Below are 43,731 nucleotides of genomic sequence, written 5' to 3'. Positions count from 1 at the left end.
ATATGAAGAGTAAAAAAGAAAAAGAAGAACAAGAAAAAAAAAAAGAAAATGCCAAAGAAGAAAAAAAGAAAAAAGATGATTTAAAAGAGCTAAAAAAAGATGATAAGAAAGAGAAATCATCTGCACCATCAAAAGAATTACAAGAACAAAAAATGAGTGACGCAGAAGAAGAGAAATGGCTTGGAGAGCTTAATAGTGAGAGCAATACATACATGTATCAACTTAATGACTCAAAACCTAAGAGAGAAAACTCAGATGAAAAACCATGGTAAGTATAGATATAAAGGAAAAAAATGAACAGATATTTTAAGCTACTATTTTTATTGATAATACCACATGTTATTTATGCAAGTGTTACAGCTAAAGTTGATTATAAGACTGTAGAACTTGGAGAAATGGTTACATACTCTTTAAACATATCAGGAGAAGATATCACAAGACCAAATATACAGAGGTTATGTGACACTGATGTTATATCTACAAGTTCTCAAACAAGCGTGCAGATAGTAAATGGAAATATTACAAAAAGTTACATCTTAAGCTATAAGTTTGTACCGCAAAAAAGTTGTACGATTGAACCAATAGAAGTAGATATAGGTGGGAAAACTGAGCTTAGTAATCCTGTAGAGATAGAAGTAAAACCAGTTACAGGTGCAAAAGACAAAAACTTTGAACTAACTCTCAGCACCGATAAAAAGGAGCTTTTTGTCGGCGAAACATTTGACTTGCTTTTGACATTTAAGCAAAAAATAGACTCGCAGGCAGTTGACAGTGAGTTTATCGCCCCCGAATTAAAGGGTTTTTGGATTAAAAACAAGTCTCAACCTATAAGCTCTAGAGATGGAGATTATACAGTAACAAAAGTTATCTATACTATGGCACCACAACGAGAAGGAAGCTTAAAAATTACAAAAGCTAAGATGAGAATAGCTTCAAGAAGCAATAGAGCAGATAGTTGGGGTTCATGGATACCAACAATTAGATGGAAAACTTACTTCTCAAATGAGTTGGATATAAATGTTAAGGCTCTTCCATCCGGAGTAACATTGGTGGGTGATTTTACCATAGAGGCAAAGGTTGACAAAAAAGAGATAAATGTAAATGAAGCCGTCAATGTTACCGTAGAAGTTACTGGAGTCGGTAATCTAGAGGATATAAAAACCTTCAAGCCATATATAGACGGAGTAAGCGTTTTTGATGAAAAGATTGCCATAGAGGACACTTTACTGACTCAAAAGATAGCTTTTGTAGCAGAGAGAGACTTTAAGATACCGGCATTTAGTTTGAAGTATTTTGACACAGAGACTAAAAAAATAAAAACCATCTCATCAAAAGAGATAGATATAAAAGTTAAAAATGCAAAAGTCAAAGAAGAGCTGACTATCAAGAGAGAAACGCCTCAAGCTAAAGTTGATGTATCTAGCGGTGAATTTGATAAGTTAACACTTGTTATTGCTTTTATAATCGGTTTGACATGTGGAATCTTAATCATGATGATAAAACCGCTCAAAAGACTTAAAAAAGAGAAGAAAAGTTCACTCAAGGAGCCAAAGGTGCTCCTAGTAAAACTGTTCCCTTTTAAAGATGATGAAGAGGTCAAAAATATTATAGATTTGTTGGAAAAGAGTATCTACTCTGGCCAGAAGCTCGAACTTGATAAAAAAGCTTTAAAAGAGATTTTGAAAAAATATAAAATAGACTAGTCTAAAATATCGTGAAGTCGTTTTCCGGCTTCAATGTTTTTATGCACCTCTTCCCAATTTTCTTCTTTGATATTTTGTTTAAGAAGTTTCAGTTCATCTTCAAAAAGCTCTATCGCTTCAAGCAGATTTGATTTGTTTTGTCTAAAGATATCTTCCCACATATTTGCAGAACTCTTTGCCAAACGGCTCATAGAACGAAAACCACCGGCTGCAAGGGCTAAAATGTTGTTTTTATTCTCTTGATTCATAACAGTGTTTGCTAAAGAGTAAGAGATGGCATGGGGCATATGAGATATAAAAGCAGCATGGCGATCGTGCTCAGATGCTTTCATGAAATACTTTTTCATTCCAAGAGCTTTAAATATTTTTTTAGAAACTTCTGTCTGTTTCTCTCCACTGTGCTCTAAATCACATAAAACTACAACTTGATTTTCATAAAGACCATCAACTGCAGCTGTTGGACCAAAGTTCTCTGTTCCGGTCATCGGATGGGCTGCGACAAAGTTTTTTCTTATAGCCAGTGGCACAGATGAAACAATTTTGGCTTTTGTACTTCCAAGGTCTATGATAGTTGTTTTCTCATTTACATCTGTTAAATTTTTAAGTGCTGATATAATCCCATCTACAGGAATAGCCAAAAAAATTACATCACAGTTTTTAAGTTCATCATACTCTACAATTTTATCGACTAAATTAAGCTCAATCGCCTGTTTTTGATGTATTTTGTTGTGGTCACTTCCAACAATAGTGCTGATAAAATCTAATCTTCTTAGACTCTTAGCAAGTGACCCGCCCATGAGTCCTAAACCGATTATTGCTACATTCATATCATACTCTCAAGTTAATTTATCAAATTATACAAAGTTTACTTAACATTAACCTCATAAAAGGTAAAATCTCTTTTAAATTTTAGAACTACGGGAAATAAATGAGAATATTTTTAGCAATCTTACTAACTCTAGCGGCAATAAACGCCTCAGCCTATACAATTAAATCTATTAAATATAACGGAATGGTTCATATATCAGAGTCAGTAGCGCTTAGAATGCTTAATTTTGATATTGGTGATACTATCGATGATAAAATTATTGATGAGTCTATAAAGACCTACTATAAACAGGGGTATTTTGAAGACGCTTGGGCTGAAGTAAAAGATGGGGAATTAACATTTTACTTTAAAGAGAAACCGCTTATATCACAGATAGAGCTAAAAGGTTGGAAAGAGGGTGATACAGAGGTAAAAGATGCCATCATCCAGATTAAAAGAGGTTCTTTGTATGATGAGAAAAAACTTGAAGCTGCAAAAAAAAGAATTATTGAAGCAATAAATCAAGATGCGAAAATAGACAGTGTTGTTGAGATTGAAAAAGAACTTTTGGAAAATGGAAGTTACAAAGTTACTTTTGTGGTTAATGAAGGCGAAGAGATTATAATTGAAAATCTACAATACAGTGGTTTGTCAGGGCTTGAGAGCGATGACTGGGATGACCTTATAGCAAATAAAGAGAGAGACTTTATGGGTTGGTTCTGGGGGCGCAATGATGGAAAGATGAGACTTAACGATTTAGCTTACGACCCTCTAAGAATCCGTGACTTATACATGCAGCATGGATATTTGGACTCTGAAGTTGATGCACCTTTTGTGAAAGTAAATTTTGACAACTATACAGCAGATATGAGTTACCAGATTGAAGAGGGTAATGTTTATACTATCAGTGCAATAACTATAAATCAAGCTAAACATGTAGTTGATGATGAGCTTATTAAAGAGCTGATAAAACTTGAGATAGGCGAACCTTTTAATGTTAAAACTTTTCGAGAGGATTCAGAGAGAATCAAAACTTTAATAGCAGATAAAAGTTATGCATTTGTTCAGGTTGTTCCAGACTTGAAAAAAGATAAAGAAAATCGTACGGTAGAAGTTGTATTTAAAGTTATGCCTGGGGAAAGAGTAAAAATAAGAAATGTAATCATCTCCGGAAACAGTAGAACATTAGATAGAGTTGTTAGAAGAGAGCTATATCTTGGGCCTGGAGATATGTACTCTTTAACAGACTTGACAGACTCTAGAAGTGCACTTGGGCGACTTGGTTTTTTTGACGCAAATACAATTGAAGAAAAAAGAGTTGACAACAATACGATGGACTTAATTGTAAAGGTAACTGAAGCTCCAACAGGAAATATTCAACTGGGCGGTGGATATGGAAGTTATGGAGGATTACTTGTAAGTGTTGCAGTTGATGATAGAAATATTTGGGGTTCAGGTATAAATGTAGGTGTAAAAGCTGAGAGATCTTCATTGACATCGAACTATTCATTCAATATATCAAATCCAAGACTTAACGATAGTGACTTTAGCGGTAACTTTTCAATTTATACATCAGACTATGAGTACAATGATTATACTACTATTTCAAATGGATTTACGACTGGACTGGGACATAGATTTACCAGATATATTAGTGGATACATAGGTTATGGTTATTCAAGCAATAGTTATGAATTTGATGATACAAATACAACACTTGATACATATTTCTTTGAGGATTATGCAAAAAGCTCTATTACTGTAAGTGTAAAGTATGATGATACTGATGACTATTATCTTCCTAGAAAAGGTATCAGTGCAAGTCAAAGTTTCGAGGTTTCCGGATTGGGTGGAGATGCAGAATTTTTTAAGAGTAGAACAACTTTTTCTGCATATAAAGGTTTAGCTTCATGGTTTGGATTTGATGTTATTGCCAGATATAAAGCTAGAATCAACTATGTAAAAGAGAATGGATATTTGCCGGTTGCTGAAAGATTTTATATGGGCGGTATCGGAAGCGTAAGAGGATATGAATCATACTCTTTATCACCAACAATTGTAAACACAGATGTGAATGCTACTGAAGACAGAAGAGTGGGTGGAGAACTCACAGCTTCAAATAGTTTTGAGCTCAGTTTTCCACTTGTCCCAAAAGCTAAAATGCGTATGGTTACATTCGTAGACTATGGCTATATAGGTGCTTCTGGTAATGAGCTAGAGAGTAGCAGCGGCACTACTACCCCATATATTGCAAATAATATAACCCGTGGTGGTTATGGTGTCGGGCTAGAGTGGTTCTCACCTGTTGGACCAATCCAGCTAATGTTCTCTCAACCACTTGGAGAAGAAGAGGATGATAAAACAGCAGTATTTGAGTTTACTATGGGACAGAGGTTCTAAAAAAAGGTAGTATTTTACTGCCTTTTACGACCTGAGACCATCCACTTTCCGTCAATTTTCTCTACTGCAAATGTAATCAATATTTCATTGTTATTTTGAATAACTGCTACTTCAGCATAGGCCTTGTTTTTAGACACATCGGTTATTTTTATATCTTTATAGCTTATATTTTTATACTTCTCTTTTAAACAGTCATTAGTTAGATTAATTTGATCTTTATAGTTTTTTTTATCAATACTGCAATCTTTTAGTGACTCAGACATTAACGATATACTCATAGTCTCAGCGGTATTGTTGGCAAGTTTTACCACATCGCCTTCTTTAAGCGCGTCATACATATTAGCAACGGCATCTTTTGGTGTGCTACTGCAGCCGATAAATAATATTGCAGGTAATGTTAATATACCTATTTTTGAAAAAGTCATAATCCTTCCTTGTGTTTAATTTAAAATAGTCCAATTAGAATCAGTTTGGGAGTATATTTTTAGTTTAGAAGTTACTGTGTCATACCATAGAGCACCGTTTATGGGAGTAGCCGGTTCAGATGCAGAGACTATAGCACTATTGTAACCGCGTGTTTCTGTACTAATCTCAGAACTACCATAAAGTTTAAAATGGTTCAGTTCTCCAAGACCAATTTCAAGCATTATATCATCACCTTGTGCAGTGCTATGATTAGAATCTGTGCTAAGTATCATATCCTCACCATAGCTGATTAAACGACCTGCAATATTGTTGTTTGGTGATATGGAAGTATTTGTATCTGAATAATTTCCGTCCACAACATTGGGTATTCCAAGGTCTATAGTAGAGTAGTATATTAATTTGCCCCAAGCATCTGTACCAACACCAATGCTAACAGGCAGAGTATTGTTCGCATCCTCTTTGGGTAATTCAAAATATGAGTCAGAATCAGGGTCTGTGGCTAGGCTGATTAACCTGCTTCGAACAATTTCTAGAATTGTTTTAGTGTTTTGCTGCTTTAATATATCTGATTGGATACTTGTGTAATAGTTCATCATGGTAAAAGCACCGGCTACAATACCTGTAATGATAATAGCTATCATAGCTTCAACTAAAAAATAACCACTACGCATTAGTTGAAAACTCCTGTTTTTGAAGCATCTATAAAGCCTTTTTGTATGATTATTTGTGTTAAAACAATTGTGTAATACTCAATAAATACTGCAAAAGCCATTAAGAAAATCGATAGTATGGTGATTAGACGAAAAAACTTTGTACTCAGTTTTAACGCATCAGTTCTAGCTCTGTCGCTTATTTCTAGCATAACAGAACCAATCTGTTTAGATGTACCAACACCTGAAAGAAGGCCTTGTTCCAAATCATCATACAAATCAGGATGCAAAGTGAATTTACCATCATGTTTTATAATATCTAAAGTGCTTCTAATAGCTTTTTTAAACTTCTTAACAGTTGTAGTGGGTATAGCTGAATTCATGGCTTTTTGAAAGGATATTCCGCTTTGCAGCATCTCTCCAAGCATACTAAAAAGCATAAATTTTTCAAACTTCATTACAATAGATGATGTAAAAGGAAGAATTAATGCCAATTGTTTGGCACCTGCTTGCATGGTTCTTGATTGACTAAATAGTGCAGCCAGTAAAATAAAAAAATAACTAGCTATTAGGACAAGACTGATGAACAGTATATCCGTCATTAACTGTGCTAACTCTAAGTGGTCAGCTACTAAATCTTTTACTATTTGATTGTAGCTGGCAACTTCAGCCATTTGATATGGAACAGCAAAAAACTTCACCCCAAGTACAATTAGTGATGCGATACCGAAGTAGATGATTGGAAGAGTGGTTTTTGCATTTGATTCTCTCTCAAACTCATCTTTTACTTCAATATAGTGAATAATTTTTTCTAAGGCAATGCGAAAATTAGCACCTTTTTCAGCAAGGTTTATAAAGTTTATGACATCTAATGAAGCTATTTTATGTTGAAATAGTGCTTTAGAGAAACTATAGCCATTTTTTATATCATCATAGATTTTAGTATATATTTTTTTTTCTTGTTTTGTTTTTGCAGTGTTGGCGAGTAAATTCATAGCACTAGATATGCTCTTACCGTTTTTAATAGTAAAATGCAGGGTCTTTAGCATGGTATAGGCATCAATCTTCATCTACATATCCAAGTGAAAAGAGCTCTGATTTAAGCGTTTCGTAGTCACATAATCCTTTATTATATAGATATTGTGCTGATTGGTAATAACTAAATGTTATAAGATTATCCCAAGCTTGCAAAACTGAGCTGTTTTTAAGTGCCATATAAAATGTATATCTTGTTTTCATGTCCGGTGGTATAAATACGATGTCAGTAAGCAACGCTCTACTGTAATAGCCGGTAAAATTACACTTAATGCATCCATTTTTTTCAAATCCCATAACATCTGATTTAAAATACTCTTGTCCGTTCTTTTGCGTAGATTCTTTTTTGCACTCACACAGTTTTGGCACAAGTCTTTGAGCAACTACACCGCTTAATGAGTAGGCTAATATAAAAAGGTCTCCGCCTTCATCTCGAATACGCTCTAGTGCCATGTAGGCATTTGTTGTATGAAGGGTAGAAAATACCATATGCCCACTATGAGAAGCCTTTAGAGCAATTTGAATACTTAGTTTATCCCTCATCTCTCCAATAACAATAACATCTGGATCCTGACGCATTATAGACTTCATAGCCGTATCAAAGTTAAATCCAACAGCTTCGTTTACTTGATATTGCGTAATAAAATCAATCTTGTACTCAATTGGATCTTCAACTGTGTATATTACTTCATGTAACCTGTCTCTTTGCGTTAGTATGGCATTTAATGTTGTTGTTTTACCGCTACCGGTTGGTCCAACTGCAAGAAAGAAACCATTTTTTTCATTTACAAAACGAAAAAGATGTTCACCCATGGGATGGTCTTTTGGAAAAAGTTGTTCAAGAGATTTTAAATTATTTGATTTATCAAGAATACGAACAACAATATTCTCACCAAAAATTGATGGTGCGATTTCTATACGAAAATCTACTACACCATTATCAAATTCTTCTGTAAATCCTCCACTTTGCGGGGATTTTACATCTATGAGATCTATGCGTGATTTTTCTTTTAAAATCAATGAGAACCTTTGTGCCAGTTCTTTGTTTAGAAGATGTTTTGCTTGAATTATGCCATTTTGTCTATATCTTAACCAAGAAAATTCTTCGTAGGCATTTATATGAATATCACTTACACTGTTTTTAATAGCATGTTTTAATATCATTCTTAAAAGAGCTAGTATCTCTGTATCATCCGAGTCAAATGCATTAAACTGTTTTATTTTCTTTTCAATAATATCCGGGTCTATGCTAAGAATAAGATCAAATTTTTCGTTAAATTCTCGTACTGGAATTGTTTTTTGAATTACATTTTTTTGTAGCAGCTCTTTTAGTTCTTTTAATCTGTTTGGACCAAGAAGTTCTTTGCTTTCAATGTAAAAACTGTTTTCATTTTCGTCGGCAATTATTATTTCATATTTTTTAAGCAGTTCTAGAGAGTGAGGGTTGTTTTTTTCTTTCTTTTTAATAAAATTATGTTCAATAGCTATTTGTAATATATTTTTATTAATGCCTATACGCTGGTAATATGATTTTTCTTCTTTACATACTTCTATTTGTTTTGGCGTTAATATTTTTTTTAAATTCATATTATTTTTTTGGTTCATATTATTTTTTAAATAATTATACCATTATAATTAACGAGATAGATAAAAGTTTAAAAAAGCTGTTGTAGCATCGTGAGTAAGTTCGTATTGATTTGGAGAGTATGTAGTATTTAACTCTAGTAAAACTTCATCATTTACTGAGTTTATAGCGGTAGTTGTGGAGAAGTAAAATTCACTGCCGTTTTGTGTAGCTGTATAAGCTGTAAAATTATCGAGTGCAGGAGGTATAAAACTGCCTTTGCCGCCATCTAGTTGATATGGGGTTGTCGTATTACATTCTAGGGTACTTAAAAGAGTGCCAGAAGCTAGTGAACCGTTACTTTGAATTGGGAAAACATTACTATGCTCTTTACATTGTAAAATTACCGATGTAATAATATTAAAGTGAGATTGAAGCTGAGTTTTGACATTTTGTTTGGATATTGAATCAATGTCTAGATAAAAAGATGCAGTGTATGCCATAACCCCCGCAAGGGCTATAGCAAGTAATAGTTCAAGCAGTGAAAACGCTTGACGCAATTATTGAATCTTTGTTAAGAATACTAACTGCTGACCAGAATCAGCTGTACCAGTATCAGAATCCCAACAGAAGAAAGTATTGTTAGCTAATTCAGCTGATGCATTGATATCAGCACCTAAGCCAGCTTCAACAACATCATAACTTAATGCACCGTTAGAAGCGATGTTATTAAGAGCATTACAGTAGTCTTGTCTGTCAGAACCTACCGCTGTACCATTCAAATCATAAGTAAGAAATTGTTCATTCAGTGTTGTACCACCCTGAGTTTGAATAAAAGTACTATCAATATCTACAGTATTAGTTGATACGAACCAACCTTGATCAGACATATCCGGAATTGTTGCAGGTATAGATGTAATAATTCTTTGTGCTACAAGTAGACCTAAACCGTTGTTAGCATCTGCTGGATCTGCAACAGATGAGTTAGCATCTACACCAGTTTTAACAGCGTATAACTCTAAGCCATTTTTCAGCTGTGCAGCTTGATCAAGTAAAATTGCAACTTTAATCTGTTTTGCAGCAAGTGCTGTACTATAGTAGTTTTTGTAGTAAGTAAAACCAACTGACGATAAAATACCTAGCAAGATAATTGCAACTAACATCTCCATTAAAGAGATACCTTTTCTCATTCCTTTATGACTTACAGTCATGTTACTTCCTTGTTTCATGTTTAATTCCTTTTTTTTGTAAGTTAACCTGTATATCGGCAACTGCTATTTTAACTTTAATAAGTACGGCCTAATTTTTATTAAAAACCCAAAGTTATCTTCAGTGCACTCCTTTCCAATACAAGTTGTATTCAAATTTACTTCATCGTTTTTCACGATATCTAGTAGTCTTTTTAGTAATATATACGAAAAGCTATTATGAATAGCTCCACGAATTACTATAATATTGTTTTCTATTTCAGCAATAGCGTCAATATTTAGTTCAAGTATAATCTGATTATACTCAACAATCTTCTCCTCCAATTCAGTGGGATTAGCGTACTGCACTATGGGCTTTCCTGCAATACGCTTTAAATCGTACAGTGACTTTACATCTGTTTTTACAAGTTTGTCTTTATAAATTATGTCTAAGTAAAAGAAATAGCTTGAGACACTTATAGTGACTAGTATAAGAATAAAAAGGATGATTAGGTTATATTGTTTCATAACAGTATTGCACCTCACCTTTTATGATATCTTTATGGTTTATTTTAATATTTTTAGGAAGCATACCTACAAATGTTTCAACCTGTGGAGTCTCTATCTTGACACATATATTGTTTTTACTATATGTAATTTGTGATAGTCTTGACTCAGTAGCTTTTGTTAATTTTTCAATACCTTCGATAGCCTCAACCATATCAACTTTTTTTATAATTTTTTCAGATTTTTTAAACTCATTTTTTACAATATTTTTATATTGTTTTTCTAAAGAGTCCTTATTTCCTTTATTGATTTGTGTATCTTGCATATAATAAAAACCACTATAAAAGATAGTAGTTGTCAATAAAATCGTAAATCCTAAGGATATAAATCCAGCCTTTGCTCTACGATTATTTTCATCTAAATTAAAGGAGACAAGTTTTACACCATCAGCGTTATCAACAAATACTGTCTCGTAACCTCGTTCCTGCGCAAACTCTTTTGGTTTGTCTAAAATATAATCTATGATTCGTCTGTATTCACATACAACACCGACATACTTATAATCAAGCTCAAAAACTATTACTGTGCGGCTCTCACATTCTGAAACTTTTTTTAGAATGTTTTCTTGTATGATTTTGTCTTTGGGTAAAAAAGCTATGAAGTTTATACATGTGGGAGATTTTCTAACAGATATTTTCATAGCAGGAGAGTCAAGATCATGTCTTGCTAATTCATATACACTATTTCTTATCTCGCTAGAGTTGTTAGTAGTTTCAATACATCCTGCTGTAAATATTGCCATCTTATGCCATCACTTCATTACATACTTGATAACTCTTGGAGTTACAATGATAACCATTTCACTTTTGGACATAGAAGTGTATTCACTGCCACCTAAAATACGCGCATCAGTTTGAGCTAAGCCAGGTATTCCTTTATATCCTTTGTCTTTTTTGTGTCTAAAAAGACCGGATATAACAATAGGTACTCCCGGCTGAACTCTTATGTTGTTTGTAATAGTCTTAGTGCGCACTTTTGGTTGAGCATAAGATGTATCTCCAACACTAAAGTCACTATAACCTACAATATCATTAACCACTAAGTTGATGTCTGTTATAACGGTTCCATCCATTATATTTGAGTTTAGTGTTATTTGTAAACCACTCTGTGCAGTTGCATTTTGAGTAGTTGTCTGTATGCCTGTGTCTCCAACTGCAGTTGAAGTTAAACCTGATATGTATTGTTCTGATTCACCATCAATAAGTGTTACATCTGTTCCGGCAATACCAAGCAGTTTTGGTTTTTGAATACTCTCAACAGTTCCAAATTTAGTTAGTGCTTCTCCTATCATTGATGCAGAAAAATATTCGTTGTTTAGCAAAGTTCCAAATACTGCAGATGTAGCTACAGTACCGGCTGCTCCAAATGATGAAGAAGTCTGAGAAGTAAACTCTAAGTCTTTAGCACCGGTTGGAACAAGACTCCAGTCAATGCCAAGGCTATAGTTATCATTAAGGTCTACATCATAAATAGCTATATCATACTCTATGACATAAAGGTTGTTTCTAAGTATTGTAAGATATTTCATAATATCTTGATACTCTTTTTCTCTTGCAGAAAATGTAACTGTAGATGTAACAGAGTCTTGAACAACATTGAGTGCGCCAAGAGTTGTTAATGTATTTTTCATCTGTTCAGCCAACTCAGTGATAGATGGTATCTTTAAAGTCACAGTTTTAACATACCCAAGATAATAAGTTCCATCATCATAATTGATACTAAGTTTATCACCTACAGTTTTCTTTAGTAGTTTTCCAAATCCAATATTTGATGCTGATAAGAAAACATTAGCTGTACCCGTATCTTGATTTCCAACTTCTAGGTTATTGTCATGTGATTGATTATTATTGTTATTATTATTATAGTTATAAGTTCTAACACTATTTGTACGCAGACCAGTATTGTTGTTATTATAATTATTATTGCTGATTTGGTTAGAATCATTTTGAGATTGAGTTTGAAAAATAATATCTTGATCCGTTGCTTCACTAAGAAGTGCAATTACATCATCTAGTGGTGCACCCAAAATTTTAATACGCTTTATCTGCTCATTGTCAGGTATTATATTTTTAGTAACTTTGAAGTTTTCAGCACTAACTTCTATTGTTTTTATTGCTGATTCTTGTGGCACTTTTTTTGTTAAGTCATCAAATTCTTTTTTTAACTCTTTTTTGAGTACTTCTTTTTTATAATCATTAGAACAACCGTGTATAAATAAAGCTACTATTAAAAAAATAAATAGAGTAGATTTACCTAGCATTATTATACTCCGTATTTCTATCTGGTAATTTAGAGCTAAAGTATATTGTTTGTGGAGTGTTATAACCGTCTTTTAAAACTATATAATTACTTGAAAGTTTAACAACCTTTACTACTTGTTCTCCAATGTATACAGAGTCTTTTTGTTTTAAGACTATATTTTTACCTTTTATATTTACCAATGCAAATTTACCTTTGTTGCTTTCAATAAACCCAAAATAACTTATTTTTATATCAGTTCTTTTTGGTTTTGGCTTAGGTTCTTTATAAATTATTTTTACTTCTGGTTCTTTTTGTTTTGGTACACTGGTGTCGCTAAAGAAAGGGTTATATGCAGCATAAATAAATGTCGGTAATATAAAAAATATTACAAATGTTTGACGCATTTATAAAACCTTTCTAGATGAATTGTCTTATATAAGCATATACTGTGCCAATATTATTACAGGATTAATTAAATAAAAAATATTAAGATAAGAATTTTATAGAGAAGCTTTTTGTTGAATCTAGTTTCTTTACGCTATCTTTTGCTAAATAGAGATTGTCTTTTGATGTTACCGTGAGTTCATTGTTTTTAAAGCTAAGAGTAAAGTTGATATTTCTAGGTCTATGACTCAATAGAGCGATGCTAAGAGATAATATATTGCTAAGATAATTTAGTTGCTGAGTGTTTGGAAGCAATTCTTTGTATTTTTGTATATGTGATGATGAGGGAAGTTTTCTTCCTGCATACTTTACCAGTGTAGCAATAAGGGTAATTTGTTTGTGAGTAAAACCAAACTCTAATACATTTTGAATAAGATGGTAACTATGTTTATACTGTGAGTAAAAATGTGTATTGCTGCCGCTCATGCATAGTTTAGATGCAATTGCCAGCTCATAGCGATGTGTTTTATCTATATCAAACGCTTCATAAGTCATATCAAAAAGTGATTTTGCAACTTTATTTAGTTGGTTTGAGTAAGCAGTATTATCTACATGTGAATCAAGTATATATCTTACCGATGTGTTATAGTTTGCAGGGAGTTTGTCTTTTGAATTTCTAAGTAAATCCGATAAGAACACTCCTTCTCTGACGCCCACACCGCTTGTTATAAGGTTTTTGATTTCAAATTTATTTAAAATCCTATCTAATATCAAAGCACCAGGTTTTATAACATCAAATCTATCTTTTTTGATTCCCAACTTTTTTAATTGATCTTCATCAGAGTCTAAAATTTGTTTCAAAAACTCACTAAACTCTTTATAGTTAGATTCATAAGCGTGTAGTTTTTTTATCGGGTAGTTGCTGCTGCTTATCAATGCAGATGAGATAGCTCTAAATGTTCCACCGATTCCAACAATACTTAAGGCATGAATAGAGTCTAATTTTAAAAGCTGAGTATCTATGTACTCTTTAGCACCATCTAAGTCATTATTATCAAAAAAAAGTTCTTTTAATCTTACTGTTCCCAAATTGAGAGAGATATTATTATCGATATTTTTTTTGTTAATAAGTGAAAACTCAGTTGATCCGCCACCAATATCAATACTCAGAGCATTATTTTGTTCCGGTAGAAGATTAGCACAGGCGATGGCTCCAAGATAAGACTCTCTTTGTCCGTCTATTACTTTTATATTAAGGCCGAGAGAATTTCTGACCCTAAGAATAAAATCTTTTTTATTGGGGGCATCTCTAAGTGCTGAAGTGGCAACGCATAGAGTTTTTCTAGCTTTGTATGATGTTATTATTGATAGGAAGTTTTCAAGGGCATCAAAAGTTCTTTGCATAGCAATTTCTTGAAGATTGCCACCATTTTGATAAGCATTTTCAGATAGCCTAACTCTGCTTTTGCTCTCGTGGAGTATATGAAATGCAAATCGAGAAGTTCTCTCATAGACGACCATTCTAACAGAGTTAGAACCTATGTCTATGACTGCTACTCGCTTTGCCAAAATTTATTCTTCTTCTTGTAGGTGCTTATATTTAAATTGGAGTTCAGCAATTGATTCTACATTGTCTTTATCTGGAATAATACAATCAACAGGACATACAGAAATACATGCCGGTTCGTCATAGATACTAACGCATTCTATACATCTGTCTGGATCTATATAGTAAACTGGGTCTCCCTCTTCAATAGCTAAAGTAGGGCACTCTTCGCGACATGCATCACACGCAATACATTCATCATTTATTAGTAAAGCCATTAAAATACCTTATAGTTATTAGTTGGTTTTTAATATATTTTTTAATATATATTATATGTGCCCGATTTATATCAGAATAAAGCTTTATTATTTTTTAAATTATCTTATTTGTTTAACTTCTTGGTAATATACAAGAAAGTTTAGAGTTTAAGTTAAGAGAAGCAACAGTTCCTTTGATGCCATCAGTTCTGTTTTTTATACTTATTTTTGCACCTAAAGCATCTGCTGCGCTTTTAGCTAAAAAAAGTCCCAAGCCGACACCTTGTTTATTTCCTTGTCTTTTAAATGGAGCAAAAAGGTCAACACTCTCATCTACGCCACATCCTTCATCGATGACTTCTATAAGAAGTCCATAGCTGTTTTGTGAGCTTTTAAGTGTTACACGGCCATCTTTGGGAGTAAATTTTAAGGAGTTTTGTAAAAAGTTTTGAACTATTTGATTTAGTAAACTAACCTGAAGTATGGCCATAAATCCAGAAGGTTCAAAACTCATGTGAAGTTCTTTTCCTTCATTTGCAGCAAGGAGCTTAAAATCATCTGCTTTTTCACGGAGAACTTTTATTATATCTACTTCAGTCGGTTTTTCAAGTTGTGCGCCCTCTTGACGACCTATATTGAGTATATTTGATACTACAATATTCATCTCATCAATTGTTTTGTTTGTGATGTTTATTGCTTCTATGTACTCTTCAGGAGATCTTTTTTTTATCAATGTAACTTGGTTTTTTAGTTTTATTACCGCAAGAGGAGTTTTAAGCTCATGTGCTGTACCGATAAAGAGCTCTTTTTGGTATTTAACAAAGTTTTGTATTCTTGCTATAAGGTGGTTTATAGTTTCTCCTAGAGGCTCAAACTCTTCGGGAAGTTTCTCAACTTTTATCGGTTTCATTAAATGTTCATTCATATTGGATAATTTTTTGCTTAGTGTTTTAACAGGAGATACAAGCATTTTAGATAAACCAATCGCATAAATAATTACAAGTAAGAAACCGGCTATATTTATGATAAAAAGGTAGTTAAGTATTTTTTCTAATAATTTTTTGGTGCCTGTTATTTCTTTTGTTATTTTTAGATAACTCAACTCATCTAAATTAAATGGATATACAATTGTAAGGTGAGTTTTTTCATCTTTTGTTGTCTCATATAAATCACCGCTTTGGTGAATTTTTTTAAGATATATGATTTCAACATTTACACCTAAGTATATTTCAGGAGATACTATGCCTGAACCGTATATAGATTCATTTTGTGCAATATTTTTAGCAAAACTCAAAAGTTCTTGATGTTTTTCTTCAAAGATAGAGCGTTCAATGTAAAAATAAAGAAGAGATGAAAATATAAATATTAATGAAGCTGAAGCAAATATAAGCTGGATTAAAAAGCTTTGTCTAATACTTCTTGTTGAAAATGAGAACATTATTTAACCTATAAAACAAATATTTGAAAGTATAGCTAATTTAAAATAAAAAAGTTTTTGATGGATAAGAGGAGATAAGGGATTACTCCCTTATTGGGAATAATCTAGTTAATTTCTTTTGGAAAACAAAAACGGTAACCACGACGACGAACAGTCTCGATAGTAGTGATTCCTAATGGTTTATCCATTTTTTGACGAATTTGGTTAATAGCTACCTCAATAACATTTGGAGTAACTAGTTCAGGCTCTTCCCAGATTGCATCAAGAAGTTGCTCTTTAGAAACGATTTGGTCACGGTGACGAGCTAAGTGAGTAAGAACTTCAAAAGGTTTACCTTTAAGTTCTATATCTTGCTCTTTATAAGTGATTTTTTCTTCTTCTGGATTGATTATTAAATCTTCGATTTCAATGATGTTGCTTCCACCAAAACGAAGACGAGCGTCAAGACGAGCAACTAGAACATCAAAGTCGAATGGTTTTCTGATATAGTCATCAGCACCACTTCTTAGAGCTTCGATTTCACTCTCGTTATCATCTCTAGCAGATAGAACAACTACAACAGTTTTAGGAGTATTAGTTTTAATGTCACCAATAATATCAACTGAATTTCCGTCTGGAAGCATCCAGTCCATTAGTACTAAATCGTAGTTACGAATGTCTAGGTAGTATTCTCCATCTTTTAGGGTCTCTACTACATCACTTTGATAACCAAACTCTTTTAGTCCTTCAGCAAGCATTTTGTTTAATGTTACTTCATCTTCTATAATAAGAATACGCATTTATTATGTCCTATATGTAAATATTTGGCGGAATGATATCATAATTTTAGCTAACTTTAAAGAAAAATTCAATTTTTTTTAATAAATTTTTAACTTACAATTAAGATTGGGAATTGTAGCGATTGCTTACACTTACCTTGCAGTCGAGTAAAATGGAAGGTTTTGTTATCTTTAAATCGAGGCTTTTTATGGACGGATATGCTTTAGTTAACTTTAAATTTAGGTTATCTAAAGCATTTTCAATGAGCAAAAACTCACTTTTTATCATATTTTCTTTAATAATTTCCACGATATCAGCATAATTTATGAAGCCGTTTTCATTGTTATAATCAATTGTCAGATTTACAATAACATCCTGTGGTTTTAGTCTTTCAAAATCTAAAATTCCAATAATGCACTGAAACTTTAAATCTTCTACATGTATAATCATAATAATTACTAAACCACTCTTTTTTCTTCACCTTTGACAAGGCGGATAATATTTGGAATATGTTTATAAAAAAGAATAAAACCTATTATAATAACAGGAGCATGAGCCATATCCGGATGAATAACAAAACTTGCAATTATAAGTGCTCCAAGTGCAGTAAGTGATGAAAGTGAAGAGATACGGATAACTTTAGCACCGACAGCCCATACAACAAGAGCAATAATAGTCTCAAAAGGAAGCATAAACATCATTACACCCATGCCTGTTGCAACACCTTTTCCACCTTCAAAGTTCAAGTAAGGTGAAAAACAGTGACCTAAAACAGCTAAAACTGCTATGCCCCAGAGTGTAGCTTCACTCAGCCCGACAAAATATGCAACAGTTAAAACTGCTATACCTTTCATGGCGTCTAATGCCAAAGTCGCAGCGCCTAGTTTTTTTGCCAGTGCCGGGTCAGTTTCTTTTACAACTCTTAAGACATTCGTCGCACCAATACTTCCAGAGCCGCTAGCCTTTACATCTACTCCGGCAAATTTTTTAGCTAAAAGCAGACCAAAAGGAATACCGCCTACAAGATAGGCAGCTATAAAAAACTGAACATTTGTGTTAAATAAAAAATCCATTTATTACCTTGTGAAATATTTGTGATATTCTACCTTTTATATGGTTACAAGCATATAAAATATAAATTATTTCAGTTATACATGTCAAAATAAATAATCTAATTTTTTATTTTTGCTATAATAACGCGACTAATAAATACAAGGATATTTTTTTGCAGCTTACAACTGAACAATTAAAAGAAAAAATTAACGAATACAAAAAAAAGTTGGATGTAACAGTTGTTGCACACTTTTACCAAAGAGACGAAGTTTTTGAGGTTGGCGACATTACAGGAGACTCACTTGAATTAGCACAAAAAACAATGGCTGATGACTCTAAGTTTGTCGTATTTTGCGGTGTAGGATTTATGGGACAAAGTGTTAAAGTTCTCTCACCTCATAAACGCGTAGTTATGCCAAAAGTTGCGTGTTGTGCAATGGCGACTATGATTGACGGTGTTCAGTTTGATAAATCTGTAAAAGCACTTAATGAAGCTGGCATAACAAACGAGAATATTTTACCGATTACATACATAAATTCAAATGCAGAAGTAAAAGCAAAAGTGGCTGAAATGGGCGGTATGGTCTGTACAAGTTCAAATGCCAAAAAAATTATTACAACAGCTCTAAAAGAGGGCAAAAAGATTCTTTTTGTTCCGGACAGATGTTTAGGGCAAAATATTGCAAATCAAATGGGACTTAAGTCTAGCGTTCTCGGCGATGGCACAAACCCGGCTGATGCTGATATCATCTGTTTTAACGGTTTTTGTTCTGTTCATCAGCTTTTTACAGTAGATGACATAAAGTTTTATCGTAAAAAATTTCCGGGTATTTTGATAGCTGTTCATCCTGAGTGCGACCCTGCCATCTGTGCAGCATCAGACTTTGTCGGTTCCACTTCTCAGCTTATTAGGTACATCAAAGGGTTGCCAGAAGACCAAAAAGTTGCCGTTGGAACAGAGTTTAATCTTGTTAATCGTCTTCGTCCAAAAAATACTTATGTTCTCTCTTCTACAAAACCGGAGTGTCCGACTATGAATGAGACAACTTTGCAAGATGTTTATGACATATTAAAATCCATTGATGAGGACGAGCCTCTAAATGAAATACAAATAGATGAACATACTCAAAAGTGGGCAAAAATTGCATTAGATAGAATGCTGGCGTTATGATAGAAAGTTTTGTAAAAGATACTCTGGCTCAGGATGTCGGTCGTGGCGATTTGTATGCATTGGTTGAGCCAAGTGTAGATGCTAAGGCCGACATTATTGCAAAGAGCGATGGTATATTTGCCGGGCAAAAATATGTAGATGTTTTAGCCGAGTTGGAAGGCTTTGAAGTTGTTTGGGGCAAAAAAGACGGTGAAGCTTTTAAAGAGCATGACATCTTAGCAATCATTCGCGGTGATTCTCATACAGTTCTTAAAATCGAGAGAACACTTTTAAATATGGTTCTTCATGCTAGTTCTATCGCGACACTTACAAAAAAATATGCACAAATTGTAGAGCCTTATGGTGTTAAACTTTTAGATACCAGAAAAACAAGACCTCTTTTAAGAGTATTTGAGAAGTACGCTACTAGATGCGGCGGTGCGGTCAACCACCGTATGGGTCTTGATGATTCATTGATGATAAAAGATACTCATCTAAAAACTATTAAAGATTTAAAGAGCTATATTACTAAAGCAAGAGAGCAGATTCCTTTTACTTCAAAAATAGAAGTTGAAGCAGAAACTTTCAAAATGGCAAAAGAGGCTTTTGCTTCCGGCTGTGATATAGTAATGTGCGATAATATGACTCCAAGTCAAATTGAAGAAATTGTAGCTTATAGGGATGAAAATTTTTCACATGTACTTGTAGAAGCTAGTGGAAATATATCACTTGAAACTATAGAGTCTTATGCTAAAAGTGGAGTTGATGCAATAAGCTGCGGTTCTCTTATCCATCAAGCAAATTGGATTGATATATCGATGAAAATGTCATAGGATAAATTCTTATGGCTGACGATCAGGAAAAAACCGAAGATTACACTGTTTTGAACGAAAAAGAAACTCGTCTCTTTTTCTACGCTAAAGCCGCTATGGCTACTTATAATGGAGAATGCCATTGGTTAGCATTCCCAAAAGTAAAATCTTTTCAAGATTTAATTGTGTTCTTCTAGGAGATTTTGATGGCAGATGATCAGGAAAAAACCGAAGAACCCACCCCCAAAAAGATAGAGGATGCCAGAAAAGAAGGCAATGTTCCCAAATCCCAAGACACTTCTGGAGTAATAACTCTTTTTGTTGCAATTTTATCTTTTTTATTACTCTTTCCATATATGAGTTCTCATATGGTTTTTCTGTTTAAATATTACTTCTCACTTATAGGCATGCATCTTGATAAAGCATTGATGATTGATATAGCCCTAATCACCGTCAGAGAATTCTTGTTTATTATAATGCCTTTGACAATAGCAGTAGCTATTGCAGGTGTTGTTGCTGCTTTAGCTCAATTTGGGTTTCTTTTTACGACAAAAGCAATTGTGCCTGATTTTAAAAAAATAGACCCAATAAAGGGCTCTAAAAATCTTTTTTCAATGAAAAAGATTATAGAGGGAGTAAAGGTAACCTTTAAATCTTTTACAACTCTAGGGATTGGTTTCGTATTTTTCTTTATTTTTATTATAGAGCTTCCAACAGTGGCTCTTTTTGGTCTTGGTGATCAGCTAGATTGGCTCAAAGATAAAATGTTGATAATTGCTTTTGTTATGCTTTTGATTATTTTTGTTTTTGCGATGATAGATATTGTAATAGTGCGAAAACAGTATTTTGATGGACTAAAAATGAGTAAGCAAGAGATTAAAGATGAGATGAAGAACATGGATGGAGATCCGATGATAAAAGCCAAAATTCGTCAAATTCAAATGGAATCATCAAGAAAAAGAATGATGTCTGAAGTTCCAAATGCAGATGTTGTTATAACAAATCCAACTCACTACGCCGTGGCTATAAAATACGATGAAGCAAAATCACATGCTCCGATTGTTGTAGCAAAAGGTATGGATAATATCGCTCAACAAATTAAAAAAATTGCTCGCGAAAACAATGTACATGTAGTTCAAAATCCTCCATTAGCTAGAAGTCTGTACGCTCAGGTAGATATAGACAAACCAATACCTAATGAACTTTTTGCTGCTGTAGCAGAAGTATTGGCTTATGTTTATAAAATGAATAAAAAATAGTATATAATCTCGAAAAAGATATAAGTTTGAATGAGATATTAAGTAAAATAGATAGCGCCAAGCATATTGTTGTAATTTCACATGTAAATCCTGATGCTGACTCGATAGGTAGTGCGAGTGCTATGTATACATATCTGCTTCAAAAACATAAAAAAGTATCATGGTATTGCAAAACTAAAAATATTGATACCAAGTTGTCGTTTATGCCGTGGTTTGAAAAGATACGAAATTCATTTCCAAGCTCTGCAGATTTGGCAATTTCATTAGATTGTGGCGATATAAAGAGAGTAGGTGTTGAGCTAGAGTGTGATTTGATAAACATAGATCATCATGAAAGTAATAACAATTTTGCAGCACTAAATCTTGTTGATAAAAGTGCGATTAGCACATCGATGGTTTTATATGACTTTTTTAAACAAAACAATATAAAAATAAATAAAAAAATGGCAACTGCTATTTATAGCGGAATTTTAGATGACTCAAATGCTTTTATGGATGAGCAAGTCGATGGCACAACATTTGCTGTTGTTAGGGAGTTAATAGAGTGTGGAGCAGAGTTTAAAACCTGCAACAAAAACATAGTCAAAAGTATGTCTCTTGCAGCTTTAAGACTTAAAGGAGTTATGTTTACCAACATGACTCTAGTAGGTGACGCAAGAGTTGCCATTTTTTGTATTAGTGATGAAGATATGAAATCAACCGGAGCGCTTGGCACGGATTGTGAGAGTGCTTTAGAAGAGTCTCTTTATCTTCCACATGTAGAGACTGCTATGTTAGTAAGACAAAACAGTGACTTTAGTATAAAAGGTTCTATACGCTCAAACGGTGATGTTGATGCTTCAAAAATAGCATCAGTTTTTGGCGGTGGAGGTCATGCAAGCAGAGCAGGCTTTAATATTAGTTCTGATGTAACTTTAGAAGATGCAAAAACAGAAGTTTTAAATTTAATTAATAAGGAAATGTAGTTTGATGAGAAAAAAAAATAAATCTTCATATGGTGTGATGTTTTTAATTGCGGTAGTAATAATAGGAGCTTTTTATGTGTACACTTCTGCAATGTTTGAAAGAGATATGCCAAAAATTACAATGGAAAATAATGGTTATTGGAATCTAAAAACACCACTTGATGTTTCAATCGAAGATAAGAGTGGATTGAAATCATATAAAGTTGTTTTAAAAACAAGCGGCGGTGCTACAACTCTACACTCTGAACAATTCCTTGAGATAAAAAAATCAATAAATCTTAAAGTAGAACCACCAAAAAGTGCTTATGCGATGAAAGATGACGAAATTAGGATCGTAATAGAGGCAAATGATGCTAGTAAATGGAACTTTTTAAACGGAAATAGCACTTTAAAAGAGTATAAATTAAAGGTCGATAAAAAGCGACCACAACTTGGTGTTATAGCTAATTCATATAAGATTAAAAAGGGTGGAGCGGCTCTTGTTATATTCCAGGCAAGTGATGAAAATTTAAAAGAGATTTATATTCAAACAAATTTTGATAAAAAATTTAAGCCACAGCCATTTTATAAAGAAGGGTATTATATATCCTTATTGGCATGGCCGATTACTCAGACAAATTTCAGTGCTACAATCATTGCAAAAGATTATGCAAACAATAGTGCAAAAACTTCAGTGCCTTTATATTTAAAAGATAAAAAATACAGAGTGTCAAATATTAAAATTACTGATAAGTTTTTAAATGGAAAAATTGCCCAGCTTGCTGAAGAGTTTATGGAAACTCAAGGAGTAACAGATTCTATAGAGCAATTTAAAATTATAAATGAAGACATCAGAGAAAAAAATGAAAACCTGATTCATGAAATAACATCCAAGGTCTCTGATGAGATGATTAGTGACTTTAAGCTAAATAAGATGTATCCTCTTAAAAATGCTGCTGTTGTAGCTCATTTTGGAGATCATAGAAAATATACTTATAACAGTGAATATATAAGCGAGTCATATCATTTGGGATTAGATATGGCTAGTAATGCAATGGCAAAAATTAAGCCGCAAAATGATGGTGAAGTTGTATTTTCAGACTATAATGGACTATATGGAAATATGCCGATTGTTCATCATGGCTTAGGATTATATACACTCTATGGGCACTGTTCAACGCTTAATGTAAATAGAGGAGATTCTATTATAGCTGGAACACATATGGCAAACACAGGTAAAAGCGGATATGCTATGGGAGATCATTTACATTTTGGTGTTCTTATTCAAGGTATTGAAGTTCGCCCGGCAGAGTGGATGGACAGTACTTGGATGAAGCTAAATATTGGCGATGTAATTAAAAGCGCCAAAGAGATTATAGACAGAGGATAAAAATGAAATTTTTTTCACCGACAGGTGTAACTTCAGTGAGAGGAGTTTGTCAAAGAATTAACTTCTTTGATAAAGGAGACAAATAATATGTATCAAACTACTATAAAAAAAACTGTCGAGTTAGTCGGAATAGGTCTTCATAAAGGCTCTGCAGTAAAATTAAAACTTGAACCGCTAGAAGAAAATAGCGGAATAATATTTTACCGCAATGATGTAGATGTTGCTATTCCGTTAATTCCAGAAAATGTAGTAGATACAAAAATGGCTACCGTTATAGGAAAAGACGGCTATGTTATATCAACTATTGAACATATGCTCTCAGCTATTTATGCCTATGGAATTGACAATCTCAGAATTATTGTTGATGCGGATGAGATTCCTGTTATGGACGGGAGCAGTGCAAGTTTTTGTATGCTCTTGGATGAAGCCGGCACTCAAGAACTTAGTGCACCTAAAAAAGTTATGCGTATTAAAAAAGATGTAATAGTGCAAGAAGGAGATAAATATGTAAAATTATCTCCATCACCTGATTTAAAATATAATTTTACTATTAAGTTTCCTCATCCGGTTATACAAAAGCAAGAGTATGTTTTACATTTCAATAAACAAAGCTATAAAGATGAAATTTCTAGAGCGAGAACTTTTGGTTTTTTGCATGAAGTACAATACCTTCGTTCAAAAGGTCTGGCACTTGGAGGTTCACTGGAAAATGCTGTCGTACTAGACGAGAAAAAAGTTTTAAATCCTGAGGGGCTTAGATTTCCAGATGAATTTGTAAGACATAAGATTTTAGATGCCATTGGCGATATGGCACTTATCGGGATGAATTTTGTCGGTAATTATGAGGCGATGGCTGGAAGTCACGATCTTAATCATAAACTTACACTTGAACTATTAAAAAATACAGACAATTATGAAGTTGTAGAACTAATTGGCGAAAAAACAAAAGAGCTAGAAAAAGCGTATGCCTAAGAGTGTTGACTTAGTTTTTATAACTCTTTGTTCTCCTATTCAAATTGGAATATACGAAGATAACAAGTTGATAGACTCTATTGTAAGTAAAGAAAAAAGCTCAGATATTTTGCCTAAACTATACAGCGAGCTCTCAAATAAATATGAAATCAAAAAACTTTTTTTTGCTAATGGCCCAGGCAGTTTTATGGCTATAAAAATCGCATATATTTTTCTAAAATCTATTAGTATTTTAAAAAAAATACCACTTTTTGCAACAGATGCATTTTATTTTAATGAAAATCAACCAATAAAAGCGATTGGAAAGCTATTTTTTGTTAAAATTTCATCAGAAATAAAAACTCAAAAATTAGAAATAGCACCGGATGCCAATTTTAGACTTCCTGATGTGCTTGATTATAGTGAGTTTAATACAACATCTTCACCTATTTACGGCATTGGAGCTGTGGGAAGTTAAAACTTCTTATTGCCAAAGGCAAAGCTTTAGTGAATAAATATAATTTTGACTTTGTTGAAATTATATGAGATGTTGTCAAAAAGGATAAATGTGACAATAAGCGTACCCGCAACTAGTGCAAATCTTGGTCCAGGGTTTGATTCTTTAGGTTTAGCAGTTGATTTAAGAAACAGAGTTGAATTTCATGCCTCTAAATTTTTCAGTGTTAGCATAAAAGGTGAGGGTGAAAATAATCCTAGACTTAAAGGCAACAACCTTTTTGTTAGTATCTTTAATGAACACTACAATAGATTAACTAAAAAAAGACAGAATTTCAAATTTACTTTTTATAATCAAATACCGATGTCAAGAGGACTTGGAAGCTCATCAGCAGTTATAGTTTCCGCAATCGCAAGTGCTCATGAAGCTGCAGGCATAAGAGTCTCTAAAAGAAGAATACTTAACCACGCATTAGTTTATGAATCACACCCAGATAATATAACTCCGGCAGTAATGGGCGGCTTTAATGTTGCTACTGTAGAAAAAGGTAAAGTGTTTTCTCAAAAAAAACATTTGCCAAATTATATAAAGGCTGTTGTAGTTATACCAAACAAACCAATAAGTACATCAAGAGCAAGAACACTGCTGCCAAAATCTTACTCAAAAGAGAATGCTGTTTATAACCTTTCACATACTGCACTAAGTGTTGCTGCATTTTTTAATGAAGACTGGGAGATACTAAAACTGGCATCACAAGATAGATTTCATCAAAAAGCAAGAATGAAAACTCTGCCAGAGCTTTTTAGTGTGCAAAAAGTTGCGTATGAGAGCGGGGCACTAATGAGTACGCTCTCAGGGAGCGGTTCTACATTTTTTTCAATGGCTTATGATGAAGATTCATTAATGATTGCAAATAAACTAAGTCAAAAGTTTCCAGATTTTACGGTTAAAGTATTGGATTTTGATAATGACGGACTAATTATAGATAGATAAGTTAAGACTATCTTCTATTAAATCAAGGAAGTTTTAGATACAATGGCGAAAAAATTTAATCAACCTCTTAGAATGTGTATATCTTGTAGGCAAAGAGATACACAGAATAAACTTCTTAGACTTCAATGTGAAAATTCACAGCTTAGTCTTTTTAGAGGTACTGGTAGAAGTTTTTATTTATGTGAATTTTGTCTTAAAGACCAGAAAAAGGTTTTAAAAGCACTTATGCGTCAATGCAAAAGTAACGAAAAAGATAAGTTTTCGAATATACTAAAGGAGATCATCACTGATGACAGAAAAAGTTAAAGTACACGAAATTGCAAAAGAGTTAGGAATAGCTTCAAAAGATGTAATTAAAAAAGCTTTAGAGATGGACATAGAAGTAAAGTCAGCACAAAGCTCAGTAACAATGGAACAAGCTGAAGAACTAGCAAATTTTATTATTAATGGTGAGACTGTAGAAGCAGCAAAACCGGAAGTAAAAGCTCCAAAAAAAGTAAAAAGTGATACTCCTATAAAAGAAGAAAAAACTCCTGAACAAACTACTCCCAAAGAAGAGAAAAAAACTTCTGAGCTAAAAGAAAAAATAGAGCCTAAAGAAGATACTAAACCTGAAGTGGAAAAAATAGAAACTAAAAAAGAGACGACTGATCATGAGAGCAAAGAAGCTCCTGAAGCTGTAGTTGAGCCTGCAAAAACTGTGATTAAAAGATCTGGTCTTAAAATTGTTAAAAAGAAAAAACCAAAAGTTGAAGAAGTAGCTTATAGTACTCCTGCAAAACAAGCTTCGGTATCATCATATGGCAAAATGAGTGCGGAAGCTCTAGAAGAGCTAGCAACTAAGAAAAAAGCTAAAGTAACTGCAGCTGCAAAAAAACAAGAACAAGGAATAAAGATAGATATCTTTGGCGGTTCTATGTCAGATGTATCAATGGATATGGGTGAACAAGTTACCCTACTTGATTTAAACTCTACAGAGCGCCGTGAAATGATGCCTGAACAGCCTAAAAAGCCAAGAGTGCCTAAACCGGCTGGAAGAAATGCAAATAAAAAAGCAGCTCCTAGAGGTAGAAAAGTTTCTCGTGATAAGAGAAAAAAATATACTAAATCTGCTCAAGAAGATGAAATTATAACTCATGTAGAAATTCCTGAAGATATTCGTGTATATGAGTTTGCTGAAAAACTCAACCGTCCAATGTCAGATATCATAAAAGTTCTTTTTGATCTTGGTATGATGATGACTAAAAATGATTTCTTAGGCAGTGACGAGATTGAGATACTTTCTGAAGAATTTGGTGTTGAAGTTACAATTATTGATCCAAAAGATGAGTTCACTCATGCAGAGGAAAACATTGAAGAAGATCCAGATGCTACTGAGAGACCTCCTGTAATTACTATTATGGGTCATGTTGATCATGGTAAGACTTCACTTTTGGATGCAATTAGAAATGCTAAAGTTTCTGAAGGCGAAGCTGGTGGAATTACTCAGCATATTGGTGCTTATACGATTGAGCAGCATGGTAAACCTATTACATTTTTAGATACTCCTGGTCACGCGGCATTCTCACATATGCGTCAACGAGGTACCGATATTACAGATATTATTATTATTGTTGTTGCAGCCGATGATGGTGTTAAACCTCAAACTGAAGAGGTTATAAAACTGGCTAAAGAGTCAGGTGTGCCGATTATTGTTGCATTGAATAAAATGGACAAAGAGACAGCACAACCGGACTTGGTTAAAGGTCAGATGGCTGAGCGCGGCATTAATCCGGCTGATTGGGGTGGAGATATAGAGTTCGTTCCTGTATCTGCAAAAAGTGGGATGGGTATCGATGATTTACTTGAAAATATTCTTCTTACTGCAGATGTACTAGAGCTAAAAGCTAATGAAAATGCTATGGCAAAAGCTGCTGTTGTTGAATCTTCAGTAGAAAAAGGTCGTGGACCGGTTGCTACAGTAATTGTTCAAAATGGTACACTAAAAGTTGGAGACTATGTTGTTTGTGGTAGTGCTCATGGGCGTGTAAAAGCTCTTATTGATGAAAACAACAAGCAGGTAAAATTTTTATTGCCAAGTCATACGGCACAAGTTGTTGGTTTAAATGAAGTTCCGGCATCCGGTGAAATTATGACTGCAATGGGCAGTGATAAAGAAGCTAAAGAGTATGCTCAAAAAAGACATGAGTATGACAGGCACAAAGAGCTTTCACACTCTAAAAAGTCAACTTTAGAAGATATGACTTCAATGATTGCAGAGGGTAACCTTAAATCTCTTAAAATCGTTCTTAAAGCGGATGTTCACGGTTCACTTGAAGCACTTAAGTCTTCACTCAATGAACTTAGAAATGACGAGGTAAAAGTTGAAGTTATCTCTACTGGAGTTGGCGGGATTACTGAAAATGATGTAGAGTTGGCTAGTGCAAGTGAAAACTGTGTACTTCTTGGATTTAACATTCGTCCAACGGGTGCAGTTAAAGCACTTGCTAAACAAAGAGGAATAGAGATTAGAAACTACTCTATTATTTACCAACTTCTTGATGATGTTACAGGTATGCTAACTGGTATGATGGCTCCAAAATATAACGAAGAAAATACCGGTCAAGCAGATGTAAAAGAAACATTTAAAACACCTAAAGGCATGATTGCGGGTTGTATTGTTGTTGATGGTAAACTAATCCGTGGCGGTCTTGTTCGTGTTATCCGTGACGGTGTTGTTATTCACGAAGGTGAACTTACTTCTCTTAAACGCTTCAAAGACGATGTAGAAGAAGTTGGAAACGGCTACGAATGTGGTGTTGGTATAAAAGGTTACGATGATATTATAGCTGGTGATGTAATAGAAACATTCAAAAAAGTTGAGCAAAAAGTTTCTCTGTGACAGAAGCTGAGATTAAACTAAAGCGAACAGAGTCGATTCTTTTAGAATTGATTCCAGAAGCTCTTGGCAGTTTAAATGACAAAAGATTACATGAGATAAATGTAATCGAAGTTAAATGTTCTCGTGGAAAAAGTGATGCAAAAGTTTTTCTTGATCCGGCTTCTTTTAGTGATCAAGAAAAAAGAGACTATCTTAAACTACTTCGCAAAGCTCGTCCTATTATAGAATCTTTTTGTTTGAAAGATCAGGGCTGGTTTCGTTCTCCAAAGTTAACATTTGAATTTGACGAGCAACTTAAAAAGTCTCAAAATCTTGAAGAACTTTTTAAAAAAATAGCTAAGGATTAAAAATGAGTTTAGAGAGTGATATTAATTCATTAGTAAAGTCTGTTGATTTAGAGCTTTTTGATACTTCAATTGTAAGCGAAGGTGATGAGACAATATATAGAGTAAGTGTACTTTCAACAGAAGTAGAAAATGGAAAAAGAAAACCTATCAGTCTTGATGCTTGCGTCGACTTAACTCATCTTATATCACCACTTCTTGATGTTACACCTCCGGTTTCTGGAGATTATAGACTTGAAGTCGGTAGTCCTGGAATCGAGAGAAAATTAACTTCTTTAAAGCAATTTGCTATGAGTGTCGGAGAAAAAGTTTCTTTAAATCTAAAAGCTGTAGACAAAGTTAGAGATAAACTCAGAGGAACACTTAAAAAAGTTGAAGACTCTAAAATATTTGTAGAAGTTGATGGCGAAGAGGTCTCTGTAGATTATGGAGAAATTTCAAAAGCTAGAACATACTTTGAATGGTAATATAGCACGGCTTACTGTGCGCGCCCCAAAAGAAATGCCCTTGGGGCATGGGCTTTCTGCCGAAGAAAACCTAGTGTTAATGCAGGATGAGGGGCTTTGCTCCTTATCCGTGTAGGACAATGTAATGGTAGTAGATAACAACTTTTATATGAACCTCGCCCTTAAAGAGGCTTGGAAATATCAAGGTTTAACATATCCAAATCCCGCTGTGGGCTGCACCGTTGTTGGGATAAATGGCGAAGTTTTAGCTGTTGAAGCTCATAAACGCGCAGGCGGGCCTCATGCAGAAGTTCAAGCTCTCAAATCTGCCTATTTTAAACTTACAAATGATGAAAAAATTTTAGAACTTACTTTATCTGCTGATATCCACACATTTCTTTTGCAAAATCACAATAATTGTTTTAAAAATATATCACTTTATACGACTTTAGAGCCATGTTCACATATTGGAAAAACACCATCTTGTGCAACTCTTATCGCTTCTTTGGGGATTAAAAAACTTTTTGTCGGTTCAAATGACTTAAATGTAGAAGCATCAGGCGGCAATGAAGTAGTGCGCAATGCAGATTTATACCCCAAGGGCACTTCCTCCGGGGCGCATGTAGAGACTGGTATATTAGCAAAAGAGTGTGAAGCGTTACTAAAACCATTTAATAAGTGGAGTCAAAAAAGATTTGTCTTTTTTAAATGGGCACAAAGACTTAATGGCACTACTGATGATGGAATTATAAGTTCCAAAGAGTCGAGAACAATAACACATGCCATGAGAGATGTATGTGATTTGCTAGTAATTGGTGGAAACACAGTTAGGACGGATAGGCCAACTCTTGATGCAAGATTGGTAGATGGAAAAGCTCCAGATATATTAATCTTGTCAAATTCTACAGAGTTTGACAAGAGTATTGCTCTATTTAATGTAAAAAACAGAAAAGTGATAATCTCTGATAATTTATCAAGCTTGGACAATTATAAAAATATAATGATTGAGGGAAGCTCAAATATGTTTGAGCTTACTCGTAATATTACTGATTATTATTTATGTTTTTTAGCTCCAACATTTGGTGGAAATAGCAGTTTTAACAAAATAGATGACAAATTTGAAATTTTAAATATACAAAAAGAAGAGCAAGATATAATAATGTGGATGAAAAGGGAAATATAAATTATGAATAAGCAAGAAAAAATCGTATCAATGTTTGATAATATCGCACCAACATACGACACTGCAAATCGTGTTATGAGTATGGGTGTAGATAAGAGCTGGAGACGAAAAGCTTGTGATTTGGCTTATGAGTTCTATGGGCAAGATTCTCTTGATAGAATAGTTGATGTGGCATGTGGAACCGGTGATATGATGAACTTTTGGAAAACTAGAGCAGAAGTTAACGGTATCGCAATTGGTGAGATTGTTGGAGTTGACCCATCAAATGGTATGGTTGATGTTGCGAGAGAAAAATACCCTAAATTCAATTATCATATTTCAAAAGCGACAGAAATTCCTATTGAAGATTCAAGTGCTGACATTTTAAGTATCACATACGGTATTAGAAATGTTGTTGAGAGAAAAGAAGCACTTGATGAGTTCAATAGAGTTCTAAAAAAAGATGGACTTGTAGTAATTTTAGAATTTATGAGAAATGAAAACCCATCTACTCTTGGAAAAATAAGAGACTTTTATATGAATAGAATTTTGCCAAAAGTTGGCGGTTTTATCTCTAAAAATCTAGAAGCTTACGAGTATCTGCCTAACTCTATAGAAGATTTTTCTACAGTAGAAAATATGCAAAATGAATTAGTAAATGCTGGATTTGAGATGCTTTACACAAAAAGTTTTTCAATGGATATATCAACTCTTTTAATAGCAAGAAAAAAATAATCTTCAAAAAAGGATGAAACTTTGAATGTTTTAAGTGTTTCATCACTAAACGAACAGATAAAGACTCTTTTAGAGACCACATTTTCTAGAGTTTTAGTCGAGGGAGAACTCTCTCGCATAACTTTTCACAACAGCGGACACATCTACTTTACACTAAAAGACTCTACTTCAACTTTAAAAGCTGTAATGTTTAAAGGCAATGCCTCAAAATTAAAGTTCCAACTTCAAGAGGGACAAAAAGTTATCCTTGACGGTGCTATTACACTCTATAAACCTCGCGGAGAGTATCAGATAAACTGCTTTTGTATTCAGCCATCAGGTCAGGGTGCTTTGGCTTTGGCGTATGAGCAATTAAAACAAAAACTATCTGATAAAGGATATTTTGCTCCAGAGATTAAAAAACAACTTCCAAAGTTTCCAAAAAAAATTGCACTCATTACATCTGCTACCGGAGCAGCCTTGCAGGATATGCTTCGTGTTGCAAACAGCAGATACAGAGCTGTAGAGATAGATGTCTATGATGTCTTAGTTCAAGGTGATAGTGCTGCTTTGTCAATAGCAAATGCCATAGCTGTAAGTGATACTAAAGATTATGACATCATTGTAATTGGTCGTGGTGGCGGCAGCATAGAAGATTTGTGGGCATTTAACGAAGAGATAGTAGCAGATGCGGTATTTAAAGCTGTTACACCTATAATTTCTGCAGTAGGTCATGAAATAGACTGGGTTATAAGTGATTTTGTAGCAGATTTACGGTCTCCGACACCAAGTGCTGCAATGCAGATGTGTCTACCCGATACGAACGAACTTTATCAATATATTGACGCCCTATCAGCCCAATTGACACAAACAGTGTTGCAAAAAACTTTTAACGCAAAACAAGAACTTGTACATATTTCAAATTCTTATTCTCGGCACTCTATTGAAAAGAAAATAACACAAAAACTTCAAGAAATTAAACAGATAAAAGAGTCATTTGCACAAACTGTTTCTTTTAAAATCCAAAGCTTTTCAAAAGAGCTTGAAAATATTAAAACTAGATTTCCTCATGTTATAGACTCCAAGATTAATATTGCCCAAAATCAAGTTATAACTTTGCAAAAGATGTTAGAATCAAACAATCCAAAACTAAAGAGTAAAAAAGGTTTTGCGCAAATATCAAAAGACTCAAGAGTTATTGATATTTCATCTCTACATGTAGATGATATTTTTGAGGCGCAGAGTGATAAAGTCAGCATAAGTGCAAAAGTGATTAAAAGAAATAATATATAGGAGTTTATATGAATTATCCAGAGTTTTTCGAGAAGATAGAAGTTATAAAGGTAGTAGACCCGCTATCAAATGTTTTAGGTGCGTTTGAGATGGGAAAATATGAGTTTAATTTTTTAGATGTTGTTAAATCAGCTGGACATAGTTGTCCAACTGTTGCCGGAGCATACCTAATTACAGCTGAAGCTTTAAAGGCACTATATCCAGGTGAATTGGCTGTGCGTGGAAATATTAAGGTTGAGTTTAAAGAGCCGATGCAAGAGGGTGTGACGGGTGTTATCAGTAATGTTGTTTCTCAAATAACAGGTGCTACAGATGAGAGTGGTTTTAAAGGATTGGCTGGAAAGTTTGCTCGTCACTCTCTTATGGATTTTAGTGCAAATATTAACTCTTCTGCAAGGTTTACTAGAGTTGATTCCGGTAAAAGTGTAGATGTATATTATGATCCATCTTCAATTGCTCCTGATCAAAATATGGGTCCATTAATGCAAAAAATGATGGGCGGCCATGCAGAGCCTAGTGAAATAAAAGAGTTTGGTAAACTTTGGCAAGATAGAGTAAAAAGAATTTTTGAAAATACAAACAGAGTTATTAGAGTAGTAGAGGTTTAAAACCTCTGCTGTTTTATTTTAATACTAAATTTGGAAAATAGGTATAAAGTGTAGTGGCTGTAGTAGCCGAGAGCTTTTTCAAAAGTTTGTCAAATTTATCTTCTTGATTCCATAGAGGTTTGCTTACTCCGCTTAGTTCAATTACTCTTTGTTTAGCGTCATAAGAAACACCAATTTTATCAACCAAACCAACTTTTTGAGCTTGATGTGCCGTAAATATGTGAGCATTAGCGTACATATCTCTTTTGTTTATATCTAAACCTCTTGCGTTTGCAACATCGCTGACAAATAAGTCATAAGTTCCATTGATGACTTTATTTAGCTCATTGACTTCATATGTGGTCCATTGTCTATCTCCGGTACCTACTTTTTTATATTTTCCGGCTTGAACACTTTGAGTTTTTATGCCTATTTTACTCATAAGTTCACTTAGATCAGCACCTTGCATAATAACACCTATGCTACCGACCATTGAGCCAGGATTTGCTATGATTTCATCTGCCCATATACTTGCATAGTAGCCTCCACTAGCAAGAGTCCCGCTTGCATATACAACTACCGGTTTTTTAGCTTTTAATCTTTTTATTGCATAAGCAATTTCAATAGATGGGGCAACAGCACCGCCAGGAGAGTCTATAACTATCATTACACCTTTTATTGACTTTTCTGATGCTGCATCGTCAATTTGTTTTATAACATCTGCAGCCATGATAATAGGCCCCGTTATGTTGATTTGTTGAAGGTTGTTTGGAGTAAAGTCTACATCATCTTTTGGTGCAAAAATCAGAAAAAGTATAAGGAGAAATATCATAGCCTTGAAGTGGTTTTGAATAAAACTCATTGTCGCTGTTATAGGTGAAAATAATTTTTTTATAAATTCCATACTAGTTGTCCTTTTGCAATTTACCATTAATGTAAATCTTAGATATATTATATCTATGAAGTATTAAATGAATGGCTAACTCATCATTAGGTTCTTTATCTAAATCTAGTACAAGCATGTCAGCATTTTTACCTTCTGCTATTTCTCCTGTATTTAGTCCAAGAGCATCTGCCGCATTTTTTGTTACACTGTTTATAAGTTTTTTTGCTAAGTCCAATAGAGGCAGTTCTGAGTGCATAAAAAGTGCAACTTTCATCTCTTCAAAAAGATCAAGTTTATAGTTTGAGCTAAGACCGTCAGTAGCTGTAACCCAGTCGATATTTTGCTCGTCAAGTTTTGTTAAATCAATAGCGCCGTTTCCCAAAAGTCTGTTGGATATGGGACAGTGGATAATGGTATGTTTGTTAGATGAAATACTCTTAAGCTCATCATCATTTGCTTTAACTACATGTGTCAGTAGTGTTTTATGCTCATCAAAGTACTTTAAAAACTCTTTAGAATCACTAACGGCACTTTTTTGTTTGAGTAAAGTCTCAAAAAATTCTTTAAAATCACCATCATTGTTATCTAGCCAGTCTCTCTCCGCTTGACTCTCCATAAAGTGTGCAGTTAGTTTAAGCTTTTCATTTTTAACAATTTCTAGTGCTTTTTTTATTAAAACTGGGTGAACAGAGTAAGGAGAATGAATTGCAACAGCAGGGTAAAAGCCATCCCTTTGTACACTTTTTGAAGCATCTAATCTTGATAAAAAATCAGTAAAAAGTGCATCAGCCATAGTCGCTTGAGACCCTATGAGTTCATTGAAAAAGACAACATTTTGTGCAGCGTTTGCACAAGCTTCTAAATCCATAGCATGTGAACTTACCGCTCCAAAAGTAGTGATTCCAGACTCGAGCATCACATCGATTGCTTTGCTCATACACTCTTTGTTGCACCCGCTTATAAGATCTTCACGATTCTCTATAACACTGTAAAGCCAGCTCATAAAGTCACCGTAACTAAGATCAGTTTTGTTGGCGCTAAACTCTACATGTACATGTGCATTTATAAGACCGGGCATTAGCAGTGAATTTGTTTTAAGTGTTGTTACTTTAGCATCAGCAAACTCTTTTATCAGTTCTTCAATCGGTGCTATTTTTTTGATTGTATTATCAAAAGCAATTGACATGTCGCAAAGTAATTCTTCGGGTGTAAGTATGTAGTTTGGTGATATTATCTGCATTTTTTTCTCTAAAATTAAATTTGTAAATATAAGTGGGATTATACACTTTTTTACATTGCAACTCTTTTTTAATATTACTTTTGCTAAAATAACTCCTTAAAAGTTTAAACTATTTAATAAAAAGGCAGAAGATGAAGATAGTAGTAATTCAAGGACCAAACTTAAATATGTTGGGTGTTAGAGAACAAAATATATATGGTCCAATGAAGTTAGAGCAGATACATGCTCAAATGAAAGATGTTGCTGATCAAAACAAGATGGAAATAGAGTTTTTTCAAAGTAACCTTGAGGGTGAAATTGTAGATAAAATTCAAGAGTGTTATGGTGAGGCAAATGGTATTATTATCAATGCTGCTGCATATACTCACACTTCTATAGCTATCCGTGATGCAATCTCTGCTGTTAATCTTCCAACTATTGAAGTTCATATTTCAAATATTCACCGTCGTGAAGAGTTTAGAAAAACAAATATGATTGCACCGGTTTGTACATCATCTGTTGTTGGTTTTGGTCCTTTTGGTTACCATATGGCAATGATAGGTATGTTGCAAATCATGAGTGAAGTTCAAGCAGTACAAGCAGCTCAAAAACAAGCTGCAGAGGCTAAATAATATATGTATTTAAAGCGTAAGCTAAGTGATAGTTTAACGACTATCAAAGGCTTGCATTTTGGTATCACATGTAAAGAAAAAAGTTCCCATCGTTACAGTGTAACTGTCGGGATAGGTGGAAATGTTGGGGATGTCAAACGAAGGTTTGAACACCTTTTTAATTATCTAAGAAGAGACAAAAGAGTTGAACTATTGAAAACATCATTGATTTTGAAAAATCCTCCTTTTGGTTTTGTAGACCAGGATGATTTTTTTAATTCAATAATTGTTTTGAAAACTAGTATGCAACCCATACTTTTTTTAAATTATTTGATGAGATTAGAAAAAAAATTTGCACGCAAAAGAAGTTTTGCAAACGCTCCAAGGACGCTAGATTTGGATATTATTTTTTTTGATAACAGAGTTGTTAGAAAACCGAAATTACAAATTCCACATCCACAGTGGTTTAAACGAGAGAGTGTGTTGATACCGTTAATGGATTTAAATAGATGAAGATACTGACTTTTACTGGACGAACACCATCTGAGGCTTTAAAAAAAGCCAAAATGGATGAAAATTATGACCAGATGTTTCATATTGATACAAAAGAGATTCAAAAAAAAGCATTGGGTCGTGAAGCTATTTATGAAATAGTTATGGGCATAGAAAAAGAGTTAGAACATACCACTTATCAAAAAGCTTCATCTACTCCAAGAGATGAGAGACCGCTAACTCAAAAAAGCGCTGATGTCTTGTATGATATCTCAAATGCTGCAAAGCAGATTTCAAAAATCGCAGATGTTAAAGACCCTCTTTACGGTTATCAGGATATCAAGCCACCCAATGCTTCTTTTGAGCCAAAAGAGTTAAAAGAAATCAAATCAGAAATCTCCAAGTTAGGTGATAAAGTTAAACTTATCCAAAATATGTTTTGGGATGAGAAAGCACCTAACTTAGAAAATCATATTCCGGCAGAATTTGCTGAAATATATCGCTTAGCTTCTCAAAGTGGAATGAATAAAGAGCACTTAGACGGTATTATGAGAACTACATTGGAGCATATGCCTTTTAAAATGAGAGAAAACTCATCTACGGTTAAAAGATATTTTCAAACTCTTCTTAGAAAGATGGTACCTGTTAGACTTGAGAGTACTCCCTCTGTAGGAAATAAAAAAGTTATTATGTTAGTCGGTCCTACTGGTGTGGGTAAAACGACATCAGTAGCGAAATTAGCGGCAAGATATTCGTATCTTATGCAGAAAAAATACAAAGTAGGTTTGGTAGTTTTAGATACATATCGCATAGGTGCAGTTGAACAGTTGATGCAGTATGCAAGAATGATGAAGCTTGGGATTGAGACAGTTGTAGATCCTGTAGATTTTGCATCTGCACTTGATTCGCTGAAGTATTGTGACTATATTCTAATTGATACTATGGGTTCTAGCCCTTATGATAAAGACAAAATAGAAAAGATATATGAGTGCTTGGATGGAAATGATGTTAAATATAATATAGATGTAGTTCTTGTGATGCCAAGCTCTATAAAATATGAAGATTTAAAAGCAACATATGATAATTTTTCATCTCTCAGTATTGATACTCTTATGTTTACCAAGTTAGATGAAACAAGAGGTTTTGGAAATATATTCTCTTTGTCATACGAGACAAAAAAACCAATAAGTTATTTTTCTGTTGGTCAAGAAGTCCCTGAAGATTTAGTTTGTGCCAGCAGTGATTTCTTGATTGAGTGTTTGCTTAACGGTTTTAATAGGAGTAAAGCATGATTGGGAATCAGGCTAAAAAACTAGAAGAACTCGTAGCATCAAATGAAAAAAAGAAATCTAAAAAGACTCGTTTTATAGCAATAACAAGTGGAAAAGGTGGTGTTGGAAAAAGCACAATAAGTTCTAATCTGGCTTATGTTTTATCTTTAAGTGGACTTAATGTAGGTATATTTGATGCTGATATCGGTCTGGCAAATTTAGATGTTATGTTTAATGTAAAGATCAAAAAAAACATATTACATGTACTAAAAGGTGAGGCTACTGTTGCTGATATATTAATCCCTGTTACTAGAAATCTTATATTGATTCCAGGTGAGAGCGGTGATGAGATACTCAAGTACTCTGATAAAGCTCTTTTTGATAGGTTTATGAGTGAAGCTGAGGTGTTAGACAAGCTTGATGTAATGATTATTGATACAGGAGCAGGTATAGGTGAACATATCAAAATGTTTGTTGATGTGGCAGATGATGTCATAGTTGTTACTGTGCCGGACCCAGCCGCAATAACAGATGCTTATGCTACCATAAAATCGATAGCAACTTTTAGAGATGATATTAACCTAGTTATGAATCAGGTAAAAAGTGAAAAAGAAGCATTGGCAGTGTATGAAAAGATAAAAAAAGTAGCATTGGCAAATATTGGCGGTGATTTAGATTTGAAATTTATGGGAAAAATCAATAATGATGCAAAAGTATCTTCTTGTGTGAAACAAAGAGCACTCTTTAGTGCTGTTCACCCATCTTCTGGGGTGTATAAAGATATAGAAGGAATTGCAAATAAAATAAACAATAATTTGGAACGAAATGTGCTAGTTACTCCTAGTGAAAGCGGATTATCGGGGCTTTTTAAGCGTCTAGTTAAGCATTTCTAACTCAAATTTGGGGCAAGCATATATGTTAGGTGAAAATTTTGTATACTTTTTTACTGTTCAAGGTTTTTTTATGGGAATAATATTCGGCATATTAAAATCATTTGATGCAGAAGGTCTGCTAGTATATACTTTGTTTATTACAATATTCTTTTATCTGTTTTCTCATGTTATAACTGCCCTTTATTACAAAACCGTAACAGGAAAAGTTTATTTTTTTCCTAAAATATTACACGAAAAACAACTTGATTTATTTGTGACTGAAATAAATAAAAGAGAAAAACTGATAGATTCAGCTGTGAAAATCGCAGACGCGGCGGTTAAAATGAATGCAGAAGATAATGGAAAGAAATCATGATTGAGGCTTACACACAAGATATCAAGCACAAAGAAGATGAACTTGCTATCCAATATTTGCCTGCTGTTAAAGCAATGGCATTTCGACTTAAAGAGAGACTGCCAAGTTCTATTGACTATATGGACTTATCTGCAATTGGAACCGAAGAGCTTATAAAATTAGCCAGAAGATATGATGAAAAACTTAATGACTCTTTTTGGGGTTATGCAAAAAAAAGAGTTTATGGTGCTATGCTTGATTATCTAAGAAGCTTAGATATACTCTCTCGTGCCAGCAGAAAACTGGTTAAAGCAATTGATTATGCTATCGAAGAGTACAGAGTGACACATGAAGAAGAGCCGACAGATGAAGAGTTGGCTATACTCTTAGATGAGAGTATTGAAAAAGTACATGATGCGAGAATCGCTTCAACTATATACACGGTTATGCCTCTTCATGATCAACTACAGGTTGGTGACGAGGGTGCAGCACTTGCTCAAATAGAGAAAGAAGAATTAATTAATGTTATCAAGAAAGTTCTTGGAGATTTTGTTGAGAGAGAACAGCTTGTAATACAGTTTTACTACTTTGAAGAACTGACACTTAAAGAGATAAGTGAGATTTTAAATATAACAGAATCTAGAATATCACAAATTCATAAATCAGTTATTCATAAAATCAAAGAGAGTATAGGAGCATAATATGGCAGATATACTTTCACAAGAAGAAATAGATGCTCTTTTAGATGTCGTTGAAGATGAAGGTGAGGAAATTTTTGATGGAGATGATTCCGGTGCTTTTTCACAGAGGCAAGTAACACTTTACGACTTTAAGAGACCAAACAGAGTTTCAAAAGAGCAGCTGCGTGCATTTCGTGGTATTCATGATAAGATGGCACGATCACTAGCTTCTCAGATATCTTCTATAATGCGTTCTATTGTTGAGATTCAACTTCATTCAGTTGATCAGATGACATATGGCGAATTTCTTATGTCCCTGCCAAATCCAACTAGTTTTAATGTTTTTTCAATTAAGCCATTAGAGGGAAGTGGAGTTATAGAGATAAATCCTTCTATTGCTTTTCCTATGCTTGATCGTCTTCTTGGAGGTAAGGGTGAGCCATTTGATGCAAGCCGTGAATTTTCAGATATAGAACTTAACTTATTTGAGACAATACTGAGAGTTATGATGAGTACTCTCAAAGAAGCATGGGCTCCTGTTATGGATATTTATCCAACAGTTGAGTCTAAAGAGTCAAGTCCAAATGTTGTTCAAATTGTTGCACAAAATGAAATTGTTGTGATGGTTGTAATGGAGATAATTATTGGTCAGAGTTCGGGTATGATGAATGTTTGTTATCCTGTTATAGCACTTGAGCCTGTTTTGCCAAAGTTAGCCAGTAGAGATTTGATGCTTAACGAAACAAGTACAAAAAAGAGTAGAAATAATGAACTTCAAGTTCTTTTAGGTGGCGCAAAAGTTGGCATAGAAGCAATGTTGGGTGATGCAGAACTTACATTGAGAGAAGTTTTGGATTTACAAAAGGGTGATGTAGTTAGACTTGAGAATCCTGCTGATGATATTGTCAGACTTTGTGTCGATGGCAAAGATAGATTTCTCGGTAAGATAGGATTAAAACGATTTAGAAAATCGATACAAATTACTGATATAATAGATACAGAAAAAGATGCAGTCAAAAGAGCATTAGAGAATTTTGAGACATCAAGACGAGATAAAATATCTGGTGTAAAAGATATTATTCAACAGGAACAAAATGAAAATAATATTGAAGATGAGGAGTAAGTAATGAGTGATTTTATGAAGCTATTTGAAAGTGAAACAATTGCTACTATAGAGGCACTAATCGGACAAGCTCCCACACTTGATTTAAAAGAAGAACAAAGTTTAAGCATCGTATCAAATATAATCCCTCCTATCGTGGTCTTGAAAATAAATGTTAGTGGTGCAGTAGATGCTTCAGCGATGGTAGCTTTAACACCAAATCTAGTAGCTTCACTATCGGATATGATGATGGGCGATGAAGAGAGTGACAGAGAAGATATTAGTGATGATGATTTGGATGCAGCTAAAGAAATCACATCAAATATTTTTGGAGCTATAGGAACTAGTTTATCTGCTCAAAAAGAGATGCCTGTTTTATCGTTTAATGTTGAAAGTGCTGAGTATATTGGTGAAAATGAAGATGTAACACTAGAGAACTTTACTAAAATGTTTGTTTATAATTTTAATATTGCAACTGTTAAATCTCTTTTTATGTTTATTATGGATGATAATTTCGAAAAGACTATATTTGGTACTCCTGATGATGCCGCAACCGAAACTATAGTTGATGAAAGCAGTAATGACAATAACAATACAGAAGCTTCACTTGGTAGTGCTGAAATGAATAACATATCTTTAATTATGGATGTTAAGCTTCCAGTTAAAGTTAGAATTGGAAAGAAAAAAATGCTACTTAAAGATGTGTTAAATATGGATATTGGTTCGGTTATTGAACTTAATCAGTTGGCAAATGATCCTCTTGAAATTTTAGTTGATGATCATATAATAGCTGAGGGTGAGGTCGTGATTGTTGATGGAAACTTCGGTGTTCAGATAACATCAATCGGTACAAAAAGAGAAAGATTGGCTCAACTTAAGGCTTAAAGTGCAAAATAGAAAACAAGATCGAAGAAATGAATTAGCAAAAAGATATGTTCAAGATATAAAATCAGCTGATATTTGGAGCGTATTCAAAATAATTGCCGATTTTGTTAAAGGCTTCGAAGAATTAGGTGATCTTGGGCCATCTGTTACAGTTTTTGGTAGTGCTAGAACAGATGTTAGTGATAAATACTATGAAAAAGCCTCTAAGCTTGCTTCGATGTTGGGAGAAAGAGGTTTTAATATAATAACAGGTGGCGGCCCTGGAATTATGGAAGCTTCAAATAAAGGTGCAAAAGAGCATTCTCATGTTGAATCAGTCGGTTTAAATATTGATCTTTCGTTTGAGCAAGTAGCAAATAAATACACTACAAAACAGCTAAATTTTGATTACTTTTTTTCCAGAAAAGTAATGTTGGTAAAATATTCTATAGCATATGTTATTTTTCCTGGCGGATACGGTACATTAGATGAATTATTTGAATCTTTGACTTTAGTTCAAACAAGAAAAGTGACAGGTGTTAAAATCTTTGTTATCGGTATTGATTTTTATAAACCACTTTTACAGTTTATAGAAGAAAAATTACATAAAAGCGGCATGATAGATGATGTCGACCTTGAAATCATAAGATTGACTGATGATTTAGATTGTGTTGTTAGAGAGATTGAAGAATCTTTGTTAACACAGATTGAGCTCTTGGAAGAAGTTGGTTTAACTGATACTAAATACTATAAATCCTTATCAAATTTCTCGCAAGATATAGATTCAGTAAAAAATGAAGACAAATGAAAAATATGATAAATCGTAAAAAAGTTTTAGTTGGCATGAGCGGTGGTGTTGATTCTACAATGTCAGCATTATTATTAAAAGAAGAGGGTTATGAGATAGAGGGTTTATATATGAAGCTGCATTCAAAACCCGGCTATCATGAAATTCATCTTGCCCGTGCTCAAAAGGCAGCCGATTTTGTCGGAATGAAACTACATGTATTAGATCTTCAAGAAACATTTAACAGAAAAGTGTTTCAGCCATTTATAGATACTTATGCAGATGGCAGAACACCAAATCCATGCGCACTCTGTAATAGAAGTTTGAAATTTGGTGAAATGATTAAATATGCAGATAAGATAGGAGCAGATTTTTTAGCTACTGGACATTATATTAAAACTGATGGAAAATATTTTTATGAAGCTGATGATGATACAAAAGATCAAAGTTATTTTTTATTTTATGTACATAAAGATATTTTGCCAAGACTTCTATTTCCGTTAGGTGAAAGAAAAAAAAGCGATATAAAAGAGTTAGCTGCATCTATTGACGGCTTAGAATCTTTTGCATCTCAAGGTGAATCAAGTGAAATCTGTTTTGTAGAGACTACATACACAGATCTTTTAAAAGATTATGTTGAAGTAGATAAAGTTGGTGAAGTTTTAGATAAAGACGGAAATGTAGTGGGCGAACATAAAGGTTATATGCACTACACAATTGGCAAAAGAAAAGGCTTTACTGTAAAAGGTGCACATGAGCCACATTATGTAGTTGATATTGATGCGAAAAAGAATCAAATCATAGTAGGTAAAAAAGAAGAGTTAGAATGTAATAGTGTAGTTCTTAATAATTTAAATCTATATAGTGATGAAAAAGAGTTTGATACAACAGTTAAATTAAGATACAGAACTAAAGCAGTTGCTTGTCATGTAGTTGTAAAAGATGATAAAGCATTTGTCACATTAAAAGAGAGTGTATTTGGAGTTGCAACAGGTCAAGCTGCAGTATTTTATGATGATAATAAATTAATTGGTGGTGGTTGGATAGAAGAAAATTAATTGCACAATCTCCCCAAAACACCTCAAAGAGAAAAAACTTCCAAAATTCCTTTAAAAAACTATTGACATCAAAGGTTGATTTGTCTATAATTCCCATCCACAAACACAGAGACCTAATGTTTAGGACTTAAGT

The 43,731-nt window shown here is 33.7% G+C and carries 48 protein-coding genes and 1 pseudogene; 30 read left to right on the top strand and 19 right to left on the bottom strand.

The annotated features are described in order from the left end of the window. Together OQK60_RS03240 and OQK60_RS03235 are read left to right on the top strand one after the other, a co-directional pair. Positions 1 to 272 (top strand): annotated as a pseudogene (locus OQK60_RS03240) (VWA domain-containing protein); the annotation flags it as partial. A 21-nt stretch (positions 273 to 293) separates the two neighbouring features. Continuing rightward, positions 294 to 1,703, top strand: a complete 1,410-nt coding sequence (locus OQK60_RS03235; protein ID WP_297684019.1) for a BatD family protein — start codon at positions 294 to 296, stop codon at positions 1,701 to 1,703. Here OQK60_RS03235 and OQK60_RS03230 read toward each other — a convergent pair. Next, positions 1,700 to 2,530, bottom strand: coding sequence for a prephenate dehydrogenase (locus OQK60_RS03230; protein WP_297684017.1), 831 nt, complete (start codon positions 2,528 to 2,530; stop codon positions 1,700 to 1,702). The two genes, OQK60_RS03235 and OQK60_RS03230, sit on opposite strands and share 4 nt — an antisense overlap. 101 nt (positions 2,531 to 2,631) lie before the next feature. On the opposite strand from OQK60_RS03230, the gene bamA reads away from it, so the two are divergent. Then, the gene (gene bamA, locus OQK60_RS03225; RefSeq protein WP_297684015.1) at positions 2,632 to 4,911 is read left to right on the top strand and encodes an outer membrane protein assembly factor BamA; all 2,280 of its coding nucleotides are present in this window, start codon (positions 2,632 to 2,634) and stop codon (positions 4,909 to 4,911) included. A 14-nt stretch (positions 4,912 to 4,925) separates the two neighbouring features. On the opposite strand, the gene OQK60_RS03220 is transcribed toward bamA, so the two are convergent. The 16 genes from OQK60_RS03220 to plsY all read right to left on the bottom strand — a co-directional run bounded on the left by OQK60_RS03220 (position 4,926) and on the right by plsY (position 18,038). Beyond that, positions 4,926 to 5,336, bottom strand: a complete 411-nt coding sequence (locus OQK60_RS03220; protein WP_297684013.1) for a DUF4878 domain-containing protein — start codon at positions 5,334 to 5,336, stop codon at positions 4,926 to 4,928. Positions 5,337 to 5,351: 15 nt separating this feature from the next. Further along, positions 5,352 to 6,008: a hypothetical protein gene (locus OQK60_RS03215; RefSeq protein WP_297684011.1), complete on the bottom strand. Its 657-nt coding sequence runs from the start codon at positions 6,006 to 6,008 to the stop codon at positions 5,352 to 5,354. Further along, positions 6,008 to 7,057, bottom strand: coding sequence for a type II secretion system F family protein (locus tag OQK60_RS03210; protein WP_297684009.1), 1,050 nt, complete (start codon positions 7,055 to 7,057; stop codon positions 6,008 to 6,010). Before OQK60_RS03210 ends, OQK60_RS03215 begins: the two co-directional genes overlap by 1 nt. Then, positions 7,047 to 8,609 (bottom strand): ATPase, T2SS/T4P/T4SS family, encoded by a 1,563-nt coding sequence (locus tag OQK60_RS03205; RefSeq protein WP_297684007.1) that lies wholly within the window; start codon positions 8,607 to 8,609, stop codon positions 7,047 to 7,049. The genes OQK60_RS03210 and OQK60_RS03205 overlap by 11 nt, the downstream gene beginning before the upstream one ends. A 48-nt stretch (positions 8,610 to 8,657) precedes the next feature. Beyond that, positions 8,658 to 9,146: a prepilin-type N-terminal cleavage/methylation domain-containing protein gene (locus tag OQK60_RS03200; protein WP_297684005.1), complete on the bottom strand. Its 489-nt coding sequence runs from the start codon at positions 9,144 to 9,146 to the stop codon at positions 8,658 to 8,660. After that, positions 9,147 to 9,815, bottom strand: coding sequence for a prepilin-type N-terminal cleavage/methylation domain-containing protein (locus OQK60_RS03195; RefSeq protein ID WP_297684003.1), 669 nt, complete (start codon positions 9,813 to 9,815; stop codon positions 9,147 to 9,149). A gap of 45 nt (positions 9,816 to 9,860) precedes the next feature. Further along, the gene (locus OQK60_RS03190) at positions 9,861 to 10,301 is read right to left on the bottom strand and encodes a hypothetical protein (RefSeq protein WP_297684001.1); all 441 of its coding nucleotides are present in this window, start codon (positions 10,299 to 10,301) and stop codon (positions 9,861 to 9,863) included. Continuing rightward, positions 10,288 to 11,082 (bottom strand): hypothetical protein, encoded by a 795-nt coding sequence (locus OQK60_RS03185; RefSeq protein ID WP_297683999.1) that lies wholly within the window; start codon positions 11,080 to 11,082, stop codon positions 10,288 to 10,290. Before OQK60_RS03185 ends, OQK60_RS03190 begins: the two co-directional genes overlap by 14 nt. 9 nt (positions 11,083 to 11,091) lie before the next feature. Continuing rightward, the gene (locus OQK60_RS03180) at positions 11,092 to 12,600 is read right to left on the bottom strand and encodes a hypothetical protein (RefSeq protein WP_297683997.1); all 1,509 of its coding nucleotides are present in this window, start codon (positions 12,598 to 12,600) and stop codon (positions 11,092 to 11,094) included. Next, positions 12,590 to 12,985, bottom strand: coding sequence for a hypothetical protein (locus OQK60_RS03175; RefSeq protein ID WP_297683995.1), 396 nt, complete (start codon positions 12,983 to 12,985; stop codon positions 12,590 to 12,592). Before OQK60_RS03175 ends, OQK60_RS03180 begins: the two co-directional genes overlap by 11 nt. A gap of 82 nt (positions 12,986 to 13,067) precedes the next feature. Then, positions 13,068 to 14,534 carry a Ppx/GppA phosphatase family protein gene (locus tag OQK60_RS03170; RefSeq protein ID WP_297683993.1) on the bottom strand — a complete coding sequence of 489 codons (1,467 nt, stop codon included), beginning with the start codon at positions 14,532 to 14,534 and terminating at the stop codon, positions 13,068 to 13,070. Between the two features lie 3 nt (positions 14,535 to 14,537). Beyond that, entirely contained in the window at positions 14,538 to 14,789 is a 252-nt protein-coding gene (locus OQK60_RS03165; RefSeq protein ID WP_297683992.1) for a YfhL family 4Fe-4S dicluster ferredoxin, read from the bottom strand. Between the two features lie 112 nt (positions 14,790 to 14,901). Further along, positions 14,902 to 16,206 (bottom strand): HAMP domain-containing sensor histidine kinase, encoded by a 1,305-nt coding sequence (locus OQK60_RS03160; RefSeq protein ID WP_297683990.1) that lies wholly within the window; start codon positions 16,204 to 16,206, stop codon positions 14,902 to 14,904. Positions 16,207 to 16,310: 104 nt separating this feature from the next. Continuing rightward, positions 16,311 to 16,985, bottom strand: a complete 675-nt coding sequence (hsrA, locus tag OQK60_RS03155; protein WP_297683988.1) for a homeostatic response regulator transcription factor HsrA — start codon at positions 16,983 to 16,985, stop codon at positions 16,311 to 16,313. A 100-nt stretch (positions 16,986 to 17,085) separates the two neighbouring features. Continuing rightward, the gene (locus OQK60_RS03150) at positions 17,086 to 17,415 is read right to left on the bottom strand and encodes a dihydroneopterin aldolase (RefSeq protein WP_297683986.1); all 330 of its coding nucleotides are present in this window, start codon (positions 17,413 to 17,415) and stop codon (positions 17,086 to 17,088) included. 8 nt (positions 17,416 to 17,423) lie between these two features. Beyond that, positions 17,424 to 18,038 (bottom strand): glycerol-3-phosphate 1-O-acyltransferase PlsY, encoded by a 615-nt coding sequence (gene plsY / locus OQK60_RS03145; protein WP_297683984.1) that lies wholly within the window; start codon positions 18,036 to 18,038, stop codon positions 17,424 to 17,426. 152 nt (positions 18,039 to 18,190) lie between these two features. On the opposite strand from plsY, the gene nadA reads away from it, so the two are divergent. The 17 genes from nadA (at position 18,191) to OQK60_RS03060 (ending at position 33,422) form a co-directional block, all read left to right on the top strand. Next, positions 18,191 to 19,189, top strand: coding sequence for a quinolinate synthase NadA (nadA, locus tag OQK60_RS03140; protein WP_297683982.1), 999 nt, complete (start codon positions 18,191 to 18,193; stop codon positions 19,187 to 19,189). Then, positions 19,186 to 20,001, top strand: a complete 816-nt coding sequence (gene nadC, locus OQK60_RS03135) for a carboxylating nicotinate-nucleotide diphosphorylase (RefSeq protein ID WP_297683980.1) — start codon at positions 19,186 to 19,188, stop codon at positions 19,999 to 20,001. Before nadA ends, nadC begins: the two co-directional genes overlap by 4 nt. Positions 20,002 to 20,012: 11 nt before the next feature. Then, positions 20,013 to 20,177 carry a hypothetical protein gene (locus OQK60_RS03130; RefSeq protein WP_297683978.1) on the top strand — a complete coding sequence of 55 codons (165 nt, stop codon included), beginning with the start codon at positions 20,013 to 20,015 and terminating at the stop codon, positions 20,175 to 20,177. A gap of 9 nt (positions 20,178 to 20,186) precedes the next feature. Next, positions 20,187 to 21,239, top strand: coding sequence for a flagellar biosynthesis protein FlhB (gene flhB / locus OQK60_RS03125; RefSeq protein ID WP_297683976.1), 1,053 nt, complete (start codon positions 20,187 to 20,189; stop codon positions 21,237 to 21,239). 26 nt (positions 21,240 to 21,265) lie between these two features. Then, positions 21,266 to 22,204 carry a DHH family phosphoesterase gene (locus OQK60_RS03120; protein WP_297683974.1) on the top strand — a complete coding sequence of 313 codons (939 nt, stop codon included), beginning with the start codon at positions 21,266 to 21,268 and terminating at the stop codon, positions 22,202 to 22,204. A 4-nt stretch (positions 22,205 to 22,208) separates the two neighbouring features. Then, positions 22,209 to 23,573 carry a M23 family metallopeptidase gene (locus tag OQK60_RS03115; RefSeq protein ID WP_297683972.1) on the top strand — a complete coding sequence of 455 codons (1,365 nt, stop codon included), beginning with the start codon at positions 22,209 to 22,211 and terminating at the stop codon, positions 23,571 to 23,573. An 87-nt stretch (positions 23,574 to 23,660) separates the two neighbouring features. Continuing rightward, complete coding sequence (gene lpxC, locus OQK60_RS03110; protein WP_297683970.1) at positions 23,661 to 24,545, top strand: UDP-3-O-acyl-N-acetylglucosamine deacetylase; 885 nt, start codon at positions 23,661 to 23,663, stop codon at positions 24,543 to 24,545. Continuing rightward, the gene (locus tag OQK60_RS03105; RefSeq protein WP_297683967.1) at positions 24,538 to 25,002 is read left to right on the top strand and encodes a hypothetical protein; all 465 of its coding nucleotides are present in this window, start codon (positions 24,538 to 24,540) and stop codon (positions 25,000 to 25,002) included. Before lpxC ends, OQK60_RS03105 begins: the two co-directional genes overlap by 8 nt. 90 nt (positions 25,003 to 25,092) lie before the next feature. After that, positions 25,093 to 25,974, top strand: coding sequence for a homoserine kinase (thrB, locus tag OQK60_RS03100; protein WP_297683965.1), 882 nt, complete (start codon positions 25,093 to 25,095; stop codon positions 25,972 to 25,974). 42 nt (positions 25,975 to 26,016) lie between these two features. Further along, the gene (locus OQK60_RS03095; RefSeq protein ID WP_297683963.1) at positions 26,017 to 26,280 is read left to right on the top strand and encodes a DUF448 domain-containing protein; all 264 of its coding nucleotides are present in this window, start codon (positions 26,017 to 26,019) and stop codon (positions 26,278 to 26,280) included. Then, positions 26,264 to 28,855, top strand: coding sequence for a translation initiation factor IF-2 (infB, locus tag OQK60_RS03090; protein WP_297683961.1), 2,592 nt, complete (start codon positions 26,264 to 26,266; stop codon positions 28,853 to 28,855). Before OQK60_RS03095 ends, infB begins: the two co-directional genes overlap by 17 nt. Further along, on the top strand, positions 28,852 to 29,202 hold the full coding sequence (gene rbfA / locus OQK60_RS03085; protein ID WP_297683959.1) for a 30S ribosome-binding factor RbfA: 351 nt from the start codon (positions 28,852 to 28,854) through the stop codon (positions 29,200 to 29,202). Before infB ends, rbfA begins: the two co-directional genes overlap by 4 nt. Positions 29,203 to 29,204: 2 nt before the next feature. Continuing rightward, entirely contained in the window at positions 29,205 to 29,666 is a 462-nt protein-coding gene (locus OQK60_RS03080) for a ribosome maturation factor (RefSeq protein WP_297683957.1), read from the top strand. 124 nt (positions 29,667 to 29,790) lie between these two features. After that, positions 29,791 to 30,828: a bifunctional diaminohydroxyphosphoribosylaminopyrimidine deaminase/5-amino-6-(5-phosphoribosylamino)uracil reductase RibD gene (gene ribD, locus OQK60_RS03075; protein WP_297683955.1), complete on the top strand. Its 1,038-nt coding sequence runs from the start codon at positions 29,791 to 29,793 to the stop codon at positions 30,826 to 30,828. 3 nt (positions 30,829 to 30,831) lie between these two features. Beyond that, entirely contained in the window at positions 30,832 to 31,542 is a 711-nt protein-coding gene (ubiE, locus tag OQK60_RS03070) for a bifunctional demethylmenaquinone methyltransferase/2-methoxy-6-polyprenyl-1,4-benzoquinol methylase UbiE (protein ID WP_297683953.1), read from the top strand. A gap of 21 nt (positions 31,543 to 31,563) precedes the next feature. Next, a complete protein-coding gene (gene xseA / locus OQK60_RS03065) occupies positions 31,564 to 32,814 on the top strand; it encodes an exodeoxyribonuclease VII large subunit (RefSeq protein ID WP_297683951.1) in 1,251 nt (416 codons plus the stop codon). A gap of 8 nt (positions 32,815 to 32,822) precedes the next feature. Continuing rightward, positions 32,823 to 33,422 carry a hypothetical protein gene (locus OQK60_RS03060; protein WP_297683949.1) on the top strand — a complete coding sequence of 200 codons (600 nt, stop codon included), beginning with the start codon at positions 32,823 to 32,825 and terminating at the stop codon, positions 33,420 to 33,422. A gap of 13 nt (positions 33,423 to 33,435) precedes the next feature. Here the strand turns inward: OQK60_RS03060 and sppA are convergent, their stop codons facing one another. Both sppA and OQK60_RS03050 read right to left on the bottom strand, forming a co-directional pair. Continuing rightward, complete coding sequence (sppA, locus tag OQK60_RS03055) at positions 33,436 to 34,305, bottom strand: signal peptide peptidase SppA (protein WP_297683947.1); 870 nt, start codon at positions 34,303 to 34,305, stop codon at positions 33,436 to 33,438. A 1-nt stretch (position 34,306) separates the two neighbouring features. Then, a complete protein-coding gene (locus tag OQK60_RS03050) occupies positions 34,307 to 35,527 on the bottom strand; it encodes a metal-dependent hydrolase (protein ID WP_297683946.1) in 1,221 nt (406 codons plus the stop codon). Positions 35,528 to 35,658: 131 nt separating this feature from the next. Between OQK60_RS03050 and aroQ the strand changes: the two genes are divergently transcribed. The 10 genes from aroQ (at position 35,659) to mnmA (ending at position 43,598) form a co-directional block, all read left to right on the top strand. Further along, complete coding sequence (gene aroQ, locus OQK60_RS03045) at positions 35,659 to 36,138, top strand: type II 3-dehydroquinate dehydratase (protein ID WP_297683944.1); 480 nt, start codon at positions 35,659 to 35,661, stop codon at positions 36,136 to 36,138. Between the two features lie 3 nt (positions 36,139 to 36,141). Continuing rightward, positions 36,142 to 36,630: a 2-amino-4-hydroxy-6-hydroxymethyldihydropteridine diphosphokinase gene (gene folK, locus OQK60_RS03040; protein WP_297683942.1), complete on the top strand. Its 489-nt coding sequence runs from the start codon at positions 36,142 to 36,144 to the stop codon at positions 36,628 to 36,630. Then, a complete protein-coding gene (gene flhF, locus OQK60_RS03035) occupies positions 36,627 to 37,901 on the top strand; it encodes a flagellar biosynthesis protein FlhF (protein ID WP_297683940.1) in 1,275 nt (424 codons plus the stop codon). The genes folK and flhF overlap by 4 nt, the downstream gene beginning before the upstream one ends. Next, positions 37,898 to 38,773 carry a P-loop NTPase gene (locus tag OQK60_RS03030; protein WP_297683938.1) on the top strand — a complete coding sequence of 292 codons (876 nt, stop codon included), beginning with the start codon at positions 37,898 to 37,900 and terminating at the stop codon, positions 38,771 to 38,773. The genes flhF and OQK60_RS03030 overlap by 4 nt, the downstream gene beginning before the upstream one ends. A gap of 70 nt (positions 38,774 to 38,843) precedes the next feature. Then, entirely contained in the window at positions 38,844 to 39,128 is a 285-nt protein-coding gene (locus OQK60_RS03025) for a hypothetical protein (protein ID WP_297683936.1), read from the top strand. Beyond that, positions 39,125 to 39,808: an RNA polymerase sigma factor FliA gene (locus OQK60_RS03020; protein WP_297683934.1), complete on the top strand. Its 684-nt coding sequence runs from the start codon at positions 39,125 to 39,127 to the stop codon at positions 39,806 to 39,808. The genes OQK60_RS03025 and OQK60_RS03020 overlap by 4 nt, the downstream gene beginning before the upstream one ends. Before the next feature lies 1 nt (position 39,809). Continuing rightward, positions 39,810 to 40,910: a flagellar motor switch protein FliM gene (gene fliM / locus OQK60_RS03015; RefSeq protein ID WP_297683932.1), complete on the top strand. Its 1,101-nt coding sequence runs from the start codon at positions 39,810 to 39,812 to the stop codon at positions 40,908 to 40,910. Between the two features lie 3 nt (positions 40,911 to 40,913). Next, positions 40,914 to 41,774, top strand: coding sequence for a flagellar motor switch protein FliY (gene fliY / locus OQK60_RS03010; RefSeq protein WP_297683930.1), 861 nt, complete (start codon positions 40,914 to 40,916; stop codon positions 41,772 to 41,774). Between the two features lies 1 nt (position 41,775). Next, positions 41,776 to 42,561 carry a TIGR00730 family Rossman fold protein gene (locus OQK60_RS03005; protein WP_297683928.1) on the top strand — a complete coding sequence of 262 codons (786 nt, stop codon included), beginning with the start codon at positions 41,776 to 41,778 and terminating at the stop codon, positions 42,559 to 42,561. 5 nt (positions 42,562 to 42,566) lie between these two features. Next, positions 42,567 to 43,598: a tRNA 2-thiouridine(34) synthase MnmA gene (mnmA, locus tag OQK60_RS03000; RefSeq protein WP_297684021.1), complete on the top strand. Its 1,032-nt coding sequence runs from the start codon at positions 42,567 to 42,569 to the stop codon at positions 43,596 to 43,598. The last annotated feature ends 133 nt before the right edge of the window (positions 43,599 to 43,731 follow it).

The sequence above is a fragment of the Sulfurimonas sp. genome, from assembly GCF_026196735.1.
In the GTDB taxonomy this organism is placed as follows: Bacteria; Campylobacterota; Campylobacteria; order Campylobacterales; family Sulfurimonadaceae; genus Sulfurimonas.
This window is presented reverse-complemented; position numbering and strand designations above follow the sequence as displayed.

Coding starts and splice junctions, on each gene's coding strand:
- mnmA (WP_297684021.1), top strand. CDS start 42,567: ATGATAAATCGTAAAAAAGTTTTAGTTGGCATGAGCGGTGGTGTTGAT.
- ribD (WP_297683955.1), top strand. CDS start 29,791: ATGGTAGTAGATAACAACTTTTATATGAACCTCGCCCTTAAAGAGGCT.
- ubiE (WP_297683953.1), top strand. CDS start 30,832: ATGAATAAGCAAGAAAAAATCGTATCAATGTTTGATAATATCGCACCA.
- OQK60_RS03195 (WP_297684003.1), bottom strand. CDS start 9,815: ATGAAACAAGGAAGTAACATGACTGTAAGTCATAAAGGAATGAGAAAA.
- OQK60_RS03230 (WP_297684017.1), bottom strand. CDS start 2,530: ATGAATGTAGCAATAATCGGTTTAGGACTCATGGGCGGGTCACTTGCT.
- bamA (WP_297684015.1), top strand. CDS start 2,632: ATGAGAATATTTTTAGCAATCTTACTAACTCTAGCGGCAATAAACGCC.
- OQK60_RS03220 (WP_297684013.1), bottom strand. CDS start 5,336: ATGACTTTTTCAAAAATAGGTATATTAACATTACCTGCAATATTATTT.
- folK (WP_297683942.1), top strand. CDS start 36,142: ATGTATTTAAAGCGTAAGCTAAGTGATAGTTTAACGACTATCAAAGGC.
- OQK60_RS03185 (WP_297683999.1), bottom strand. CDS start 11,082: ATGGCAATATTTACAGCAGGATGTATTGAAACTACTAACAACTCTAGC.
- OQK60_RS03095 (WP_297683963.1), top strand. CDS start 26,017: ATGGCGAAAAAATTTAATCAACCTCTTAGAATGTGTATATCTTGTAGG.
- OQK60_RS03130 (WP_297683978.1), top strand. CDS start 20,013: ATGGCTGACGATCAGGAAAAAACCGAAGATTACACTGTTTTGAACGAA.
- flhB (WP_297683976.1), top strand. CDS start 20,187: ATGGCAGATGATCAGGAAAAAACCGAAGAACCCACCCCCAAAAAGATA.
- OQK60_RS03215 (WP_297684011.1), bottom strand. CDS start 6,008: ATGCGTAGTGGTTATTTTTTAGTTGAAGCTATGATAGCTATTATCATT.
- aroQ (WP_297683944.1), top strand. CDS start 35,659: ATGAAGATAGTAGTAATTCAAGGACCAAACTTAAATATGTTGGGTGTT.
- plsY (WP_297683984.1), bottom strand. CDS start 18,038: ATGGATTTTTTATTTAACACAAATGTTCAGTTTTTTATAGCTGCCTAT.
- OQK60_RS03105 (WP_297683967.1), top strand. CDS start 24,538: ATGCCTAAGAGTGTTGACTTAGTTTTTATAACTCTTTGTTCTCCTATT.
- OQK60_RS03180 (WP_297683997.1), bottom strand. CDS start 12,600: ATGCTAGGTAAATCTACTCTATTTATTTTTTTAATAGTAGCTTTATTT.
- OQK60_RS03030 (WP_297683938.1), top strand. CDS start 37,898: ATGATTGGGAATCAGGCTAAAAAACTAGAAGAACTCGTAGCATCAAAT.
- fliM (WP_297683932.1), top strand. CDS start 39,810: ATGGCAGATATACTTTCACAAGAAGAAATAGATGCTCTTTTAGATGTC.
- sppA (WP_297683947.1), bottom strand. CDS start 34,305: ATGGAATTTATAAAAAAATTATTTTCACCTATAACAGCGACAATGAGT.
- OQK60_RS03210 (WP_297684009.1), bottom strand. CDS start 7,057: ATGAAGATTGATGCCTATACCATGCTAAAGACCCTGCATTTTACTATT.
- OQK60_RS03205 (WP_297684007.1), bottom strand. CDS start 8,609: ATGAATTTAAAAAAAATATTAACGCCAAAACAAATAGAAGTATGTAAA.
- flhF (WP_297683940.1), top strand. CDS start 36,627: ATGAAGATACTGACTTTTACTGGACGAACACCATCTGAGGCTTTAAAA.
- OQK60_RS03160 (WP_297683990.1), bottom strand. CDS start 16,206: ATGTTCTCATTTTCAACAAGAAGTATTAGACAAAGCTTTTTAATCCAG.
- fliY (WP_297683930.1), top strand. CDS start 40,914: ATGAGTGATTTTATGAAGCTATTTGAAAGTGAAACAATTGCTACTATA.
- OQK60_RS03080 (WP_297683957.1), top strand. CDS start 29,205: ATGAGTTTAGAGAGTGATATTAATTCATTAGTAAAGTCTGTTGATTTA.
- OQK60_RS03050 (WP_297683946.1), bottom strand. CDS start 35,527: ATGCAGATAATATCACCAAACTACATACTTACACCCGAAGAATTACTT.
- hsrA (WP_297683988.1), bottom strand. CDS start 16,985: ATGCGTATTCTTATTATAGAAGATGAAGTAACATTAAACAAAATGCTT.
- nadC (WP_297683980.1), top strand. CDS start 19,186: ATGATAGAAAGTTTTGTAAAAGATACTCTGGCTCAGGATGTCGGTCGT.
- OQK60_RS03020 (WP_297683934.1), top strand. CDS start 39,125: ATGATTGAGGCTTACACACAAGATATCAAGCACAAAGAAGATGAACTT.
- OQK60_RS03190 (WP_297684001.1), bottom strand. CDS start 10,301: ATGAAACAATATAACCTAATCATCCTTTTTATTCTTATACTAGTCACT.
- OQK60_RS03150 (WP_297683986.1), bottom strand. CDS start 17,415: ATGATTATACATGTAGAAGATTTAAAGTTTCAGTGCATTATTGGAATT.
- OQK60_RS03165 (WP_297683992.1), bottom strand. CDS start 14,789: ATGGCTTTACTAATAAATGATGAATGTATTGCGTGTGATGCATGTCGC.
- OQK60_RS03175 (WP_297683995.1), bottom strand. CDS start 12,985: ATGCGTCAAACATTTGTAATATTTTTTATATTACCGACATTTATTTAT.
- OQK60_RS03025 (WP_297683936.1), top strand. CDS start 38,844: ATGGGAATAATATTCGGCATATTAAAATCATTTGATGCAGAAGGTCTG.
- infB (WP_297683961.1), top strand. CDS start 26,264: ATGACAGAAAAAGTTAAAGTACACGAAATTGCAAAAGAGTTAGGAATA.
- OQK60_RS03060 (WP_297683949.1), top strand. CDS start 32,823: ATGAATTATCCAGAGTTTTTCGAGAAGATAGAAGTTATAAAGGTAGTA.
- OQK60_RS03115 (WP_297683972.1), top strand. CDS start 22,209: ATGAGAAAAAAAAATAAATCTTCATATGGTGTGATGTTTTTAATTGCG.
- OQK60_RS03235 (WP_297684019.1), top strand. CDS start 294: ATGAACAGATATTTTAAGCTACTATTTTTATTGATAATACCACATGTT.
- lpxC (WP_297683970.1), top strand. CDS start 23,661: ATGTATCAAACTACTATAAAAAAAACTGTCGAGTTAGTCGGAATAGGT.